Here is a 54,844-nt window from a genome sequence, read left to right as displayed (position 1 = left end):
GCTGTCGAGTCGGCCTCAGCCGATACCGGATTCGGTGCTCAGGTAGACCGCGAGGTCGCGCGGCAAACCGTGCGTGTCGTGCAGGTAGCGGTAGTCGTCGTCGGTCAGCGGTCCGGCGAATCGGCGGTGGGACAGCACCTGTCGTCCGCGCTGGAGGAGCAGATCGAATTTGTGTTCCTCGTCGAGCAACAGGGTGCGCACCGGGTGTGGGTCGACATGCTGCCGGAAGTGGTCGAGCGTGTGGTCGAACAGGTCGATCGGCAGGTCCGACAGAGTGCGGCTCGGATCGTCGCGCCACAGTGTGGTCAGGGTGCGGCGGATCAGGCGGCGCAGGATGTGTCCGCGCCCCGAGGGAGACGGGGTGACCCGGTCGCCGAGGATCACGATGCTGGATCGCAGGTGGTCCGACACCACGCGCAGCGACGATTCCCCCAGCGGGCCCCAGAGCCGGGGCAGCGTGGTCGACCAGGGCCGGAAGACGTCGATCTCGAAGACGGACGGCGTGTTCTGCAGGATTCGCCCGAGCCTCTCCAGGCCCATCCCGGTGTCGATACCGGGTCGGCGGACCGGTTCGAGACCGCCGTCGGGGTGCCGCACGTAGCGCATCGTGACGTGGTTCCAGATCTCCACCCACCGGTCGTCGGTTGTCGGTGTGCCCTGCGGATTCTCGCTGCCGGTCCAGAGGAAGATCTCCGAATCGGGTCCGCAGAGTCCGGTCGGCCCGTTGGACCACCAGTTCTCCTCGGTCGTCGGTTCGACCGGTAGGCCCAGGTCCTGCCAGGTACGCCACGACTCGTGGTCGGGTTCGACCCGGTCGTCACCGCCGAAGACCGTGCCGTGGATCCGGCGGGGGTCGATGCCGAATCCGTCGCGCAGCAGTTCGATTCCCCAGCGCAGGCTCTGCGGGCCGCCGTAGTCGCCGAGGGACCAGGAGCCGAGCATCTCGAACACCGTCAGGTGGGTGTCGTCGCCGACTTCGTCGAGATCGGTGGTGCGCAGACAACGCTGCACGTTCGTGAGCCGTCGGCCGAGCGGATGCGGGCGGCCAAGGAGATAGGGGGTCAGTGGGTGCATCCCGGAGGTGGTGAACAGCACCGGGTCCCCGGGCGAGGGGATGAGCGATCCGCCCGGCGTGAGTTCGTGCCCGCGGTCGCGGAAGAAGTCGAGGAAAGTCCGAACGGTCTGGTCTGTGGTGATCATGGTGATTGCTCCATCGAGAGAAATCGACCGGAAGCGACCGTCCATGGCAGGCCCGGATTCGAGACCGACGCGCACCGGCGGACCGTTTCCGGTCGCCGGCGGGGGAAGAAGAGGTCAGGCGGCAGCGACCGGCGAGCGGAGAGCTCGTGCGGCCGCGGCGGCGTTGCGTGGACTGACCATCATGTGGGCACGGTAGCAGCCGCGGGATGCGGGGCGCGACCGGATTTCGGTCGGTGCCGGTCGGCGAACGTGCACTGCTGGTTCACTGCGGTCGAGTGCTCTTGCGGGAGAGGAATACTCGTTCGAGCAGCGCGTACAGGGTGTCGCGGTCCTGCTCGCCGAGGCTGTCCAGGCCATCGCGGGTGACCTGCATCTTCGCCCGGATCGCATCGGTGACTCGTTCGCCCTCGGGCGTGATGACCAGATTGGTGACGCGGCGGTCGGACGGGCTCGCCTCGCGGCGGACCAGGCCGCGTTTCTCCAGCCGGTTGATGATCCCGGTGACGTTGGAGGCATCGCAGGCCAAGGCCTCGGCCAGGACCCGCATCGCGATGGGTCGGCGGCGCAGCGCCGTGAGCGTCTTGCCCTGGCTCGCGGTGAGGTTCTCACTCGCCGCCGCCGCCGTGAAGTCCCCGTAGTAGACGCCGAGGGACACCGAGAGCAGCTCCATGAGCTGGGCCGAGTCGACGTGGGGAGCTTCTGTCATGCGACCACCATATCCGCAGAAACTTGACCATCTCAAATATCTACCTCTACGGTGTGGCATATTGCTTGAAGTTCTCAACCATCGACATTGTCAAGTGACTTTGAGGAGCACCCCCGTGATCGTCACCGCGTCCGACGTCGCCCGCACGGCCGAGGTCTTGGCCCGCCCCGTCACCCTGAACGGCCTGACCGTCCCCAACCGCATCGTGATGGCGCCGATGACGCGCATGTTCTCCCCGGGCGGTGTGCCGGGGGCGGACGTGCGCTCGTACTACGCGCGCCGGGCCGCCGCCGGTGTGGGCCTCATCGTCACCGAGGGCACCTACGTCGGCCACGATTCGGCCGGGCAGAGCGATCGGGTGCCGCGGTTCCACGGCGCGGAGCAGCTGGCGGGGTGGGCCCGGGTCGCCGAGGACGTACACGCGGCCGGTGGCACGATCGTGCCGCAGCTGTGGCACATCGGCATGGTCCGCAACCAGGGCGAGCAGCCCTATCCCGACGCCCCGGCCATGGGCCCCTCGGGCATCGGCGCCGATGGCACCGAGGGCGCGGGCAAGGCGATGACCCAGGCCGATCTGGACGATGTCATCGCCGCCTTCGCCGAGGCCGCCGCGGCCGCCGAGCGCATCGGCTTCGACGGTGTCGAGCTGCACGGTGCCCACGGCTACCTCCTCGACCAATTCCTGTGGGCGCAGACCAACCGCCGCGACGACGGCTACGGCGGTGACCCGGTGGCGCGCACCAGGTTCGCGGCCGAGATCGTGGCCGCGGTCCGGGCGGTCGTCTCGCCCGAGTTCCCGGTGATCTTCCGCTTCTCGCAGTGGAAGCAGCAGGACTACCGCGCGCGCCTGGCCGAGACCCCGCAGGAGCTCGAGGCCATCCTGACCCCGCTCGCCGCCGCGGGCGTCGATGCCTTCCACGCCTCCACCCGCCGCTACTGGCTCCCGGAGTTCGACGACTCGGACCTGAACCTGGCGGGCTGGACCAAGAAGCTGACCGGCAAGCCGACCATCACCGTCGGATCGGTCGGACTCGACGGCGACTTCCTGCGCGCGTTCACGGGCGAAGGCGCCGAGCTCGGCACGATCGACAACCTCCTCGATCGCATGGAGCGCGACGAGTTCGACATGGTCGCCGTCGGCCGCGCCCTGCTCCAGGATCCGGAGTGGGCGGCCAAGGTGCTGGCGGGCCGAATCGACGAGCTGAAGCCCTACGACGCGGCGGCGATGAAGACCCTGAGCTAGCCGAATCTGTCTCCGGAGCACAGTTCGCAGCGGAAAGTTCATCGAATCATGCAGTGACAAACTCTCATTCGCGCATCGATACCGACTCGGACCCGGGTTGCGGGAGGCACCGGCGCCGACCCGCGCACGCCCGAGCCGCGGCGACGGAGATCCTCCTCGCGTCGAGATCGGCTGAGCCCCGGCCGGTCGTCTCCCCGGCGACCGGCCGATCGCGAGGTTGGCGCGTTCAGCCGGGGATTGGCGCGTTCCGTCCTTGTCGCGGTCCCGAGGTGATTCGAGACTTACGTTCGATAGGGATCAGTGTGCTACCGAGGGGAGCCTGCGTTGTCGGTGACGAGGGAGAGTGCCACCGCCTACGTGATTTCCGCACTGGAGGCGAAGGGAACGGCGACCCGGGACGATTTCGACGTCGCCGGGATCGTCGCCGCGTTCCGCGACATCACCGACGGGTGGGACTTCCACCTGATGGAGCGGGAGACCTTCTGGCGGATCGCCTCGACCTACCTCAGGGTGTGAGGCTGCACGCCGGTGAGGACCCCGACCAGCGCCGGGCGGCCCGGCGCAACGAGCCCGCGTCGGAGTAGCCGAGAAGTTCGGCCTGCCTGGTGCCGCTGAGCGATCCCGCGACCGTCACCTGTGCGAATCGGGCGCTGCGTGCCCGGTCCAGCTCCGCGCGCCAGGTGGTGCCGGCTTCGGTCAGGCGTCGCTGCAACGTCCGGGGGCTGACCGTGAGGATGCGGGCGACGCTGTGCAGGGATACCTCCCCGGCCTCGATCGCCTGGTCCAAGGCCTCGGCCACCCGTTGCGGCCAGGCCGAGGCGAGCGTCGGTGGCGGCGGCAGCGCGGCGGCCAGTGGTTGCAGGACCCCGGCCAGGACCGGATCCGCGGTCGTCAACGGCAGATTCAGGTCCGCGGAGCGGAAGGTCATCGAGTCGGTCGGCGCGTCGAACTCGACGGTGGCGGAACCGAACACGTCCCGGAAGCTGTCGATATGCGGGGGAGCGGCCTGGCGTAGCGCGACGCGGACGGGGTCGAGCGGACCGTCGACGACGCGGCGGGCCCGGCTCAGCACGGCCGACAGTCCCCACAGCTGGGTGTGGTCGCGTCCCCGGCCGTCGCCGTGGAGCATCTCGAGGTAGAGGGTGGATTCGTGCTCGGTCTCGGCGACCAGGTCGAAGCGGTGATTGGTGGTGACCGCGGTGACGTACGGCCCGCAGGTGGCCAGCCCGGCGCCCAGCGTCGGCGCGGAGGCGAACAGATAGTCGTACAGGCCCAGGCTCGAGAGTTTGTAGCGGCGGGCGACCTGCAGGGCGACGTCCGGGCCGAGACGATGTTCGCCGATCTCCCACAGCCGGGAGAACACCTCGCTCGGCAGATGCACGTCTTGGCCGGTCATCGACCAGTCGGGGACCCCGGCATCGCGGATCAGCTGCGCGCGATCGAGCCCGGCCGCGTCGAACTGCGAGATGACGAAACGATGTAGCAAGCTCTGGTCGGTAGCCATGACGTCTCCTCGTGGCGGCAGGCCGATCCGCGGACCGGTCGCGGCTACGTCAGCCGCCGTCGTCGACCGATTCGGCGAATCCGAGCTGGGCGGGATTTCTCCATGGAGGACGATACGCTGGGACGCGGCGGCGGGCGTCGATGCGGTGACCTTCCCCGCCTCCTCACCCGAGCATCGCCATCAGCGGTGGCGTGGTCGCGGCGGGTACTCGCGTGCCGGCCATCACGGGAAAGACCTTGCGCGACAACTCCGGTCCCGCCGCCGATCGCTTGCTCGCCAGGCCGCTGGCGGCTCCGTCGCGAAGCCGCACCCGTCCCGCCCGCACCGGCGCTACCGTGGAAGTAACCGTGGGGAGGAACACGATGGTGTCGGTGAGTACCGCTATTCGTTCGATTTCCGCTATCGCTTGAACGACCGGCAGCTGGCGGGTTTCGACCCGAGCCGGGCATATGTCGAAGCCTATGCCGTCGATACACCCGAAGGCCGGGACGAGCGTGGGTGGACCTGTATCGAACGGAGATCGGCACCCGCGCTTCCCGGCTACCCGCGGAGCATCGAGGTCGAGGCCACCGCCGACGACTCCGCCGCGTGGGCCCAGGCCCGGACTGTCGCGCTGGAGGCGCTGTGGATCGCCGAACAGCAACTCGTCCACGATCTCGGTATGCGGATCGAGGGCGGCTTCTCACCCGGACTGCGGCGTGGAGCCGGCTGGTCGGCGGCACGCCGCCGCAGCCGGGGCGCGTCACGGCGGGCGTTCGACGGACTCGAACAGCGGCTGCACGACATCGCCGAGCGCTATCGCCGGGTCCGCGAGCAGATCGAGCTCCGCGTGCACGAGGCCGACGCACGCGCGCAGGAGGAACAGGCACGACTCTGGAAAGCGCAGCGCGAGCGGGAAGAACGCGACGACCGTTGCTCCGAGCTGGCCGCCCGCACCCGATGGAGCTACCGCGTCACCGAGTCGGACAGAACCGTCCATGTCTTTCGCGCCGAGGACTCGACCCTGACCACCGGCGAATTGGTCGACGAGCTTCAGCGCCCCACCCATCACCTCACCGGCTATACCGTGCACTGGGCCGCCGCCGATCGCGCCGAGATCGAGCGCGTCAGCGGTGTGGATTTCACCGCCTGGTGGGCCGTGGTGGCTCCGCGCCACTGGAACGATTCCCGGCGCGTCCCGTCTCGCCCGCCGACCCGTTCCGGCCCCTATCTCGGCGGCCACTCCAGTGAAGGTGGCCATTCCGGCCACGACAGCTTCTCCTCCTGCGGCGGCGGTTTCTGATGCGACGGTCGTCGACGAACTCGTCGATTTAGCGATACCGCGCTGGTGATGCTCGCGCCGAGCAGAGTGTGTCGACGTGCTCGGCCGGTCGGCGGAGGTGGCGGAATCGGTGGGCGCCGACGAGTCGAGTTTCGCCGCGATCGCCCGCGACCTCACAGTATGCGGACGCCGCGGTCCTCGTCGGCTGAGGTAACGGGGCTTGACACGGTCGCGGCCACGGCTTTGACTGACTTGGAAGCTGGTTTCACCTTGTTCGACACTGTCTGAGGGGTAGAAATGCGCGCCATGGTGTGGGTGGGTCCGGGGTGCGGGCGGTCGACTGTCCGGCACGGGTTCCTCCTGATGGCGGCCCTGATCGGTGCCTGTCTGCTCGCCGTGACGGGCACCCAGACGGTATTCGGACAACCGGTGGCGAACGGTGACGGCACCGGCTTCTCGCTGCCCTACTCCGGCGCCCCCGCCTATGAATACGTGGCACCACCGCAGATGACGAGCGCGGATCAGCTCAACCAGCCGCTCGGTCAGGAGCGGGCCGATACGATCGCCGGTCGGATCGGTCTCGGGCGGGGTGACGCGCTGACCGAACAGCAGTATCTCGATCTCACGTCCGGGGGTGGCGTCGGCGGGAACCTCGACGCGGCGGGGGTGATCGTCGCCTGCGTCGAGATCCTCACCAACACGGTGGGCCGACCCGTCTACTCCGAGATCGACGGGCGGCCGGTGTCCTCGGTGTTGGGCAGCTACGGGCTGTATGTGAACCCCAGTGGCTTGCTCGAGAGCCCGGCCAACGCCGACGCACCGACCAGGCAGGTGAACACGCTCATCGCGCCCGGCGGGTTCGTCGGCAATTGGCTGCGGGACAACGGTGCGGTCCACACCCTGGTCGCGCTCTATCGGTCGGCCTATACGGTGCAGGCCGCGTATGGATTCGTGGCACAGCAGATGTCGGGCGCGGCCCAGCTGGTGACCACTACCAAGGGCGGGGTCAGCGCCGAGGTCGGGATGTCGATGGCCCCACCGCTGTGGATCGTGAACTTCGCCCTGATCTACGTCCTGAACCCTGTCCTGGCGGCCGGGATGCCGGCCTACTGGGCGCCGATTCCGCCGCAGGTGGCCGCGGCGATCAAGGCGAGCCCCACCGGCCAGGTGCCGTTCGGCGACTACGCGGGCTACTTCGGCTGACCGCGCAGGGGTGCGCCGACCCGATGCAGGTGCGTGAGCGCCTCGCGGTACGAGGAGATCAGCCCGGTCTCGTGGTACGGGACGCCGATTTCCGCGCAGTAGTCGCGGACGATCACCTGGGCGTGGCGCAAGTTCGGCGTCGGCATGCTGGGGAACAAGTGGTGCTCGATCTGATAGTTGAGCCCGCCGAGCGCGAGATCGGTCACCGCGCCACCGCGCACGTTGCGGGAGGTCAGGACCTGGCGGCGGAGGAAGTCGGGGCGGTTCTCACCGGTCAGGGTCGGCATGCCCTTGTGGTTGGGGGCGAAGATGCAGCCCATGTACAGGCCGAAAAGGCCCTGGTGGACCGCGATGAAGGCGATCGCCTTGTCGGCGGGCAGCACCGCGAAGACCGCGGCCGTGTAGACGGCGAAGTGGCCCACCAGTAGCGCGCCCTCCAGTCCGCGGTGTTTCATCGATCGATTTCCGAGCGCACGGACACCGGCCAGATGAAGATTCAACCCCTCCAGCAGCAGGAGCGGAAAGAACAGGAATGCCTGCGCCCTGCCGAGTAGGCGAGGCAGACCGCGACTGGACCGCGCTTGCTGTTGTGACCAGACCAGAATGTCGGGCGCGACGTCCGGATCGAGTTCTTCGTGGTTGGGATTGGCGTGATGGCGGGTGTGCTTGTCCTGCCACCACCCGTAGCCCAAGCCGATGCCTGCGTTGCCGACGATGCGCCCGACCAGCTCCGTCGGCTGCCTGAGCCGGAAGACCTGCCGGTGGGCGACATCGTGCATGACGAGCGCGACCTGCGCGAACGTCACGGCGAGGGCGACGGCGACCAGCAGGGTCCACCACGAATCACCGACGAGGACGAAGGCCGCCCAACTCGCCACGAACGCGGTCGCGACGAGGCCGAGCCGGACGGCGTAGTAGCCCGGGCGCCGGTTCATCAGCCCGGCGTCGGAGATCCGGCGCAGCAGCCGGGCGTAGTCACCATCGGCGCCGCGCCGTGGTGTCGGTGGAGCGGAAGCGGGGACCAGGGAGGGCGTCGTCATGATTCCGAAGCTATCGGCGGAAATCTCGCCCTTCGTAATCCTGCGGTATGACATCGAATAGGACTGCGGAGTGATCTTTCGACGCCCGCGCAGCGCACGATTCGACAACGGCGGCCCCGGATTTCCGCCCGGACGGGAAATCCGGGAGTAACTTTACAGCTAACCTTTCTTCCCTCGGCAACAGTGAGGTTCGACATGAGGACAATCCGCACTATTCCCGCCGTCCTCGCGGCCTTGCTGTCGGTGGCAGCGGTGTCGGCCGGATGTTCGGTCTCGGTCGGCACCGCCACCGTCGACAAGGAGGCAGTGGCCGAGCAGATCAGCGCCCAACTCCAGGCCCAGGTGGGGGAGACGCCGGACGAGGTCACCTGTCCTGAGGATCTGAAGGCGGAGCAGGGTGCCACGATGACGTGCACCCTCACCGAACAGGGCGCCAGCTACGACGTGAAGGTCACGGTCACCTCGGTGGAGGGCGACAACACGAAGTTCGACATCGAGGTGGCCGACGCACCCAACTAGGGCTCAGTCGGCCGCGTGATCGGCCGCGCGCCCGGCGACGTACTCGGTGGCCCAGCGGTAGTCGGGTTTGCCGCTGGGGGAGCGGGAGATGGTGTCGACCACCCAGATCCGTTTGGGCACCTTGTATCCCGCGAGGTGGGTGCGGATGTGGGCGCGCAGTGCGTCGAAATCCACGGTCGCGTCGGGGCCGGTGGCGATCACGGCGGCGACCTGCTGGCCCCACCGTTCGTGCGGGACCCCGACGATGACCGCGTCGTAGACCGCGTCGTGAGCTTTCACGACGGCCTCGACCTCCTCCGGGAACACCTTCTCGCCGCCGGTGTTGATCACCATGTTGCCGCGCCCGATCAGGGTGATCGAGCCGTCCGTCTCGGCGCGGGCCCGGTCGTCGGTGACCACGACGCGTGCGCCGTCGACCGTCTTGAACAGCCGCGCGGTGCGTTCGGGGTCCTTGTAGTAGCCGAGCGGCACCGCGCCGGTCTTGGCCAGCCAGCCCTCCTCACCCGGCGCGACCGGTCGCCCGTCCGCGTCGACCACCACCGCGCCGCGACCGGTCTGGACCCGGGGACCGCGGGCGGGGTTGTCGTCCTTCTGCGCGAAACCGATACCGCCGAAACCGGTTTCGGAGGATCCGATCGAGTCCGAGACCATCGTCGAGGGGAATTTCTCCAGCAGCGCGTTCTTCACCGGCTGCGACAGCAGCGCCGCGCCGGAGGCGATGACCAGCAGCGAGGACGCGTCCACCGGGGCGGTGTCGAAGGCGTCGATGAGCGGACGTGCCATGGCGTCGCCGGTGATCACCATGACGTGCGGGTGGTGGGTGCCGACGGCCCGCCACACCGCGTCCGGGTCGAAACGCGGCTCGAACAGCACCGCGTTGCCCGACCACAGGGCGGTGAAGGTCGGCATCATCGCCGCGGCGTGGATCAGCGGGGGAAGGACGAACCAGATGGCGGGCACCCCTTGCGCGCCGGTCGCGGACTGCTGGTACTCGTCGCGCACCGGCTCGCCGGTGTAGAAGTCCACGCCTCCGCCCAGCACCCGCCACATGTCCTCCTGCCGCCACATGACGCCCTTGGGCAGGCCGGTCGTGCCGCCGGTGTACATCATGAACAGGTCGTCGCCGGTGCGATGGACGGTGGGACGGAACGGTTTTCCGGTCTCGACCAGCGTCTCGTACGCGAGGACGCCGGAGCCGGCAGCGCCGGACACCCGGTCGTCGTCGACACAGATCGACTGCCGCACCGACGGTGTGCGAGACAGCGCCGCGCCCACGGCCTCGCCGTAGCTCGCGTGATACACCAGCACGTCGAGGTCGGCGTTGCCGTAGACGTAGGCCAGCTCGGCAGGCCCGTACCGGTAGTTGATGTTGATCGGGACGGCGCCCAGTTTGAAGCAGGCGATCAACGTCTCCATGGTCTCGATGCTGTTGTGCATCTGGAACCCGACGTGCGTGCCGCGGCGCACCCCCGTGCTGGTCAGCTGGTCGGCCAAGCGGTTGGCCCGGATGTCGAGCTCGCGGTAGGTCAGCGAGCGATCGCCCTGGATCAGCGCGACCCGATCGGGCATGGCGTCGGCGGAGTGCTCGAACAGGTCGGCGAAGTTGTTGGCCATCTCAGTCCATCTCTGTGCGGTCCGCTCACACGACGGTGAGCGGCAGGGGTTTCCCGCGGTCGGTGAAGGCGAAGCTCGCGCCGGTGCTGAAGCGGGTCACGGCCACCTCCGAGGCTTCCCGGAACGGCTGTTCGGCCAACGTGATCTCGGCGGTCCAGCCGTGTTCGTCGATCGCGCCGACTCGCGCGGCGAACCGGGGGTTCACGCCACGGACCAGCGCATCGAGCGGGCGCAAGTCCGCCGGGATCAGCAGGGCGGGCCACGCGCCGTCGTTGGTCGCCGGGCTCACCGCCGGAAAGCGCACGCGCACACCGGAGCTCGTGACCGTGCTGTCGATTCCGGTGTAGCTCAGCGGATTCAGCGCGGGATGGATCCGGAGCACCAGGGCGAGTGCGTCGGCGTCGTCACCGAGTGACAGGCAGCGGCGGAGGCGCTCCGAGGTGAGTCCGGCGATCCCGGCGAACTGTTTGCGCGCGATGTCGGCCGCGACCGCCGGCTCGGCGCGTTCCCGGAGGGCGACCAGGAAGCCGAGCGTGAGCAGATGGTGCTGCAGGCTGATCTCGTCGGCCAGCCGGCGCAGGGCCGACCGGGAGAAGTCGCCGAAGCGCAGATCACTCAGCAGTGGTCCGGCGTAGTCGCCCATGCCCTCCTCGCCCGGGTCGATCGGGGCCAGCACGAGCCCCGCCGCCTCGGAGTTCGCCACGAGGGCGGCGTTGCGTGGGGCGGCGGGCGGAACATGGGACCCATCGATGACGACGGTCCACGCGCACACCGGGGTGCGGTCGGCGGGCACACGGGGTGGTCGGTGCACGGGCCGCACCTGGGCGTGCGGGTTGGTGGCCAGCGCCGTCGCGTCGAAGGTGGGGTCCTCGATGTCGTGGCACATCGCGACCACGAATTCCTCGCCCATCGGTTCGACATCGGCCAGCGCCCCGCAGTGGTCGAGCCAGAACTCCCCGTGATCGTGGTCGTCGACCCGGAAGCGGAAGTCCATGAACTGGGGCGGTGCGCCGATGTCGAGTTGCAGGCCCTTGAAGATCGTCTCGACGCCGTCGCCGGTGATGCCGAGCGCGCGCCGGATGCGCCGGGTGTAGACGGGACTGGCCAACTGCCACTCCTCGATCGCGACCTCGGTCATCCCGGCGCGCCCGAAGGCGGCGATCGTGTGCGCCATGCCGGATCGGTCGATGAGATGACCGCTCAGCAGCAGTTCGGGAACCAGCACCGCCAGCTGGTCCCTGGACAGTGCGTCGTATCCGCTCACCGGCGTCACCACAGGGAGGCGGGCGATTCGCCGATGCGGTACCAGCCCGGCAGCGGCTCCTTCGACACCGAGCGCTCGATCCGCTTCTGCATCCCGGGTGAGAGCGCCCGATCGGTGATCATGTCGAGGAACATCGCCGAGACATTGCCGAAGTCGAAGAAGTCGCGCTGCCACGACCACTGGAAGTCGCCGCCGTAGCGGAACCAGCTGCCGCCGATTCCTTCGGGGGAGTAGTGGCGGCCGTCGGCGCGCGTGCCCTCGTTGATCTGCTTCCAGAATCCGATGACGGTGCCGCTGCGATCGTCGACGACGAACTCCTGGTACGGATAGGTCCAGCCCTCGAGCCCCGCCATCTCCTGGCCGAGAGCCAGTTCGCGGATCTCCGCGCGCCCTACCGCCATGAATTCCTGTGTGGGGCCGTAGTTCCAGCCGTAGGTCGCGTCGATGGTGTACATCTCGGCGAGGGGCTTCCAATCGCCCTTCTCCTCGCACCGCTGGTTCTCCACGACCCAGCGCCGCACCATCTCGTCGAGTTCGGCGCGCTCGAAACCTGCCATCAGTCCGTGCCTTTCGGTGGGGAGTCGGCATCGTCGGCGATCGACAATGCTCGGGTGGGACACCAGCGGATCGCGGCCTGGACGGCACCGTGTTCCGACGGGGCGGGCGTGGGATCGGTGATCTGGACCGTGCCGTGCTTGGGCACGGTGAAGATCGTGGGCGCCTCGTCCTGGCACACGCCGTGCCCTTGGCACAGGTCCGCGTCGACCACGATCCTCATGACGCGCTCCCGCCCTCGGGCAGCGGCCGCAACGGCGCTTCCGGTTGCACCTCGACCAGCACCATGTGGGCGCCGCGTGGCACCGAGATCACCGTGGCGACGGCGTCGGCCAGATGTTCGGGCCGCAGCATGTACGGATGCCGGGCGAAGCCCCAGTCCTTCCAGTCCTGCAGCAGCGGGCCGACGACCTCCGGCGTCGAATCCATGCCCATGCCGGTCAGTGTCGGGCCGGGGCGTACCAGTGACGCCCGGATCCCGCTGCCCTCCAGCTCCATGCGCAGCTGCTCGACCATCGCCTCGAGCCCGTTCTTGGCGGCGCTGTAGGCGCCGCTGCGTGGCCGGGGGTTGTCCGCGCAATCGGAGCTGATCACCACGAGATCGCCGCGGCGCCGGGTCGTCATCCCGGGGAGCACCCGGTGGATCAGGCGATGCGCGCCGACCAGGTGCACCTGCACCTGCCGCAGGAACCGTTCCGGGTCCATCTCGCCGACGAGCGCGAATTCGATGTCGCCCGCGCCGGAGACGAGGATTTCGGTCGGTCCGAGGGCGTCCTCGGCGGCGGTGACGAACGCGTCCACGGACGCGCGATCGGTGACGTCGAGGTGATGGGCGAAGGCCTCGCCACCGTCGGCGCGGATCTTGGCGGCGAGGTCCTCACACCGCTGCACGCGGCGCGCGCCGAGGGCGACCGGGTGGCCGAGAGCGGCCAGGGCAACGGCCGTCGCGGCACCGATGCCGGACGACGCGCCCGCGACCAGGGCCGGCCTGCGTTCGGGGTTGGGTTCGAATCGGGGCACTAGCGGACCTCTACTGTGATGGGAAGTTTGGCGAAGCCACGGACATTGGTCGAATGCACGCGTTCGATGCCCCGCGGGTCGATCCGGTAGGCCGCCACCCGCCGCACGAACTCGCCGAGCACGACGCTCGCCTCGAGCCGGGCCAGATGCGCGCCGAGGCAGAAGTGCACGCCCGCACCGAAACTCGCGAGGGTGCCGCCGCCGCTGCGGTCGATCCGGTAGGTGTCGCCGTCGTCGAACGCCGCCGGATCCCGATTGGCCGCGCCGATCAGCAACAGCACCTTCGCCCCGGCCGGGATGGTGCCGCCGTGGTAGTCGAGGTCGACCGCCGCGGTACGGGCGACGAGCTGACTCGAGGTGTCGTAGCGCAGCGTCTCCTCGACCCAGTCCGCGACCAGGTCGGGATCGGCGGCGACCTTGGCGTACTCCACGGGATCGACCCCCGCCCAGTAGAGGGCGTTGCCGAGAAGCTTGGTGGTGGTCTCGTTTCCGGCGACCACCATCAGGAACATGAACCCGATGATCTCGTCGTCGGTGAGGGTGTCGTCGTCGATCTCGGCGTCGAGCAATGCCGAGGTGAGGTCGTCGCGGGGGTCGGCCCGGCGCTGGGCGACCATGTCGGCGTAGTACCCGAACAGCCGGATCGATGCGTCGATCGCGTCGGCGGGCACATCGAGAACACCTTCCTCGCGGTGCACCACCAGATCGGCCAGCCGCCGGATCTCGGCGCGGTCCGGCTCCGGCACCCCCATGAGTTCGGAGATGACGTCCATCGGCAGCTTGCCCGCGACGTCGTCGATCCAGTCGAAGCGCCCCCGCGCGAGGGCGGGTTCGAGGTGCTCGAGGGTGATCTGGCGGATCCGGTCTTCCATCTCGGCGACCCGCTTCGGGGTGAATCCCTTGTAGACCAGCCTGCGCATACGCATGTGCCGGGGATCGTCCATCGCCAGAAACGACATCACCCGATGCGCGTGTGGTCCCCACGCCGCCGGGTCGAGCGAAACTCCGTTGGCGCTGGAGAGCCGATTGTTGTCGCGAAATGCCGCGAGGACATCGGAATGCCGCGACAGCGCCCAGAAATCGAGATCCGGGTTGTGATAAAGCGGCGCCTCGGTGCGCAGCCGGTGATACGTGGGATACGGATCCTCGTGGAATCGATAGTCGTACGGATCGAAATACACGGGCTCCACAGCGGCGCTGGTCATCGCGAACACCCCGGTTCCGATCGGATGTCTCCGACAGCGTCGGGTCGGTCGAGACCCGAAGGAGACAGGTAGCTGGACATGTGTCTGGACGGTATCACCGACGCGCACCGGGCACAACGCTTTCGCGGACGATCGCGACGACGACGTGCCCGGCCCGCTTGGCGAGATTCGCCTCAAAGATGCTGGTAATCAACATTTTCGGACCGCATGGTCGGGCCCGATCCGGGTCTGGGAAGGCTCGGCGGGGAGCTGGTCAGGAATCTGGAACAGTGTCTGGAATGTGGTCTAGATCATATGGTACGGTCACCCGCATGGCACGCGTAGACGGCGAAGTCGCACCGGCCGGCGGCGGTGCGGTGGGGGTCGGTGGCCTGGAATTGCCGGAGCCGAAACAGGCCGGTGCCGCACAGATCCTGCGCCGGAATTTCTCGGTCACCGTCCTATCCAGCGTGGCCACCCTCGGCCGGGCCCTGCGCATCGGCGCGAGTGCCGTGTCGCTCGGCATCGTGGACGCGGTTCGATGGCGATTCCAGATTCACGAAACACTCGCCCAGGCGTGGTTTCTCATCCGGGTCACCGCGGTGCCGAGTATTTTGATGGCCATTCCGTTCGGCGTCATCGTTTCCGCGCAAGTCGGCAATATCGTGTCCGAACTCGGCGCCGATTCGATGATCGGCGCGGCGGGCGGGCTCGGTGTCATCAAACAGGGCGCGCCGATGGCCACCGCGATGTTGCTGGGCGGAGCGGGGGCGGCCGCGATCGCCGCCGACCTGGGCGCGCGGACCATCCGCGAGGAGGTCGACGCGCTGCGGGTCATGGGCGTCGACCCGGTGCGACGCCTGGTCGTCCCGCGGATCGCGGCGATGATGCTGGTGGCGCCGCTGCTCAACATCCTGATCATCGTCGTCGGCGTCGCGTCCGGATTCGTGGTCGCGGTGTCGGCGCTGAACGTGACACCGGGCAGCTACTGGTCGTCGTTCGGCGCCTTCACGACGCCGATCGACCTGTGGGTCTCGTTGGTCAAGGCGCTGCTCTTCGGATTCCTGGTCGTGGTCATCGCCTGCCAGCGCGGGCTGGAGGCTACCGGCGGGCCGCGGGGTGTGGCCGACGGGGTCAATGCGGCGGTGGTGATGTCGATCGCGGCGGTTGTCGTCCTGAACACCGTGATCACCCAGGTGGTCACGCTGTTCTTCCCGGTCAGGATGGCGTGATGACGGCGGCTTCGTACTATCCCGTCGGGCTGCGCTGGGTGGGGCGGCTGCGGCGTGCCCGCGTGCACCCGCTCGCCCCGATCGACTCGCTCGGGTTCGTCCTCGGATTCGTTTGGCAGGTCGTGTCTTCGGTGCCCTACACCCTGCTGCGTTACCGCCGCCAGACGGTGGCGACGGTGACCGACATGACCTGGGGCCGCGGCTCGGTGATCATCGGTGGCGGGGTGGTGCCGCTGATGCTGCTGCTCGGTGCGGCCATGGGCGCCTCCATCGGCATCGAGGCCTTCAGCGCGCTGAATCTGCTGTCGCTGGGTCAGCTCAGCGGCCTGATCTCGGCCTTCGGCGTGACCCGCGAACTCGCGCCCATCGCGGCCGGGATCGGCTTCGCGGCCCAGGCCGGGTGCCGGATGACCGCCGAGATCGGGTCCATGCGCATCTCCGAGGAGATCGACGCGCTCGAATCGCTCGGTATCCGGTCGGTGCCCTTCGTCGTGACCACCCGGGTGATCGCCGGGATCATTGCCGTGGCACCGGCGTTCGTGGTCGCGCTGATCCTGAGCTACGCCTCCTGCGCGCTGATCGTCACCACGATCCACGGCACCCCCTCGGGGACCTACGACCACTACTTCGACCAATTCGTGGTGGGCTGGGACGTCGTCGCCGCGACCGTGAAGGTGATGGTGTTCGCGATGGCTGTCGTCCTGATCCACTGCTACCAGGGCTATTTCGCCACCGGCGGCCCGGAGGGGGTCGGCATCGGCTCGGGTCGGGCGATCCGCGCCAGCCTGGTGGCGATCATCGCCCTCGACATGGTCGCCACGATCCTGCTGTGGGGATTCCAGTCTCCCGTGACCTTCACCGGGTGATGCCATGCCTGCCTACGCCTTGCCGGGAACCGAGGTCGGACCTCGCCGTGCCCGCGCTCTCGGTGCGGTCGCCGTCATCGTCGCGTTGCTCGCTCTGCTCGCGTGGCGGGTACTGCCCGAGGACCGGCCCGACGGGGAGATCCGGGTCGAGTTGCTGGTCGAGCAGGTAGGTGCCGGTGTCGGTCCGGGGACCGAGGTCCGGCTCGACGGCGTGCGGGTCGGGTCGGTCGGGACGATCGACTCGGCGGGCCGGGGGATACAGCGAATCAGCCTGACGCTGAACGGCTCTCAGCTGTTCGGGCTGACGAACACGCTGAGTGTGGACTATGCCCCGGGCAATCTCTTCGGCATCAGCGCCCTCGAACTCCACTCCGGCGCCGGCGGTGTCGCCCTGACCGAGGGGTCGACCGTCGACCTGACCGTCGGCGCCGCCGACCGGGTGCGCGACGCCACCCTCTCGGCCCTGCTGACCTCCACCGGCGCGCTCACCGACGAGGTGCTGACGCCCCGGCTCGCCGATCTGCTCGCCACGATCTCCCGCGACCTCGCTGCCTTCGGTCCCCTCCTCGAAGCCATCGGCGCGACCGCGCGCTCGTTCGCCGAAACCCAGCGGCTGCCACCGTCGATGCTGTTCGACCAGTTCGGGTCGGCGCTGTCCGGTCTCCCACCGATGCTGACCGGCAGCCTGACCCTGCTCTACGCCGACTACACCAACGAATACCTGAGCACCCCTGAACATCTCGCGAAGTTCGGCCGGATGTTCTCCGATATCCAGTACCAGCTGTTGCCGACCGTCACCGCGTTGCTCGGTACCTCGCGGCACTACTTCGGCGGCCTGCTACCCATGACGAGCCTCGTCCTCGATCAGCTGTCCGGCTCGATCAGCGCGCCGGAACGGTCCGGGCGGCAGCTGAGCGAACTGCTCGAGCGGCTGGACTCCGCCTTCGTCGACACCCCGCAGGGCCCCGTGTTGCGCGCCGCCGTCGACCTCGACGTGGTGCCGGGGCTGGCCGGGCCGCTGGCCGCCCTGCTGCCTGAGGGTGGTCGCTGATGAGCACCCGATCCCTGCTCCTGCGGGTGCTCTCGGCGACGGCCGCGATGGCCCTCGTGCTCGTCGGTGTGCTGCGGGTGATCGAACGCCCGGTCGACGGCGAAACCTACACCTACACAGCGCTGTTCACCGATGCGAACGGCCTGCGCCGCGGCGACGACGTGCGCCTGCACGGCGTGCAGATCGGCAAGGTGGGTGAGGTCGAACTCGACGGCGCGCTGGCGCGGGTGCGTTTCACGGTGGTCCGGGACCGCGCGCCGGCCACCGGCACCACGATCGCGATCCGCTACCAGAATCTCACCGGATTCCGGTACCTGGAGCTCCGGCCGCCCGACTCACCCGGCCGTCCGCGCGACCCGGCCGCGGTCTTCGGGACCGCGGAGACGGTGCCCGACTTCGACATCACCCGACTGTTCAAGGGTTTGCAACCCGTCCTGGCGCAGCTGTCGCCCGAGGACCTGAACCGGTTCGCGACCAGCATTCTCGCCGTGATCCAGGGCGACGGCTCGGGCATCGGCCCAGCGCTGGGCGCCATCGACACGCTGAGCCGCTACGCCTCCGATCGGCAGGCCGTCCTGTCGACACTGGCCGCCAATCTCGCGCAGGTCGCCGATCACCTGGGCGGAAAGTCGGGCAACGCGATGCGGCTGCTGACCAATCTGACCAACCTCTTCGTCACCATCACCGAGAAGCTGCCCGGACTGGTCGATTTCGCCGCGGGAATCCCGGTGGTGCTCCAGCCGCTGCGCAGCATGCTCACCGTGCTCGGCGTCACCGGCGAACGCGACCGCGATCTCGACGCCGCCCTCCAGCGCGCCTTCCCCGACCCGGCCGACGCGGTGGCCGCGTTCGAGAACCTGCCCGGGCTGATCCAGGCCATGGCGCAGGCCGTTCCGGCGACCGGGCCCGACCTGGTCTGCACCCACGGTGCGACCGAGGCGCCGGAACCGCTGCGCGTACTGCTGACCGGACAGGGAGTCGTGCTGTGTCATCGATAGTGTCGCGCGGGCACCGTGTTCGGCGGTGGGCTCGTGACCCGCAGGCCGCGGATCTGCGGTGGGGGATCGCGGGACTCTGCGCGGCCGTGCTCCTGCTGATCGCGATCGGCGCGGTGTATGTCACCGGAACCTCGCCCGAGCGGACCTATGCGGCCGAGCTCGCCCAGGCGGGTTCGGTCCGGCCGGGCGACGATGTGCGCCTGGCCGGCATCCCGGTCGGCAAGGTCAGGTCGCTGACGCTGCTCACCGACCGGGTCCGGATGGAGTTCACCGTCCGCGCGGACGCCTTCCTCGGCGACCAGACGACCCTCGACATCCGGATGCTGACCTTCGTCGGCGGCTATTACGTCGCCGTCCTGCCCGCCGGTACCCGGCCGCTCGGGCCGGCCGTCATCCCCCGGGAGCGAGTCATCGTGCCCTACAACCTGACCCAGGCCTTCCAGGACGCGATCCGGCCCGTCCGCCGGATCGACGGCGGCGTCGTCCGGCGGGATCTCGCGGCACTGTCGACCGCGATCGAACAGAGTCCGGAGGCCGTGCGCGCGGCGGTGCGCGCGGCCGGCGACGTGGTCGAGATCCTCGACGAACAGAATGCCGACATCTCCCGCACCCTGGCCATCGCCGACGAGTATCTGTCCGCGCTCGACACGAATGCCGGGGTGCTGGCGCGGCTGCTGATCACCTTGGGCACGCTCGAGCAGATCATCCAGACCAACAAGGTGCAGGTGGCGCAATCCCTGCGCGATCTCGCCGTGGTGTTGCACGACGTGACGCCGCTGGGGCGGGCGTGGGACGCCTCGCTGAAGCAGCGCGTCCAACCGCTGGCGGACGCGATTCCCCCGCTCGAGCAGCTCGGCGCCCGGCTCGGCGCGCTGCTGGATGCCGTGCGCGCGCTCCAGCACCGGCTGGCACCGCTGCTGCCCGCGGGCGGCGGGATCACCATCGACCAGTCCACGGCCACCCTTCCGGTTCCCGCGCTGTGCATTCCGCTGCCAGGAGGCGCGTGTTGACGAAGTCGATCCTGGGGTCACGGGGGCTGATGTCGGCCGCGGTCGTGGTCGTCGTGGTGCTGGCGGGGGCGCTCGGTCTGCGGCTGAGCACACCGCATCCGCCGATGCGCGCCTACTGCGCCGACCTGCCCGACAGCATCGGGCTCTACGAGGGCAGCGCGGTGACCGTCCTTGGCGTGCCCGTCGGTCGCGTCACCGGGATCAGCGTCGTCGGCGTGTCGGCGCGGGTCGAGTTCACCGTGCGCGCCGATCGCACACTCCCGGCCGACGTGGGGGCGGTGACGGTCAGCGACACCCTGATCGCCGATCGGCGGCTCGCCCTCATCGGCGACGAACCGGCCGGACCCGGCCTGGCCTCGGGCGGCGCGTGCATCACGAAAACCCTGACACCCAAGAGCCTCTCGCAGACCTTCGACGCCCTGGCCGGCCTCGCCGATCAACTCAACGGTTCGGGTGATCCCGCCCAACGCACCGCTGTCGGCGCCGGACTCGACGCGCTCGATCGCGCCACCACCGGCACGGGCGACCAGCTCAACGACCTGATCCTCGCGCTGAGCCGGGCGCTGTCGGCACCGGACGCGGCCATCGGGCACCTCGGACAGCTGCTCGACGCCCTCAGCGCGCTCGCCCAGCGGGCACGCCACGGCTGGGCGCAGGTGGAGACCACGGTGTCGGGGCTGCCGCAAACCTTCGACGACATCGTCACCATCGCGTTCCCACCGATCATCCAGATCGTCGCCACGCTGGCCGAGCTCTTGCCCCAGCTCAACGACGTCGTCATGATGTTCGGTTCGCCCGCGCTGCGCGCGCTGGACTCCGTCCCCGAGCTGTCGCGCATGATCGCGGCGGGTGTCTCCTCGCTCGCCGAGGTGATCGCGCGGACTCCCGTGCTGGCCGGCGGATTCGCCGGTGCGGTCGACCCGGTGAGCGGACAGCTGACCATCGGCTACGCGCCACCGAAACTCGCACCGGCCCCGCCGGACTCGGCGCGGATCTGCGCGGCGGTGCAGGCCGTCACCGGGCAGGGTTGTCAGACCTCGGCCGAGGGTGTGGTGACGATTCCGGCACTGCCGGTCCTACTCGCGGGGGTGAGTACACGATGACACGCATCCGGCGCCGGGTCCTCGGCGTTCTGTTGGTCGCGGGAATGACGCTGGCGGGCAGCGGATGTGGCTTTCAGCCCGCCGACCTGCCGGTGCCCGGCACCGGCGTCGGCGGCCCGACCTATCACCTGCGGATCGAGTTCGCCGATGTGCTGAATCTGCCGCAGGGCGCCGAGGTGATCGCGGCGGGCGTGCGGGTGGGCAGGCTGACGGGGGTCGCCCTGGTCGACCCGGTGGCCGCCACCCCGGAGATGGCGGCGCGGCCGGGGTACGCGGTGGCCGATGTCGAGATCCGGCAGTCGGTCCGGCTGCCGGTGGGCACGACCGCCGTGCTGCGCCAGGAGACACCGCTCGGCGACGTCCATATCGCGCTGGGCGAGCCGGGCGGCGACACCGCGGGCACGCTGACCGACGGCGCGACCATCCCCCTGGCCGACACCACTCAGGCCCCACCGATCGAGGACATCCTGGCCGGTCTGTCGACGTTCCTCGGCAGCGGCGCGGTCACCGACTTCCAGAGCATCCTGCGCACCGCGAACGGGCTGCTGCCCGAGGATCCGCGCGACACCGCCCGGATCGCCGGGGTGCTCGGCGCCGACCTGTCGGATCTGGGCGCGCACCTCGACTCGGTCGACGCCCTTCTCGACGGGATGGAAGCGACGGTCGAGGACGGCCTGCGACAGAACCTGCCGATGCTCGACGAACTGCTCACCCCCTACGGCGTCGACCACACCACCGACGCCGTCAACGCCCAGATCGGCGTCATCTTCGTGCTCACCGCGCTCGGCCCGGTCGCGCCGAGCGCGCAGTGGCTCGGCCCGCTGCTGTCCTCGCTCGACGACACCACCCGGGCCGTGGTGCCCGTGCTGTTCGGCAGCAGCCCCCTCGACACCGCGTCGCCGTCGAACATGCAGACCCTCATCGATCTGATCAATACCGAGCTCGTGCCGTTCGCGACCCGCGGCCCGAAGGTGGACCTGGTCGACGTCGGCGTCACCGGGGCGCCCGGCCTCACCTCGGGCGATCGCACCGGCCGCATCGTCGACACCCTGCGGATGATCGGGGCGGTGCGATGAATCTGCGTGCGGTGGTATCACTGTCGGCTATCGCGGCGGTGCTGATCCTCGGCGTCGCCTACATGTCGTTCGGCGTGCTCGGCTTCGACCCGCGACGGGACTTCCTCACCGCCGAGATGACCCTCGACAGCGCGGGCGGGTTGGTGCCGAACGCGCCGGTGCTGCTCGCGGGCGTCCGAGTGGGCCGGGTCGAAGCGGTGCGCAAGCAGGCCAGCGGTGTGCGGGTGGCGTTGCGGATCGACAGCAGCCGGCGGATTCCGCTGTCGAGCACGGTCCGGATCGAGCAGTTGTCGGCGCTCGGGGAGCCCTATCTGGTATTCGCGCCGGACTCCGGTGCCGGGCCGTATCTCGAGGACGGACAGGTGATCCCGACCGATCGGATCCACCTGCCGATGACCGTCACCGCCCTGTCCGCGAAGCTGGTCGACCTGCTCGCACAGATTCGGCCCGAAGTGATCGCGCGCCTGGTGGACACCTTCGACCGCGCGCTCGCGGGCACCGACGCGGCGCGGCAGACGCTGCACCGATCCTCGAATCTGCTCGCCGCGACACTGCTCAGCCGCACCGACGCGATCCGGGGGCTGTTCGCCGACATCCAGGCTCTCGGCGGCGACATGGCCTGGCTGGGACCGTCGTTGGGCGCCGCGGGCCCGAAGTTCGGTGAGTTCGGCGTCACCCTGAGCGCGATCGTCGAATCGGGCTCGGCGCTCGTGGAAAGCCGTCCGCTGGACGACTACGTCACCGGCGACGGGCTCGTCCCGTTCCTGGCCCGTCTCACGGAGCTGATCACCGAGATCGGGCCGAGCATCGAACCCTTGGGTCAGGTGCTCGACCCGGTGGTGACCGACGCCGTGCACCGTGCCCCCGCGATCGACGTCAGCACCCTGATCGACCAGGCCCTGCAGAGTGTGGGCCCCGACGGCACGGTGCACTTCCGCATCGCCGTCAAATAGCGACGAAGGACAGCGCATGAGCACAGCGACAGCGGAACCCACCACCACCGACGGCGGTCGGCAGGCGCCGCGGACGGTATCGCTGCGGCTGTCCAGCATCCTGGTGGCCGTCGCGATCGGCGGACTCACCGTCGCGACGATCACCTTCGCCGTGCTGTACTTCTCGGCCCGGTCCACGCTCGCCGACCGCGACGCCCGCGCGGCCGACGAGCGGCACGCCGAGCGCATCGCGATCGACTACGGTGTCGGCGCATCGACGATCGACTACCGCGACCTCACGGCGTGGTTCGGCCGGTTGCGCGCGGGCACCGCGCCGCAGCTGACGGCGAAGTTCGACGCCACCGCACCGCAGCTCGAACAGATCCTGCTGCCGCTGCAATGGACCTCCACCGCGACTCCGCTCTCGGCGACGGTCGTTTCGGAGTCCGGGGGGATCTACAAGGTCAACGCCTATTTCACGGTCGTCTCCACGAGCGCCCAGAATCCCGGTGGCGCGGCCGCCACCGTCACCTACTCGCTGACCATCGACCGCAACGCGGGCTGGACGATCACCGAAGTGGGCGGGTTGCAGAACAGCTTGCCGAAGAAGTAGCGCGGTCAGTAGGCGATGAAGAGGATCTCGTCGCGCGTGTAGTCGTGGTCGGGATGATTTTCGGCCAGATGCGCCTGCGTCCGGGCGACCAGGTCGTCCTCGTTGTCGGCGTTGATCTGGGTACCGCAGGGGCAGTTGAGGCGAGTCTTCATCACGGTTTCTCCTGTGCCGGTCACCGCCCGGCGATCTGCTGGACAGTAGTCCGGAGTCTATTCCAATCGCTGTGTTAGCGTGAGTCATGGGACCCGTAGACGAGCTCTCCGCCGAGGCCGGTGCGCTGTTCGCGCTCGCCGAGCAGGCCACCGGATTCATGCCGGCGGACGAAGGGCGCGCGCTGTACACCGCCGCCCGCGACTACGCGGGCACGGGAACCATTCTCGAAATCGGCACCTACTGTGGCAAGTCGGCGGTCTATCTCGGCGCCGCGGCACGCGAGACCGGCGCGACCGTCTTCACCGTCGATCATCATCGGGGCTCGGAGGAGCACCAGCCGGGCTGGGAGTATCACGACACCGGTTTGGTCGACCCCGAGACGGGCGTCTTCGATACCGTGACGGCCTTCCGGCGCACCATGATCCGGGCCGGCCTGACCGACACCGTCATAGCGATCATCGGATCCTCCGCCGCGGCCGCCCGCATCTGGCGGACCCCGCTCAGCATGCTCTTCATCGACGGCGGCCACACCGAGGAAGCCGCCCAGCGCGATTACGACAACTGGGTGCACTGGGTCGCGGGCGGTGGACTGCTGGCGATCCACGACGTCTTCCCCGACCCCGCCGACGGTGGGCAGGCCCCGTTCGGCATCTACCGCCGGGCCCTCGACAGCGGCAAGTTCCGCGAGCTCTCGGTGACCGGCTCGCTGCGCGTCCTCCAGCGGATCGCCGCCTGCGGCTGAGCTCGCCTCAGCAGTCGACGGCGTCGCGGAAGAGGCCGTTGGCGGCGGTGGTGCGGCTCAGGGCGTCGGCGGCGAGCACGACGGCGGCCGCGGTCCAGGTGGTGCGTTCCTCCGGCCAGCGCTTACCGTCGGTGAACACCAGACCGGTCCAGTAGGACCCGTCGAGATCACGCAGGTGCTGCATCGCGGTGAACAGCGCGGTGGCGGTGGCGGTGTCGCCGTCGGCGTCGAGGGCGAGGACCAGTTCGCAGGTCTCCGCACCGGTCACCCAGGGCGCGTCGGCGACGCAGCGGATGCCGAGGTCGGCGACCACGAATTCGTCCCAGTGCCGCGCGATCCGGGCTCGGGCGGCCGGACCGCGCAGTGCGCCACCGAGAATCGGGTAGTACCAATCCATCGAGTAGCGGCTCTTGTCCAGGAAGACTTCCGGATGGTCGCGCAGGGCTCGGCCGAGCCTGCGGCGCGCGCGGACCCAGTCCGGGCGGGGATCACCCAGACGCTCGGCGAGGATCACCGCACAGCCCAGGCTGTGATAGATGCTCGAGCACCCGGTCAGCAGTGCCTCGCCGGAGGTGCCCGATTCGTTTGCCGACCAATGGATCTCGCCGTGGGCGCCCTGCTGCAGACCGAGCACGAAGTCGATGCCCGCTCGGACCGTCGGCCACAGCTCGGCGGCGAAGCCCGCGTCACCGGTGACGGTCAGCGCGTGCAGGACACCGGTGGCGAGATAGGCACAGAAGTTGGCGTCGGCATCGTGGTTCTCGACGACCCCACCGCGCGTCTGCATCGGCCACGACCCGTCCGTGCGCTGGGTCTTGGCCGACCAGATGTAGGCCTCGCGGGCCTGGTCCCACAATCCGGCCACGGTCAGCGCCATCGCGGATTCGACGTGGTCCCACGGATCGGTGTGACCGCCGGTGAACCAGGGGATCGCCCCGTCGGGTTCCTGTGCGGCGGCGATGGTCTCGGCGGTGCGCCGCAGCTCGCGCGCCGAGACGACGCCCGCGACGGCCGGCAGGACCGCCGTCATCGCCGCACCGCCGGCTTCGTGAAATAGAGGGCGACGGACTTGCCGACGAGCGGGTTCAGCAGGCGTTCGGCCGTGCGGGTCAGCGTGGGCGCCGACATCATGTCCCACACCAGCAGGCGGTGATACGCGCGCACCAGCGGATTGTCGTCGTCGCGCACGCCCACCGCGCATTTGAGCCACCAGTAGGGCGAATGCAGCGCGTGCGCGAATTCCCGGTGGACACAGCGCAGTCCGTGCGCGGTGACCTTGTCGCGGAGCTCGTCGGCTCGGTAGATCCGCACGTGGCCGCCCTCGTTGGCGTGATACTCGTCCGAGAGCGCCCAGCAGAGGCGTTCCGGCAGCCAGCGCGGCACCGTGACCGCCAGCGCGCCACCGGGTGTGACGATGCGGGCGAGCTCGGCGATCGCCCGATCGTCGGCCGGGACGTGCTCGAGGATCTCCGAGGCGATGACCACGTCGAATTCGCCGTCGCCGTAGGGCAGGTCGAGCGCGTCACCACGCACGGTCTCGGCCTTGGCGTACTCGGGTGCCTCGCCCGCCGCGGCCATGGCCTCGAACATGGCGTCCACCTGCGCCAGATCCTGCGCGTTCTGGTCGAAGGCCACGACGTCGGCGCCCCGGCGGTAGGCCTGGAACGCGTGCCGTCCCGCTCCGCAGCCGACATCGATCACCCGGGAACCGGGTCCGACGCCCAAGCGGTCGAAGTCGACGGTCAGCATGGATCCTCCTGCGAATGCCCGAAATCGGGGGAGTGGAAGCGGTCGATCGCGCGCTCGTAGACCGCGACGGTCTGCGCGGCGACGGCGGCCCAGCTGAACAGGTCGACGGCACGCCGACGACCCCGCTCGCCCATCCGCCGCCGACGTGCCGGATCGGCGAGCAGTTCGCCCAGGACCCGGGTCAGCGCATCGATGTCGCCGGGCGTGATCAATTCCGCGCAGTCGCCGACCACCTCGGGCAGCGCACCGGCCCGGCTGGCGACCAAGGGCGTGCCGCTGGCCATGGCCTCGACCGCAGGCAGCGAGAACCCCTCGTACATCGAGGGAATGCAGGCGATCTCGGCCGTGGCGAGCACTGCGGCGAGTCGGTCGTCGCTGAGTCCGCTGACCGGGGTGACGATATCGGCGAGACCGAGTTCGGCGATGAGTTTCTCGGTGGGCCCGTTCGGCTCCAGCTTGGCGACCAACCGCAGCTCGACCTCGTGGTGATGGCGCAGCCGCGCCAGCGCGTGCAGCAGGTGCGCGATGCCCTTGAGCGGCTTGTCGGCGCTGGCGACCGCCACGATCCGGCCACGGACTCGGGGCGTCTCGCGCGGCCGGAACAGCGCGGTGTCCACGCCGAGGGGGACCGTGCGCAGCTGTGCCGGGACGACGCCGAAGTCGGCGGCGATATCGGCGGCCGACGATTCCGACACCGTGATCAGGTCCGGAATCCGGCGGGCCACCCGCTGCTGCATGCCGAGGAATCCGTACCAGCGCCGGACGAACGGGCGCCGCCGCCACGGCGCCGCGGCCAGATCCACCGCGCGATCACGGGTGATCGGATGATGGATCGTCGCCACCAGCGGCCGCAGGCGGGCGATGTCGAGCAGTCCGTACCCGAGGCACTGATTGTCGTGCACGACATCGAAGTCCGCTGCGCGGGTCGCCAGCAGCCGGGCGGCGCGCAGGCTGAAGGTGCGCGGCTCCGGGAACCCGGCCGTCCACATGGTGGCGAGTTCGAGCAGGTCGATCCGGTCGCGGATCTCGCGCGGGTGCGGCGTGCGGAAGGGATCGTCGTCACGGTAGAGGTCCAGGCTCGGTACCTCGGTCAGCCGGACCCGGGGGTCGAGGTCTTCCGGATAGGGCTGACCGGAGAACACCTCGACCTGATGCCCCAGCTCGACGAGCCCCTGGCTGAGATATCGGACATAGACCCCCTGGCCGCCGCAGTGGGCCTTGCTCCGGTAGGACAGCAACGCGATCCGCATCAGCGCACCCCGGTCCCGTAGTCGACCTGCCAGTGTTTGATGCCGTTGATCCACCCCGACCGCAGCCGCTGCGGCTCGGCGACCTGGGTCAGTTTCGGCATCACCTCGGCGATCGCCCCGAAGACGAGATCGATCTCGAGCCGGGCCAGATTCGCCCCGACGCAGAAGTGGGCGCCGGTGCCGCCGAAGCCCAGATGCGGGTTGGGGTCGCGCAGGATGTCGAAGGTGAACGGCGAGGCGAAGGCGTCCTCGTCGAAATTGGCCGAGCTGTAGAACAATCCGACCCGGTCACCGGCCCGGATGCGCTGCCCGCCGAGCTCGGTGTCGGCGGTGGCGGTGCGCTGGAACACCGTCACCGGTGTCGCCCACCGGACGATCTCGTCGGGCGCGGTGGCCGGGCGGCGCGCCCGGTAGAGCTCCCACTGATCGGGGTGGTCGACGAAGGCCTTCATACCGTGGGTGATGGCGTTGCGGGTGGTCTCGTTGCCTGCCACCGCGAGCAGGATGACGAAGAATCCGAATTCGTCGGAGCCGAGCGCCTCACCGTCGAGGTCGGCGTGCACGAGCTTGCTCACGATGTCTTCGCGCGGGTCGGCCCGGCGCTGCTCGGCCAGGTCCCAGGCGTAGCCGAGGATGCCCGTCGCGGCGGCGGAGGAGGCGTCGGTGGTGGTGGCGTCACCGTATTCCGGGTCGTCGTAGTTGAGCATCTGATTCGACCAGTCGAACAGCTTGCGGCGGTCCTCCTGGGGCACCCCGACGAGTTCCGCGATGGCCTGCAGCGGTAGTTCACACGCCACCTGCTCGACGAAGTCACCGCCACCGGTCTTCGCGGCCTCGTGCACGATGGCGGCCGCCCGCTCGGCCAGTGCCGCGCGCAACCCCTCGACCGCGCGCGGGGTGAACCCCTTGGCGATGATGCGCCGGATCTTGGTGTGCTTGGGCGGGTCCATGTTCAGCAGCAGCGCGCCGGTCAGCTCGATCTGCTCGGGCGTCACTTCGCCGGGCAGCCGGATGACCGAACCCTTGCGCTGTGACGAGAACAGGTCGGGATTGCGCGAGATCTCCTTGATGTCCTCATGTTTGGTGACGACCCAGTAGCCGCCGTCGCGGAACCCGCCCGACTGCGCGTCGGTCTGCGCGTTCCACCACACGGGCGCGGTCCGGCGTAGTTCGGCGAATTCCTGGACGGGGTTACGGTGTTGCCAGAGAGCTGGATCGGTGAAATCGAATCCGGTGGGTAGCGACGGTGCTGACACGGTTCCTCCTGGATGCCGACAGCGGTGTGGGCCCGGGGCGGTCAGCGATGCCGGCGACGGTAGCGGACGCGACAGGGCTGTTGCAGCTGAACGACCATCTTCGAATGGTCGTTGCGATAGGTCGACGACGGCTGGGCCAGTTCGAACTCCCAGTCCCGCAGCAGGATCGAGAAGATCGCCTTGAGTTGCATGAGCGCGAACGGCGCCCCGACACAGCGGTGCCTGCCCGCGCCGAAGGGGATCCAGGTCCAGCGGTTGACGATGTCGTCCTGGCGCGGATCGAGGTAGCGGCCGGGATCGAAGGCGTCCGGGTCGGGGAAGTCCTCCGGGATCCGGTTGGAGACCGCGGGGGTGGCGGCGACCATGTCGCCCGGTGCGATCCGGTGCCCGCACACCTCGAACTCGCCGCGGGCCACACGCATGAGCACGATCAGCGGCGGGTGCAGGCGCAGGGCCTCCTTGAGCGCGGCCTCCAGCCGCGGGATCCGGCGCAGCGCATGGTGACTGACCTCCGCGCCGTCGGCGAACAGCTCGTCGAGCTCGGTGACCACCGCGCGCAGTGTCTCGGGATGGCGCAGCAGTTCGATGATGGTCCAGGCCGCGGTGCCGGAGGTGGTGTGGTGGCCGGCGAACATCATCGAGATGAAGATGCCGGTGATCTCGGTCGCCGGGAACCTCGGGGCACCGTCCTCGTCGGTGACGGACATGAGAACGTCGAGCATGTCGCGGTCGCCCTTGCCCGCGGGCGGATTCTCCGCGCGCTGATCCATGATCGCCTGCACCAGCTCGACCAGGGCGGCCCTGGCGGCGTCGCGCCGGGCGAAACTCTCGATCGGCGCGTACGGATCGACGTAGGCCAGCGCGTCGGTGCCCTGCTCGAGCTCGTGATAGAGGTGCGCGAAGCGCGCGTCGAGCTGGTCGCGGAACTTCGGTCCGATCAGGCACGCCGAGGAGGTGTAGATGGTGAGCTCGGCGAAGAATTCGAGCAGGTCGATCTCGCCCTCGTCGTCCCAGCTCGCGATCATCCGGTCGACCTCGCGGGCGATGGTGCCGGCGTGACCGCGCATGTGGTCGGCCCGCAGCGCCTGGTTGTGCAGCATCTCCTTGCGCCGCTCCGGTGGCGCGTCGAAGACGACGCCCTCCCCGAAGATCGGCTTCATGAACGGATAGGCCGCGCCCTGATCGAGGTCGTCGTCGGCGGCCCGGAAGAAGAACTCGTTGGCTTCGGCACCGGAGAGCAGCACGACGTTGCGTCCCGCGAGATCGAAGGTCCCGACATCGCCGCATTCGGCGCGGACGCGGCGCATCAGCGCGATCGGATCGGTACGGAATTCGGTGAGGTGTCCGTGGCCGTCGTCGCCTCCGGACACACGGCGCGGTATGGCCGGCGTCATGGGGAATCCTTCCCGGAATACTGTCCAGACATCAGATGGACATGTGTCTGGACAGTACTACGGTTACCGTCGCGCGACAAGGAGGAACTGTCAGTCGCCCGGTGCCGGTTCGGCCAGCATGCGGCGCGCGCAGACCTCGAGCAGGTCGGCGACCTCGGCGTAGGAGAGCAGTCCCATGCCGCCCTGTAACAGCGCGCCGGAATACAGGAGTTCCAGCGCCGCGAGTTGTTCGGGGTCCTTGGTGCCCAGGGCCAGCGCGAGCCGGTGGCGGATCTCCTTGCCGATGCGTAGTCGCAGGTGTCGCACATCGGGATCGTCACCGAGCAGCGCGCTGCTGACCGCGCCGGCGAGCGCGGGCTCGTCGGCCACCAGCATCGAGACCCGGCGCAGCACGGCGACTACCCGCGTCGTCGGGTCGGCGTCCTGGTCGTCCAGGTACGGCAGGGCGATGAGGCGTCGCCAGAACACCTCTGAGATCAGGTGTTCCTTGGAGGAGAAGTAGGTGTACGCGGTCGCGGTGCCGACGCCGGCCGCGGCGGCGACGAGCCGGATGGTGGTCCCCGAGTAGCCCGCCCTGGCCAGCACCTCGACCGCGGCCACGGTCAGGCGGTCCACGGTGTCGGCCTGTTTCTCCGTCAAGCGTCGTCGAGTTGCTTCGATGCCGGTAGGCGCGGGTTCGGACATGTGTCTGGATGCTACTACAGCTGGGTGTATGGACGAATGACGCGCATTCCCTTGCGGCCGTTCCGGAATCCGAACTATATTCCGTACACCTGTCCAGACAAGTATCGGAGACCTGCCATGAACGGCCTCGTCCCTGCCGGCGGCACGCCCCTGCTGATCGGCGGCAAGCTGATCCCGGGTGGCTCCGGCGTCTTCGCGACGATCAATCCGGCGACCGAGGAGGTGCTCGGTCACGCCGCCGACGCTTCGGCCGCCGACATGGACGCCGCGATCGGCGCGGCCCGCGCCGCTTTCGACGAGACCGGGTGGTCCCGCGACCCCGCGTTCCGCGCCCACTGCCTGCGTCAACTGCGCGACGTGCTGGGCGAGCACCTCGAGGAGTTGCGCGAGATCACGATCGCCGAGGTCGGCACCCCGGTCATGCTCACCAGCGGACCGCAGCTGGAAGGCCCGGTCGCCGATCTGACCTATGCCGCCGAGCTGGCCGAGAACTACACCTGGGAAACGGATCTGGGCACGCGGGACCTGATGGGGGTCGCCTCCCGGCGGGTGATCCGCCGCGAGGCCGTGGGCGTCGTCGGCGCCATCACGCCGTGGAACTTCCCGCACCAGATCAACCTGGCGAAAATCGGCCCCGCCCTCGCCGCGGGCAATACCGTGGTGCTCAAGCCCGCGCCGGACACACCGTGGTGCGCTGCGGTGCTGGGCCCGCTCGTCGCCGAACACACCGACATTCCCGCCGGCGTGCTCAATATCGTCACCTCCGCCGATCACGGCCTCGGCGCGCAGCTGGTCGACGATCCGCGCGTCGACATGATCACCTTCACCGGCTCGACGCGCACCGGCCGCTCGGTGATGGCGGGCGCCTCGGCGACGCTCAAGCGCACCTTCCTCGAGTTGGGCGGCAAGTCGGCGGCGGTCGTGCTCGACGACGCCGATATCGCCGCGGCCGCGAGCTACACCGCGTTCACCGTCGCCGTGCACGCGGGCCAGGGCTGTGCCCTCACCACCCGGTTGCTGGTGCCGCGCGCGGCCTACGACGCCGCGGTGGCCGCGGCCGCCGCGACACTGTCGGGGCTGGCGGCGGGAGACCCGACGAACGCCGCGACCGTGTGCGGGCCGGTGATTTCCGCGCAGCAGCGGGCGCGGGTGGAGCGCTATCTCGAGCTCGCGAAGGCCGAGGGCGGACAGATCGTGGTGGGTGGTGGCAGGCCCGCCAACCAGGAACGCGGTTTCTTCATCGAGCCGACGCTCATCGCCGGCCTCGGCAATTCCGCGACCGTCGCGCAGGAGGAGATCTTCGGGCCGGTGCTCGTGGTGATCCCGCACGACGGAGACGACGACGCGATCCGACTGGCCAACGACTCGCCCTACGGTCTGTCGGGCTCGGTCTGGGGCACGGACCCGGCGCGGGTGGAGCGGGTGGTCGCGGGCGTGCGGACGGGGACGCTGAGCGTCAACGGCGGGCTCTGGTACCACGCCGACGCACCGTTCGGCGGCTACAAGCAGTCCGGCATCGGCCGGGAGATGGGCGTCGCGGGCTTCGAGGAATACCTCGAGACCAAGCTCGTCGCCACCCCCGCCTGAGCGCACCGACCCCTACACAGGAGCTGAACAACCATGGCACGTTTCACCGGTCGCACCGCGATCGTCACCGGCGCGGCACAGGGCATCGGCGCGGTCTACGCCGCCGCGCTCGCCGCCGAGGGCGCCAATGTCGTCGTCGCCGATCTCAACGCCGAGCGCGGCGCGGAGGTCGCGGCGAAGATCGTCGCCGAGGGCGGCACCGCGGCGTTCCACCGGGTCGATGTGGCCGATCCCGAATCCGCCACGGCGCTGGCGGAATTCACCGTCGCCGAGTTCGGGGCCATCCATCACCTGGTGAACAACGCGGCGATCTACGGCGAGATGAAGCTGGACCTGCTGCTCACCGTCCCGTGGGACTACTACAAGAAGTTCATGGGCGTGAATTTCGACGGCGCGCTCAATGTGACGCGTGCGGTCTGGCAGCCCATGGTCGCGGCGGGCGGCGGTTCCATCGTCAATCAATCCTCCACGGCGGCCTGGCTGTACTCCGGGTTCTACGGGCTGGCCAAGGTCGGCATCAACGGACTCACCCAGCAGCTGGCGACCGAGCTCGGCGGCTCGAAGATCCGGGTCAACGCCATCGCGCCCGGCCCGATCGACACCGAGGCCACGCAGACCGTGACGCCGGGGAATCTGGTGAAGGACATGGTGTCCCGGATCCCGATCAGGCGGATGGGCACACCGCAGGACCTGGTCGGCGCCTGCCTGTATCTGCTGTCCGACGACGCGAGCTGGGTCAGCGGGCAGATCCTGAACGTCGACGGCGGGCAGATCATCCGATGACGACCGCATCGGATGAGCTGCCGGTCGGATTCGTCGGGCTGGGCAATATGGGCACGCCGATGGCCCGGCGCCTGCTGGACTGGCCGGGCGGGCTCACCGTCTGTGACGTCCGCGCCGAGGCCACCGTGCCGTTCGTCGAGGCGGGGGCCCGGACGGCCGCCGATCCGGCGGCGCTGGCGGCGCAGGCGCGGGTCATCTGCGTGACCGTCGTCGACGACGCGCAGGTGCGGGAGGTGCTCACCGGTCCGGCGGGCATCCTGCGCACCGCGGTTCCCGGCACCGTCGTCGCGGTGCATTCGACCATCGGTGATCGGACCGCGGACGAACTCGCCACGCGCTGCGCGCAGCACGGGGTCGAGTTCGTCGACGCGCCGGTCAGCGGTGGCGCGCCGGGGGCCACCCACGGCAGCCTGGCCGTGATGATCGGCGGCAGCGCGGCCGCCGTGGATCGGATCAGGGCGCCGTTCGGCTGTTTCGCCGACCTGATCGTGCACGCCGGGGACGTCGGCGCGGGCACCCGAATGAAGTTGGCGCGCAACCTGTTGCACTTCATCTCGTTCACCGCCGCGACCGAGGCCCAGCGCCTGGCCGACGCCGCCGGGCTCAGTCTCACCGCGCTCGGCAAGGTGGTGCGCCACTCCGACGCGGTGACCGGGGGGCCGGGCGCGATCATGCTGCGCGACACCACCGCCCCGCTGGACCCCGACGACTTCTGGTTCCCGATCCTGGGCCATGTGCGCGATCTCGGTGAAAAGGACCTCGCGCTGGCCCTGGAGCTCGGCGACCGGCTCGGCGTCGATCTGCCGCTCGCGCACCTGGCCATCGCCCGGCTGGCCGACGGGCTCGGCGTCGCCGGGGCCGTTCTCGACAAGGAGACATCATGAGCACCACCGACGACGACCTCAGGCAGCGTGGCCTGGCCAAGATGAGCGAGGTCTACGGCTGGGACTTCACCGACGGCCCCGGTGACTACTTCGCGGTCACCGCGGATCACCTGTTCGGCGAGATCTGGTCGCGCCCCGCGCTGACCGTGCGGGAACGGCGGCTGCTGCTGCTCGGCGCGCTCACCGCGCAGGGCCATCTCGACATCGCCGAGATCCAGATCGGGGCGGCGCTGCGCAACGGTGAGCTGACCGAGGAACAGCTGCGCGAGATCGCGCTGTTCCTCTGCCATTACGTGGGCTGGCCCGCCGGGACCAAACTCGACGGCGCCGTCGGCAAGGTGGTCGCGCAGGAACGTCGCAAGACGTAGCCGGGAGCCGACACCCGGGCGTGGTCGGCGGACGGGCCGCGCCCGCGGAGTAGCATCCAGACGCATGTCCGAAAGCAATTCCATCAGCCTCGAGGCGACCCGGCGGCGGTTGACCGACAAGCAGGCCGACACGGTCGACCGGCTCACCAAGGCGGCACTGCGGGTGCTGGCCCGAGATGGCTTTTCCGGCATGACGATCCGGCTGGTCGCGGCGGAGGCGGGCGTCGGCACGGCCACCGCGTACACCTATTTCTCGTCCAAGGAACACCTGGTGGCCGAGATCTTCTGGCGGCGGCTGCTCGCCTCGCCCTCACCCGCCAGCGACGACCCCGACCCGTCGGTCCGCGTGCTCGCCGAACTGCGCACCATCGCTCTGCTGGTGGCCGACGAGCAGGAACTGTCCGGCGCGGTCACCAGCGCGCTGCTGGGCGGCGACCCGGATGTCGAGCATCTGCGCACCCGCATCGGCATCGAGATCCGCGGCCGGATCTCGCGCGCACTCGGCCCCGACGCCGACGAGGAGGTCGTCGAGTGGCTCGAACTGATCTACGCGGGCGCTCTGGTCCGCGCCGGGATGGGCTACGAGTCCTACGAGAAGATCGCCGACCGTATCGAACGCGCCGCCCTGCGCATCCTGCGGGTTCCGTAGCCGCCGATCCGATCCGCTTGTAGGTATCCATGACAATTCCCCGAGTTTCTACGGAGAAAGTCAAGAACCTTCATGAAGTGCCGTCGCCGCGATCTGACTGTGATCTGATCGAGATGTCCCCGAGATGGGGGCATGTCGAAAGAACGCAATCGAGGTTGACTGTATGAATTCCAGAACTGCCCGTCCGCTCGCCGTCGCCGTGCTGGCGCTGTCCGCCTGTGCCCTGGGCGCGGGAACCGCCACGGCGGCCGCCCCGGCCCCGGTCATGGGGTCGGTCGAGGTGTGCCTGCCCCTGCCGCTCGGTCCGCTCGAGGTGAGCTTCTGTTTGTAGTCCGCTAGCCGGAGTGCCGCCGATGGTGGTGGAACCGTCCGCGAGGAACGGGATTGCGCGGTTCCGTCGGGAGCCGCCACCATCGGACGGTGGACGCGCTCGCCGGATTTTGGGGGAACCCCTGAACATTTCGGCATTCCCTTACCGCCGATCACAAGCGAAGCCGGAGCGGTGGTTTGTACTTCACGGTAAGTTGGGAGCTTGCCCAGTTGCCTGGGTGGGAAGGATTTGTTATGGCTGGCTCAGCATCCCGCACGCCGTTCTTGACCGCCGCGGGACGACCGGTATCGACCCCGTTGAAAGATGTGCGGGCGATATCCCGCCAGATGGTGGGCCATTTCATCGAGAACGTCATCCCGTGCGCGACCCTGCCCACCGAAGTCCTCGACGGCGATGTCACCACCGTGACGCGGGTGTGCCTGGAACTGACCGGTGGTGTCCTCGACGGCCGCGATCTCCCCGGACGCCTGGAGCGGATTCAGGCCGCGGCCGCGGGCTGGGCGCGGGAGGGTATTCCGATCGACACGATCCACAACGCGGTACACGAGGGTTTCAAGCTCGGGTTCGACCTGGTGATCGCGAATGTGACCAACCACGACCACGCCACGGTCGTCGGCGTGGCCCGGCGATTGACCGACGTGCAGAACACCATCACCTCGGCGGTGTCGGCGGCTTATGTGCGGGAATTGCGTTCCGTGGTCAGTGAGCACCACACTGCCGTGCACACCTTGACCTCGGCGCTGCTCGGCGGGCAGAGCACCTCCACGATGGCCAGGGAATGCGGCATCGAGATCGCCGACCGCTATCACGTCATCGCCCTGGCGCTGCCGCCGCACGCCGAGGAATTCGATCCCGCGCTGGACGCGAATGTGGTCGCCCGCCGCAAGCTGCGACGAGTACAGGCCGAGCTGGCCAACCGCTGCGTCGGCAAAGTGCTGTCACTGCTCAGCGTCGACGGCGGGACCCTCCTGCTGCCCACCGTGGAATTCTCCGAACCGGACCTCGACGACCTGGTCGCCGGATTGTCCGCCGCGGCCCAGGTGCCCGTACGCGCGGTGACGACAGCCGCGACGCCGGCCGACATCCCGCGCGCCGCCGAACAGGTGCACGAACTCGTCGAAATAGTGCACCGACTGGGTGGGCCCAGCAAGGTGTACCGCCCGCACGAATTGGCCTTCGAATATCAGCTGACCAGGGAAGGCGCGGCGCGCGACTATTTGAGCTCGGTCGTCGATTCCCTCGAAGCGCACCCGGAATTGCTGCGCACGCTCGAGGTCTACATCGCGTCGAATCTGCGCAGGACGAATACCGCGCGCGAATTGTTCGTCCACACCAATACCGTCGACTACCGCCTCAAGCGCATCAGCCAGCTGACCGGCTTCGACCTCAACGACGTCACGGGACTGTGTTATCTGCGCGCGGCACTGCTGATCCGTGCCCACCGCGGCCTGAACAGGCCCGACGAGGGCCACCCCGACGACGAAACCCGCTCCCGCGCGGGCTGATTCGTCGGGGCGGGCTCGCTCCTACGCGGCGTGGGTGAGTCGGCTGGCGGAGGCCCCGATGGCCGGGCGGTCCCCGACCAGGGTGCGCATGAATCGGTCCTGTTCTCGGGCGCCGCGAGTGGCCGCACGGTCGAGGCCGCCGGGGAGTACGCGGGCGGCCGAGCGGACGAGGTTCGGGGGGATCCGGATCGCCGGGTACCAGGGGATGATCACTGTCGGGAGACCGAGCGCGCGCATCGTGTGGCGACCGAGGAAGGTGCCGGTGACCGACAGGTGCTGGGCGTAGGCCAGGCGTCGGCGGACGGTGGGGAGCCGGTCGTAGTTCCACGACAGCGGATCTCGGGACATCGGGATCGCGAGCCGGCGGGTCGACTCGTCCGGGTCGGCCAAGGCCGACAGGGTGTGCACCAGCACGCGCACGCCGTCGCGGAACGAATGCGGCAGCCACTGCTCCTCGACGCCGAGCAGGCTGCCGACGTAGCGCACGAGATGTGCGACGGCGTCGGCTTCGGACGGGGTGAGCAGCACGCCCATCCCCATCGCCCCGATCGCCGGCGCGATGAAGGCGCCGACCAGCGTGGCGGCCATGTCGGTCTGGTTGATCGGCAGGCCCCAATCCTCGGTTTGCCAGTCCGGCATCGCGGTGACGTGGCGACGCACGAACGCGTGGATGAGCCGCACCCGGATCGTGGACCGATAGCCGAGCCCGAGCGGGGACAACCCGTCCTCGGACAGCACGTCCATGGCCCACTGCATCGTCTCGGCCCAGCGCTGATTGGACCCCTTCTCCAGGGCGCCCGTACGCAGGAGGGTCTTGTTGAAACCGGAGAACTGGTAGCCGCCAAGCATGGCGACATCGCGTGCGATGTACATGCCGTCGGCGCCGCTGCTGAGCAGCACCTTGGCCCCGCGTACCAGCTTGTCGTGATCGACCCACGTGGGCACCGTCTCGACCCGGGCGAAGAACTCGCGCAAGGGTTCCGGGGCATCCGGCACCGCGGCGATGCCGTGGGTGAGCGCCCGGTCGAACAGCGGGCGCAACTGTTTGCTGCCCGCGGTGACCATCCACTCGACCAGCCGATCCATCGGTTCGTCCCCGACGAGCAGTCCCTCGCCGAGGCGCCGCCACTGGTCCGCGTCGGGACTCCGGACACCCAGTGACGCCGCGAAACCGCCGACGATCGCCGGGGTGCGGTGGGGTCGGTCCGGGTGTCGGGTGGGAACGGTACGCATCGGCACTCCTCGTTGAGCGTCGGAAACTGGATAACAACTGATATCCAAAGTAGGTCGCCTGCTAAAGTGCTGTCAATGGCGCGTGCGGAGGTGGTCCGGCCCTATCGGGGGATGAGCGCGGCGAACCGACGAGACGAACGCCGCGACAAGCTGCTGGCCGCGGGTCGGCAGGTGTGGGGCGAAGTCGGCCTGACCGAGGTCACCGTGCGCCGCGTGTGTGCCGCGTCGGGGTTGACGCCGCGCTACTTCTACGAGCAGTTCGCCACCAGGGACGCGCTGGTACTCGCGGTCGCCGAGCAGGTGCACGAGGAGCTGGCCACCACGCTGGTCGAGGCCAGTCAGGCCGAGCCGGGTGGCCTGAAACGCAAGCTGGCGCGCGCGTTGACGGCCTATCTCGACGCCATCGCCGCCGACCCGCACCTGCACCGCATCCTCACCAGTGACACCCACGGCACCGCCGGCCTCGAGGAACTGCGTGCGCGCTCGGTCGGCATCGTCACCGATCTCGTCGTGCAGTACAGCGCGGAGTTCCTCGACACCCCCGCCACGCCGGAGAGCCGGCGCCGGGAAGCGCTGTTCGTCGTCGGCGGGATCAATCAGCTCATCGATGCCTGGCTGCGCGACCCGCGTCAGTCGAGTGCCGAATTGGCCTCGCTCTGTACCGAACTCGCCCTCGCCGTGGCGACGCGAGCGGGCTGACCGGCGTTCGCCGGTCCGTGGGTTGCGGCACGCAGGGCCGTGTGGTGAACAGCCTCGCGCTCAGCGGACGCGCTGGCGCCGGTAGGCCGAGGGTGTGGTGCCGGTCCAGCGCTTGAACGCGTGGATGAACGGTGTCGCCTCGGCGTAGCCCAAGCGCACGGCGATGTCGTCGATCGACAGCGGGGTGCCGGTGAGCATCTCCTCGGCCAGCGCGCAGCGGACCTCGTCGACCAGCGCTCGATAGCCGGTGCCCGCTGCGGTGAGGCGCCGTCGGAGCGTGCGGGGGCTCGTGCCCAACTCGCGCGCGACGACCTCGATGGTCGGCGGGGACGGGATGAGCGCGGTATCCCCGCCGGGCAGAATCAGTGCGCGCACCTCTGCGGTGATGCCGGTGCGCGCGGTGCGTTGTTGCAGGAGCTCGGCGCACTGCGCCACGCACAGGCTCCAGGTCTGGGCATTCGCCTGGGGGAGTGCCTGGGCCAGGATCGTGGGGTCGAGGGTGAAGACCGTGTGCGCGCGGCCGAATTCCGGTGCGACGCCCAGGATCTCGTGCAGGCGGTCGGCGCTGTCGCCCGTCTCGAAGTCGAACTCGATCCGCGCGACGGTGAGTTCGTGGCCGAGCAGATCGCCCAGCACCCGATGCATCGCGACCACGTCGCGTTCGACGAGGAACCGCGCCACGTCGGCGGGAACGAGGTCGTGGTGGATCCAGGCCAGCACGCCGTCGTCGCCGGATTCGACGACGGGGGTACAGAATCCGTAGCCCAGCTGATAGTAGCGGAGGGCCAGCGAGATCGCTTCGCGCAGTGTCGGACTGGTGACGCAGGCGAAGCCGAAGATGCCGAAGGTGGAGAGCCGGTAGCGGCGGCCGACCTGCGCGCCCAGCGCGGGCACGTCGGCGAGTTCGCGCACGAGATTGCGCACGACGACGAGTTCGGTCACGGCCGGCACCTGCAGCTCGGGAGAGGTCAGGGCCGCCGGGGCGAGGCCGGTGCCCGCCAGGACACGATCGGCGTCGACACCGTGCTCGGCGGCGAAGTCCGCCATCACCGCGATGCTGGCGATGCCGCGCGGAAAGTCCCAGGTCCGGATGTCCGGCTCTTCGACGGTGCGCATCCGGCCATTATGGCCGAAAGTATTGATTCTCTGGCCGTCGTTGTTTGTGCTCGGTGTTCACGCGGGTCGTAGCGTTGACGGTGGCATCAGCGACAGAGGAGTCCTGGCATGAGCGCGCGCACCACCCCCTCGATCGTCATCATCGGGACCGGCTTCGGCGGCCTCGGCATGGCCATGGAACTGCAGAAGGCCGGGTTCGACGACGTGACCCTGCTGGAACGGGCGGCCGACGTCGGTGGGGTGTGGCGGGAGAACACCTACCCGGGCGCCGGGTGCGACATCCCGTCGCCGCTGTACTCCTACTCCTACGAACCCAGGACCGACTGGCCCAAGCGGTTCTCCGAGCAGCCCGACATCCAGGCGTATCTGCGCGGGGTGGCCGAGAAGCGGGGGCTGATGTCGAAGATCCGGTTCGGCGCCGAGGTCACCGCCGCGGAGTTCGACGATGTCAGGGGCACCTGGACGGTCAGCACCGCCGACGGCGCGACGATCAGCGCCGATGTGCTCGTTCCCGCGGTGGGTCAGCTGTCCCGCCCGGCCTGGCCGACGATCCCGGGGATCGACGACTTCCAAGGCGAGTCGTTCCACTCGGCCGAGTGGAATCACGACGTCGAGCTGACCGGCAAGCGGGTCGCGGTGATCGGGACCGGTGCCAGCGCCATCCAATTCGTGCCCGCCATCCAGCCGAGGGTGCGGCAGCTGACGCTGTTCCAGCGGTCGGCCGCGTGGGTGCTGCCCAAGCCCGATGTCGAGTACCGGCCCTGGCATCACACTGTGTTCGCGCGCGTGCCCCCGGTCCGGCTGGCGGAGCGATTCGCGTTCTGGGCACTGTGCGAGTTCCTGTCGCTGGGCATCGTCGATGTCCCCGCGATCCGGCCGCTGGTGACCGGTATCGCCACCCGGCACCTGGAGAAGCAGGTGCCGGACCCGACGTTGCGGGCCGCGCTGCTGCCCGACTATCCGGCCGGATGCAAGCGGGGGCTGTTCTCCAACAACTACTTTCCGGCGCTCACCCAGCCGAACGCGCATGTCGAGACGAGCGCCATCAGTGAGATCGTGCCCGAGGGCATCCGCACGGCCGACGGCGTCGTCCACGGCGCGGACGTGATCATCTACGGCACCGGGTTCAAGGGCACCGAATTCCTGTGGCCGATGCGGATCGTCGGCCGGGGTGGCCGCGAGCTCGAGGACGCGTGGGACGGTGGCGCGCGCGCCTACCAGGGCATGTCCGTGCCCGGGTTCCCGAACATGTTCCTCGTCTACGGCCCGAACACCAATCTCGGCGTGGGGTCGATCGTGTACATGATCGAATCCCAGGCCCGCTACATTCGGCAGGCCGTCCAGCAGATCGCCCGCCATCCCGGGCGGGTGCTCGACGTGCGGCCCGACGTGGCCGAGGAATACGACGTCCGGGTGCAGCGACGGCTGGAACGGACACCGTGGACCCGCTGTTCGAGCTGGTACCGCACCGCGGCCGGGCGCGTCACCAACAACTGGCCGGGCACCGTGACCAGCTACCGCCGCCGCACCCGCACCTTCGCGCTGTCGGACTACCGGGTGGTCCCCACTGCGGGTGAGCGCCCCAGGCAGTGACGAACAGCCGATCGGCGAGTACCCGATCGACACCCCGGAGCAGGTGCGGGGAACGCCTCGGTGAGGCGCGCGTGGGACCGAAGGTTTCTCCAGCAGCACCGGCGTGGTCCCGGGCACGGCGCCGCCGACCGTCGAGTGGACGGCGGCGAACCGTAGCGTCGTCCGGCGTCGGGTCGGGTTCCTGCACGGGCGGGAGCGCTGAGGACAGCGCGCGTGTCAGACTGACGGCGTGAGCGGGCCGGTGAAAGAACCCAGTGTGGCGCAACCGAGCGGAAAGTCGCCGCGTGATCGCGGGGACGTGATCGGGGGCGGGCTGCTGTGGCTGGCGAAGTGGTCGCTGTGCATCGTGGCGATCGCGGCGGGCGCGTGGGTGCTGGGTTCGATCGCCGCCCGCCTGTGGGTGGTGATCCTGCCCGTCGCGCTGGCGACCGTGGTGGCCACGATCCTGTGGCCGCCGACCCGCTGGCTCACCAGGCACCGGTGGCCGCCCGCGCTGGCCGCGACGGCGACCCTGCTGGGATTCCTCGGGTTGGTGGCCGGGGTCGTCGCGCTGATCGTGCCGTCGGTGGCCGAGCAGGCGCCCGAACTCGTCGACAAGTCCACCGCCGGTGTCAATCAGGTCCGTGACTGGATTCAGGGACCGCCGTTGCGGCTGCGCGACGAGCAACTCGATTCCGCGGTCGACGCGATCGTGGCGCGCCTGCAGTCCAGTGGCTCGCAGATCGCCAACGGCGTGTTCACCGGCGTCTCCACCGCGACATCGTTCCTGATCACCGTGTTCTTGGTGCTGGTGCTGGTGTTCTTCTTCCTCAAGGACGGTCCTCGGCTGCTGCCGTGGATGCACGGGGTGTTCGGACAGCGCAGCGGCCGCCATGTCGAGGCTGTGCTCGAGCGGGTCTGGGCGACGCTGGGCGGATTCATCCGGACCCAGGCGGTCGTCAGCATGGTCGACGCCCTCTGCATCGGCACGGCGCTGTTCATCCTCGACGTCCCCCTGGCGCTGGTGCTGTCGGTGATCACCTTCATCGGTGGCTTCGTACCGATGGTCGGCGCCTTCGTCGCCGGTGCGCTCGCGGTGCTGGTCGCGCTGGTCGGCAACGGGTTCACCACCGCCGTGATCGTGCTCGGCATCGTCATCGCGGTGCAGCAGCTGGAAGGCAATGTGCTGCAACCGGTCCTGCAGAGCCGCAGCATGGAGCTGCACGCGGTGATCGTGCTGCTGGCGGTCACCGCGGGCGGCTCGCTCTACGGCATCACCGGCGCGTTCCTCGCGGTGCCGGTCGTCGCGATGGTCGCCGTGGTCATTCGCTACATCGGCGAGCAGATCGACGCCGCCACCGGATCAGCGCGGGCGGCGGCCGCCGAAACGGACAGCGACGCGCCCGTGCCCGAACCGGGTACCTGAGCGGATTCCTGGGCGATCAGCGCGCGGACCTGCGCCGGATCGCCGGGTTCGTGACTCGACACCGGCTCGCCGGGGTTCACGACAGCGACCACCTGGTCTACGGTGAAGGTGTCGCCTGTGGAGACGTCGTCACGGATGACTGTGCCGCGGTCGCGGTGGGAAGTACCTCGTCGAATCCCTGCAAAGGAGGCGGGCGGTGGGCAGGCACGCGGACGTACTCACGGTCGGCGTCGAAGAGGAATTCCTGTTGACCGACCCCGGCACCGGCGCCCCGGCCGCGAAGAACAGCCAGGTCGCCGAGACCGCGCGGCGGGCCGGGATCGACCTGCAACTGGAGCTGACGCGCTGCCAGGTCGAAACCAGCAGCCGGGTGCACTCCGACATCGGGGAATTGCTGGGGGAGTTGCGCACATCCCGGCGCCGGGTCGCCGAGTGCGCGGCGGAGCACGATGCGCGGCTGCTGGCGGTGGCGATCCCGCCGACCGTCCCCGACCGGTTCCCGGTGACCGACACCCCGCGCTATCAGCGGATCGCGCACGCGTTCGGGATGATCGCCCACGAGCAGGGGCTGTGTGGTTGCCATGTCCATGTCGGTGTGCCCGACCGCGAGACCGCGGTGCTCGTCGGTAACTACGTGCGGCCCTGGCTGCCGGTGCTGCTGGCCACGACCGCGAACTCGGCGATCTATCGCGGCGCCGAGACCGGCTACGCGAGCTGGCGCAGCATCCTGTGGCGACGCTGGCCCAGCGCAGGCCCACCGCCCTATTTCGCCTCGCTCGAAGACTTCGAGTCGATCGTGGCGATGATGCGGGCCAGCGGCAGCATCCTGGACAACAAGATGGTCTATTGGGACATCCGCCCCTCGGAGTCGTTCCCGACCGTGGAAGTCCGGGTCAGCGATGTCCCGGCCACCGCGGCGGAGTCCGCGCTGCTGGCGGCGTTGATCCGGGGGATCGTGAGCTCGGGACTGCGGTCGATCGCGCGCCATGAACCCGCGTTCGCGGTGTCGGGGGAGGTGCTGCGGACGGCGTACTGGAACGCTGCGCATTCCGGCCTGGACGGCAACGGGCTCGATATGGCGAAGGGCCGGGTGGTCCCGCATCTGGAGTTGCTGCATCGGCTCGTCGACCACATCGCCACCGCGCTGGACGACAGCGGGGACCGCGAGTTCGTCGTCGAGGCGATCGACGCGCTGGCCGGCCGCGGCAACGGCGCGCGGCGCCAGCTCGAGGCGTTCCGCGCTCGGCGCGACGTCGCCGATGTGGTCGCCGCATCGGCGCGGGCGACGCTGGAGGGATGCTGACGAGGTCCCGGCGCACGGGTGTTTGTCGCGACGAGACCCGGGTATCGCGGCAAGTGGGTCCCCAAGACGGCCCACGGTCACGATGTGGCCGAGCGAACGTCTGAAAGGAATGCCGCGATGAGCTTTGCGGACAAGGCGAAGAACAAGGCCGAGGAATTGGCGGGTAAGGCCAAGGAGGCTGCCGGCAAGGCCACCGACGACCGGGACCTGGAGAACGAAGGTCGCGGGGAACAGGCCAAGTCCAACCTGAAGGACGCCGGCGAGAAGGTGAAGGACGCCTTCCGGAACTGACGCACCTGCTCTCTCCCGCGGGGGCACCGGCTCGACTGCCGGTGCCCCCGCGGCGCGCGGTGGGCGCCGCTGATCGCCGGTTTGCCGAAACCGCAACTTCGCGTGCCAGATCGTGGTGGGCGTGGCGAAACTGGGAGAGCGCGGGCCGATGCTCGCGACGAAAGGAGACCTTCGTGCCCACGCCGCGCCGCACCCGCCGCAGGGACACCCCGCCGCCGCGAACCGGTGGCGACGAGAAACAGGTCCTGCGCGGATTCCTCGACTATCTACGGACCTCGATCGCCGCGAAAGTCGACGGCGCCCCCGACGCGCAGGCGCGCACGCCCGCGGTGCCGTCGGGCACGAATCTGCTCGGCCTGCTGGCGCACCTGACCTCCGTCGAACGCGCGATGTTCCTCGGCGACACCGTGACCGACTGGCCCGCGACCTTCCACGTCGCTGCCGAGGACAAGGTGGACGACGTCGTCGCCCGCTACCGCGCCGCGGTCGAGCGCGCGAACGAGATCCTCGACGGCTGTACCGATCTCGGCGCGCCGGTGCCGCGGGCCGGGCGACCCGCTCCCAGCGTCCGCTGGGCGCTGACCCACATGATCGAGGAGACCGGCAGGCACGCGGGCCACGCCGATATCCTCCGCGAACTGATCGACGGCACCACCGGCCGCTGACCTTCCGGGCAGAGATCGGATGGCCCCCGCCGAGGCCGGACGGCTACCGGCCGCCCACGCGGGCCACCGCCCGGACCGGCGCTCCGTCCGCTGCGCTGAGACGCAGGGGGAACAGCGAGACCTCGATGGTGGCGCCCGCCGACTGAGCGGCCAGCAGCCGGTCGAGACCGGTGAGGTTCTCGGCGATCACCGCGTGCGCGCCGCACAGGATCCGGTGCGCCGGGAGGGCGAGATCTTCGGCCTCGGACGGATCGATGCTGGGTGCGTCGATGCCGACGGTGCGGATTCCCTTGTCCACCAGCATCTGTGCCGCTGCGGGGTCCAGAGAGGGGTGGGTGAGATAGGCGTCGGTGCCCCAGCGCGACGACCATCCGGTGGCGATCAGGACGACGGCGCCCGGCACCGGATCGATATCGAAGAGCTCGACCCCGATCACGCCGCGGGCGGGCACGGACCCGGCGTCGACGATGTACGCGGGCCCGGTGAAGCGTTCGAGCGGGAGTTCGTCGAGCGTGGGCAGGCTGTCGTCGAGATGAGCGGGCGCGTCGACATGGGTTCCGGATTGCGATCCGAGGTGGACGCGCAGCACGTTGACCCCGTCGGTGGCGACCCGAAGGGCCGGTTCCAGGCGGACTTCCGGGTCGCCGGGAAACACGGGCATCCCCGTGTGGATCGGCTGGGTCAGGTCGATCAGGCGCACACCGGGAGCTTACGAACAGGTCCGGCGCTTCGCCGGTGCGGCACGCGCGCCGAATAATCATTAGCCCGCCACATCATTGCCCGATAGCCTGGTGAGACCCGCGGATGAGCTCTGGGGAGGAGCGAAACGATGTGGAACTGGGGAAAATCCGTCGCCGAACACGCGGCGGCCGCCGCCTGGACGACCTGGCCGCCCGCCGAGACTCGACCGACCATCGTGGACCCGCCGTCGTGGGGATCCGAGCCCGGCATCACCGGACCGAGCGCGGACAAGTGAGCGGCCGAGGTCGAGCCGGCCGTTTTCACTGTGCTGTCACGGCTCGCGGCCGGGATCGGCCAGACCGGACCCGGTGACGAGCGGAAGGTCGAGCGTGGTGCGGATGCCCGGCGGTGCGGCGACGACGGCCGGAATGGCATTGACCACCCGCATCGCCGTGCCGACCAGACTGGCGTGATTGTGGTCGCCGCGGTCGCTGAACATCGCCAGATCCAAGGTGTAGTTCGGCTCACCGGTGATCTCGACGCGGTAGGACCCGCCGGCCCGGGCGGGCTGCGGCCAGTCGGGGGCGAGGTCGGCGCGCAGCCGGGTGACATGCTCGAGCACGGTGACGACCCGGTCGCCGACCATGCCGCGGACCTCGAACCGCAGAGCCGCGGCCGTGCCCGCGGGGATGGTGCCCGAGTCGATGTCGAAGGTCTCCGGCGCGGGCAGTCGCTCGAAACGCTCGGTGACGCTGTCGAGTTCGATCGCCAGCCCCGCGGCGAGCTGGCGCACCACGCTGCCCCAGGCCAGCGACAGCACGCCCGGTTGCAGCAGCAGGGGAGTCTCGTCCATCGGCTTGCCGAAGCCCATGATGTCGAACATGACCGCGGGATTGTCGTAGGTGGAGTAGTCGACGATCTCGAGACAGCGCACCTGCTCGACGTAGCGGCAGGTGCCCAGCAGGGCCAGCGGCAGCAGATCGTTGGCGAAGCCGGGGTCGATGCCGTTGACGAACAGCGACGCATCGCCCTGCGCCGCAGCCTGTTCCACCGGCGCCAGCAGGTCCGTCGGCAGCACCTGCCACGGATACTGGAGGAACACCGGGGCGCTGGCCACCACATTGATCCCGGCGGCGAGCAGGGCGCGCAGATCCGCGAGCGCCTCCAGCAACCGGTTGTCGGTCATGGCGGTGTAGACCACGCAGTCGGGCCGCAGCGCCAAGACGTCGGCGAGCTCGGTGGTCGCGAGGATGCCGGTGGGCGTGGATGTTCCGGCGAGTTCGGCGGCGTCGCGCCCGGCCTTGTCGGACCCGGACACGTGCACACCGACCAGCTCGAACCGGGGGTCGGCGAGCACTCCCGCCAGGGCGTGCCTGCCGACATTGCCGGTGCCCCAGTGCACTACACGATGAACCATGGTGTCGTCCTCACAGATCCGGCAGGGGAATGGTCAGATTCGGCGCGATGAGCCCACCGTCGACCTCGAGCACCTTCCCGGTGAGGAAGGCGCCCGCGGGCGAGGCGAGAAACAGCGCGGCCGCGGCGATATCGCCGGGCTCGCCGAGGCGCTGCAAGGGCGTCGCCTGCTCCATCGCCGTGCGCATCTGCTGGTTGCCCGCGACGATGTCGAGCGCGGAGGTCAGAATCGAGCCGGGCGCGATCGCGTTGACCCGGATGCGGGGGCTGAGATCCATGGCGGCGCTGCGGGTGTAGTGGGCCAGCGCGGCCTTGGCGGTGGCGTAGGCGGCGAAGGCGCGTCCCGGCAGTCTGCCCATCGTCGAGGTGATGTTGATGATCGAGCCACCGCCGGCGGTGTCGAGCATTCTCGGCACCGCGGCACGCACCAGGGCGTGCGCCGTCCCGACATTGAAGGCGAAGGCCTCGGCGAGATCGCTGGGGGAGGTGTCGAGCAACGGTCTCGGCAGCGCCCCGCCCACATTGTTGACGACGACATCCAGTCGGCCGAACTGCGCGGTCGCGGCGTCGGCCAGCGCGGTGACGGCGTCCGGGTCGGCGAGGTCGGCGACCACGACGTGCGCGCGCCGACCGGCCGCCTCGACCTGGTCGGCGACCCGCCGCAGGTCGGCCTCGGTGCGCGCGGCGATCACCACGTCGGCACCGGCCTCGGCGAAACCGGTCGCGATCGCGGCGCCGAGGCCACGCCCCGCCCCGGTGACGATGGCTACCCGGTCGTTCAGACGGAATTGGTCGAGGATCATGAGCACCTCTCGTGCGTCGAATATTCGACTAATATGTGGCGAATAGTCGAAGCAGTGTAGGGCGGGCCGTACCCGCAGACAAGAGGGTGTCATGCCGGAATCCGCGTCGCCGCCGACCCGTCGGGTCATCGAGGTGATGGAACTGCTGACCCGCAGCGACCGCGCGCTGACCGTCTCGGAGATCGCGTCGGCGCTCTCATCGGCGCGTGCCACGATCACCGCCGTGCTGACCGAGCTGACCGAGGCGGGCTGGGTGCGCCGCGACCGCGATCGTCGGTTCGGCCCCGGACCCGCGCTCGCCGCGCTCGCGCCCGCCGACCCCGAGATCCCGGCTGCGGCGGTGAGTGCCGCGCTACGGGAACTGGCCGCGGCCGCGCACTGCGGTGTGACACTGAGCCGGATCGCCGACGGGCGGCTCACCGTGGTGGCCAAGGAATACGCGGCGGGCGCGCGCATCGTGCCCGGACTCGCTGTGGGACAGTCCATTCCGCTGTCCTATCCGGCGGGCGCCGCCGTGATGCCGTGGCGCGGGGAGCCCGAACGCCGGACGTGGCTGGCGACGGCGACCGGCCCGGCGCGGCGGAGCGCGCCGGCGCTGCTGCGGTTCGTCACCACCCACGGCTGTGCGATCTTTCGCCCCGATTCCGACGACGCCGGCGTGGTGGAGGTGCTCGCGGAGTTGCTCGGCGCGGTCGGCGGCGAGGTGGTCCAGGCGGAACTCCGTGCCCGGGTGCTGCGGCAGCTGGCCCGGCTGACCGCGCGTCCCTACCGGGAAGCCGACCTCGCGGACGAGGAGGCGCTGCCCGTGGGCTACCTGTCGGCGCCGGTGCTCGCCGGTGCCGGCGCGCCCTACGAGGTCCAGATCGGTCTGCTGCGCTCCGCGGTCGGCCAGGCCGATCGCGCGCGATACGTCGACATGATCCGCACCGGCGCCGCGGCGCTGTCGGCCGCGCTCGGACGGCGGGCCTGACCAGCGCGGCGGAGCGCGTCCGCGGCTCAGGTCCCGACCGGCTGATTACCTTTCGCCATTGTGGCTATGCCCCCTGTGTCGGGCTCTAGCGGCTCGGGTACGCCCACAGGAACGAGAGTGATCATGTATTTGCGAGCAACGATCGTGGCGACAACGCTGATCCTGGCCATGATGGGCGGGACAGCGGGATGCGCCGAAGTGGAGAAGGCCGTCAACAAGGGCGGTGACACGAGGTGCAGCGAGTACGTCGCCCAGGATTCCGCCAAGAAGCACACCACGGTGACGAAAATGCTCGAAGAAGAGGGCCGGGAGAGTACGGCCTCGGACCAGAACGCGGTCGACCTGGCGGTCGCCGCCGTCAACCTGATGTGCGAGGCGCAGGCGAACCCGGACACACCTATCCGCGACGCGGATCTGACCGGGATCCTGGTGCCGAAGTGAGACCCGCCGACAGGCTTCGGCCTGCCCGCGCGCGGTGAGCTGGTCGAAGCGTCGGCATTGCCGGTCGTGCCCGGCGGCGCGGAGCTCCCAGGCGCGTGTCCCACTCGCCGGTCACCCGGTATCGACCCGGGGTGATTCCGTGGGACTGTGAGAGGTCGAGAACCATCGATCTCAGGAGGTCGCCGGGCATGCGGGGAATCAACCACATCGTCCTGTTCGTCGCGGATCTGCCGCGCAGTATCGCGTTCTACGAGGATGTGCTCGGATTCGAGCGGCTCGCCGAGGGATTTCCCGGCGGCGCGTTCCTGCGCCACCCCGGTTCGGCCAACGACCACGATCTCGGGCTCTTCCAGGCCAGGACCGCCGCGGCGGGGCCGGGCTCGGTCGGGCTCTATCACGTTGCGTGGGAAGTGGATACGTTGTCCGAGCTGGCCGCGGTGCGCGACGGCCTGACTGCCGCGCACGCGCTGACCGGGGCGAGCGATCACGGGTCGACCAAGGCGCTCTACGCCCGCGACCCCGACGGCATCGAGTTCGAGGTGTGCTGGCTGGTGCCCGACGAGCACGTCGAAGACGCCCTGGCTCCCGGCACCTCGCTGACCGCGCCCCTGGACATCGATGCCCAGATCCGCCGGTACGGTGCCGACACCCCGGGCGGTCCACGGACCGACCCCGCAGTGTGGGCACGCGTCGCGGCGCGCCGGGCGGCGCTGTCCGCAACGGCGGGGAGGCACTCATGACCCCGGCACCCGCAGATCTCGCGGCACTGCTGCGGCGCGTGGAGCTGATGGAGGACAAGTGGCAGATCCTGGAGCTGATCGCCGCCTACGGTCCCGCCGTGGACAGTGGATCCGCCGACGGCACGGCCGCGCTGTGGTCCGAAGACGGTGAGTACGACGTGGATTCGGGAATGCTGCGCGGGCGCGCCGAGGTGCGCGCGATGGTCGGCAGCGCGCCGCATCAGGGTTTCATCACCAACGGCTCGGCGCATCTGATCGGCCTGCCGCACGTCGAGGTCGACGGGGATCGCGCCGTGGCCATCGGACATTCGCAGCTGGTGCTGAAGGTTCCGGGCACGACAGCGCAGTTCCACGTCGCCCGGATCACCGCGAACCGCTGGGAACTGGTGAAGACCGGCGGTCGCTGGCAGGTACGGCGCCGCGTGGCCCGGTTGCTGGACGGCAGGCCCGAGGCGCGTGAGCTGCTCGGTGGCGTCGTCACCGGATCCGAGGGGCGGGACTGAGACCCATGGACATCGACAAGTACGGCCCCTGGGCGGTGATTGCGGGCGGGTCCGAAGGTGTCGGCGCTGAGTTCGCCGAGCAGCTCGCCCGGGCGGGTGTGCATCTGGTGCTGCTGGCGCGCAAGGAAGAACCGCTGCTGGCGACCGCCGAGGTCTGTCGCGCCCACGGCGTCGAGGTGCGCACGCTGTCGGTCGACCTGCTCGCCCCGGACGCGCTCGACCGCATCGCGGTACTCACCGACGACCTGGCCGTGGGCCTGCTGATCTACAACGCGGGCGCCAACACCTACGGCCACGAGTTCGTGACCGGTGACCTCGACCGATTCCGGGCGGTCATCGACCTGAACATCACCGCTCAGCTGACCCTGGTGCAACACTTCGGCGCTCCCATGCGGGAGCGGCGTCGCGGTGGCATCCTGCTGGTCGGTTCGCTCAGCGGATACCTGGGGTCGGCGCAGATCAGCGTCTACGCGGCGGCCAAGGCGTTCCTGCGCACCTTCGCCGAAGGGCTGTGGCTGGAAATGCGCGACCACGAGGTCGACGTGGTGCACCTGGTGCTCGGCGTGACCCGCACGCCCGCGATGGCCAGGGCCGGACTGCGGTGGGACCGGCCCGGCCTGCGGGTCTCCGAACCTCGCGAGGTCGCCGCGCAGGGGCTGGCGAGCCTGGCGAACGGCCCGGTGGTCGTGGTGGAGGAGTTCGCGGCGATCGCGGCCAAGCACAGCGGAACCGATCGGGCCGAGCTGCTGCTGGCCGCGAGCGCCGGGGCCGGGAAACTGCTGCCGCCGCCGGGTGCCCGGACGGTGACCGGATGAGGATCGGCATCGATACCCCGGTGGTGACACGGGTGCCGGGCGCGCACAGCCCGTGGGAGGAGTCGGCAGGCATTGCCGACCTCGCGCGGATCGCGGTCGCCGCGGACCGGCTCGGGTTCCACCATCTCACCTGCAGCGAGCACGTCGCGGTTCCGGCCGCGGTCGCCGCGGTGCGCGGGGCGACCTACTGGGATCCCCTGGCCACCCTCGGGTATCTGGCCGCGCGCACCGACCGGATCCGGCTGGCCACGAAGGTGCTGGTGCTCGGCTACCACCACCCACTCGAGATCGCCAAGCGGTACGGCACTCTCGACGTCGTGAGCGGCGGACGGTTGATCCTGGGACTGGGTGTCGGCTCACTGCGGGAGGAATTCGAGCTCCTCGACGTCGCGTTCGACGACCGCGGCGCGCGGGGTGACGCGGCGCTGATCGCCCTGCGCGCGGCGCTGTCGCAGCGTGTCCCGCACCACGAAGGTCCGTATCACCGGTTCACCGACATGGTGGTCGAACCGCACGCCGTTCAGGAGTCCGTGCCGCTGTGGATCGGTGGTCGCACGGCGCGCTCGCTGCGGCGCGCGGTGGATCTGGCCGACGGCTGGGTCCCGTTCGGGCTGACCTTCGACGAGATCGGCACGCTGCTGGCCCGTCGGCAGCCGCCCGCCGGCTTCGAGGTCGTCCTCTCGGCCGGCTCGCTGGATCCGCTCGGAAACCCCACGGGGACAAGGGCGAAGCTCGCGGCCGCGGCCCGCGCGGGCGCGACGGTGATCGGCGCCGCGTTGACGGCGACCTCGGCCGGGCACTACTGCGATCAGCTGGGCGCGCTGGCCGAGATCCGCGACGAGGACTCCGGGGCGGACGCGGTCCCCGGCAGATGAGCATCCATCCACCGCAGCATCCGATCGACCGAGTCGGCGCAGTCCGCACCCGCGTCGGACTCGGCCCACTCGATCAGGGCCGCGAACGTGGCGGACTGATAGGCGGTCGCGAGTGCCCGGCAGATGGCCGCGGGGGAGCCGGGTAGCCGACGGGCCAGATAGCCCGACAGCGTATCGATCCAGGGCTGGTAGATCCGGGGAGCGGTCGCGGCGAGTTCGGGCTCCGAGGAGATCAATCGCAGCCAGGCCGGTGCCAGCTCGTGGATCCGCGGATCGCGCGACACGGATTCGACGATCGCCGTCCGGACGACGAGCGCGGGCGGCGCGTCCTCGGCCGCGCCGGTGAGCACGTCGCGCAGGCGGTCGGTCGCCGGCGCGACACCCAGCCACGCGATCTCGGCGCGGGAAGAGAAGTGCCGCAGCAGGGTTCGCGTGCTGATTCCCGTGGCCTCGGCGAGGTCGTTCCAATTGGTGGTGGCGAAACCGCGGTCGGTCCATAGGCGCAGCGCACCCGCGGACACGGCCCGGGTGTCCAGCACCGAGGGGCGGCCGGGGCGGCGGGGAGCGGGCTGCGTCACGGCGAAAGCCAACCAGTTTTGGCGAAGTGTGTCAATATTGCGGCCGAGCACGAGTCATCTCATCGAACAGGAGTTACGGGTATGGATTTCGTCAATGCGTCCGCGATCGTCACCGGCGGTGCGTCGGGTCTCGGCTTGGCGACCGTGCGGGAACTGCACGCCCAGGGCGCGAAGGTCGTCATCGTCGACCTGCCGTCGTCCGACGGGGCGACCATCGCCAAGGAGCTGGGCGAGGGCGCGGCCTTCGCGGCGGCGGACGTGACCGACGAATCGGCGGTCGCTGCGGCCCTCGACGTCGCCGAATCGCTGGCACCGCTGCGGATCGCCGTGAACTGCGCGGGCATCGGCAACGCGATCAAGACGGTCGGCAAGAAGGGCGCGTTCCCGCTCGCCGATTTCACCAAGGTGATCAACGTCAACCTCGTCGGCACGTTCAACGTGATCCGCCTCGCCGCCGAGCGCATGGCGGCCACCGAGCCGGTCGGTGAGGAGCGCGGCGTCATCGTCAACACCGCGTCGGTCGCCGCCTACGACGGCCAGATCGGCCAGGCCGCCTACTCCGCGTCCAAGGGCGGCATCGTCGGCCTGACCCTGCCGGTCGCGCGTGACCTGGCGAGCTTCAAGATCCGGGTCGTCACCATCGCGCCCGGCCTGTTCCGCACCCCGCTGTTCGAGACGCTGCCCGAGGAGGCGCTGCAGTCGCTCGGCGCGCAGGTCCCGCACCCCTCGCGCCTGGGTCAGCCCACCGAGTTCGCCGCGCTGGCCCGCCACATCGTGGAGAACCCGATGCTCAACGGCGAGACCATCCGCCTCGACGGCGCGATCCGCATGGCGCCGCGCTGACCTGATCGACACTCCAGGGCTTCCGGCCGGGCACGATGTCCGGCTGGAGGACCGGGTCCGGCGGTACGCTCGCCGGTCCGCCACATTCTCCGCGCGAGTCGCGCACCTCGGCCGGATAGGTTGTCAGGGTGTTCGAGCAGACGCGCCGGTTCGCGCTGCCGCCGATCAGCGCGGCGGTGACGATGTTCGTGGCAGTGATGGTCGGCCTGCATCGTGGCTGGGTGGTGACGCAGCTATGGCTGCTCGCCCTACCGGTACTGGTGCTGGTCTGGGTCGTGGTGATCGTCGTCTTCGCGGTCGCGATCGGGCGAGCCCGTCGGTTCCCGCGGCGGTGGCCCGTCGTGGTCACTGCTGTCTTCGCGGTGATCGGCACAGGTGGGCCCGCGCTCTTCGTCGCGGAGCCGGAGGTCGGGGTGTTCACCCGATTCTGGCTCGAGCGGCCTGCGTTCGCGGCGGTGGCGGCGACGTCGGTGCCGGCGAGGCCCGACGACTATTACGGGAGCCCGCTACCGAGCCACCTGTGCCTCGTTTCGGCGAATTGCCGAGTCGCGGTCATCGGCACCAGTGGTGGACACCCGGTGCGGTTCGTCCCCGACTACGTCGGAATTCCCGATGGCGCAACGGGGTACGCGCACTTTCGCGGTGCGCCCGGTCCCGGACCGTACGACGGATTCGGCGACCCGATCTGTCCGAAAATCGAGCTGTCCGGCGGTTGGTGGTGGCTCGGCGGCTGCACGTAGGTGTACTCGGCGGAGCAAGACCCAGCCGGTCAGACGACGTGCGCGACGTCGGCGGCGAGGAAGTCGCGGATCGCCGCCCAGCTGGAATCGCGGGCACCGGGGCCGGCGATGATGCCCAGATGGCTTCCGTCGACCTCGGCGAAGCGCACCGGCGCGCCGACGAGCACTTCGGTCCCGGCCGCGACGGAGGCGGCCGAGGCGAGTTTGTCGCGGCGGCCACCGATCAGCAGGACCGGGACGGTGATCGCGGCCAGCTCGATCGCGTGCGCCGGGCTCAGATGCACTGTGCCCTTCCACATCTCGTTGCGCACGATCAGCCGGCGATAGACCTGCCGATAGAACCGGCCGGGATACCCCGGCATCTCGTCCATGAACCGGTCGACGGCCTGCATCCGGGCCAGCGCTTCGACATCGCCGGCATTGCGGGCGATGTACCACGGTTTGGTCAGTTCGCGGTCGAGCGCCTGGGCCCGGAAACCCATGCGCACGGCATGTTTCGGTATGCCGCCGAGAAGTCGCACGGGTTCGGTGACCAGCCGGCCCGAGGTCAGCCGGGCGACCGAGCGCGCCAGCGCCATCGGGCCGTTGCGGCGCTGGTCGAACGG

At 69.6% G+C, this 54,844-nt stretch carries 62 protein-coding genes (1 of these 62 running past the window's edge); 37 read left to right on the top strand and 25 right to left on the bottom strand.

Translation table 11 applies throughout. The features are described 5' to 3' along the window. Positions 1–15: 15 nt before the first annotated feature. A complete protein-coding gene (locus ATM97_RS24590; RefSeq protein ID WP_218720515.1) occupies positions 16–1,200 on the bottom strand; it encodes an alanine--tRNA ligase-related protein in 1,185 nt (394 codons plus the stop codon). A 262-nt stretch (positions 1,201–1,462) separates the two neighbouring features. Continuing rightward, entirely contained in the window at positions 1,463–1,906 is a 444-nt protein-coding gene (locus ATM97_RS24585) for a MarR family winged helix-turn-helix transcriptional regulator (RefSeq protein WP_255588280.1), read from the bottom strand. 115 nt (positions 1,907–2,021) lie between these two features. Between ATM97_RS24585 and ATM97_RS24580 the strand changes: the two genes are divergently transcribed. Both ATM97_RS24580 and ATM97_RS24575 read left to right on the top strand, forming a co-directional pair. Continuing rightward, positions 2,022–3,149, top strand: a complete 1,128-nt coding sequence (locus tag ATM97_RS24580) for an NADH:flavin oxidoreductase (RefSeq protein ID WP_218720514.1) — start codon at positions 2,022–2,024, stop codon at positions 3,147–3,149. 330 nt (positions 3,150–3,479) lie between these two features. After that, positions 3,480–3,665 carry a hypothetical protein gene (locus ATM97_RS24575; protein ID WP_308248605.1) on the top strand — a complete coding sequence of 62 codons (186 nt, stop codon included), beginning with the start codon at positions 3,480–3,482 and terminating at the stop codon, positions 3,663–3,665. Here the strand turns inward: ATM97_RS24575 and ATM97_RS24570 are convergent. Together ATM97_RS24570 and ATM97_RS24565 are read right to left on the bottom strand one after the other, a co-directional pair. Then, entirely contained in the window at positions 3,655–4,653 is a 999-nt protein-coding gene (locus tag ATM97_RS24570; protein WP_218720512.1) for an AraC family transcriptional regulator, read from the bottom strand. The two genes, ATM97_RS24575 and ATM97_RS24570, sit on opposite strands and share 11 nt — an antisense overlap. 163 nt (positions 4,654–4,816) lie before the next feature. Beyond that, positions 4,817–4,978: a hypothetical protein gene (locus ATM97_RS24565; protein ID WP_218720511.1), complete on the bottom strand. Its 162-nt coding sequence runs from the start codon at positions 4,976–4,978 to the stop codon at positions 4,817–4,819. Between the two features lie 81 nt (positions 4,979–5,059). On the opposite strand from ATM97_RS24565, the gene ATM97_RS24560 reads away from it, so the two are divergent. Further along, complete coding sequence (locus ATM97_RS24560; RefSeq protein WP_218720510.1) at positions 5,060–5,935, top strand: hypothetical protein; 876 nt, start codon at positions 5,060–5,062, stop codon at positions 5,933–5,935. A gap of 276 nt (positions 5,936–6,211) precedes the next feature. After that, positions 6,212–7,117, top strand: a complete 906-nt coding sequence (locus ATM97_RS24555; protein WP_374104897.1) for a hypothetical protein — start codon at positions 6,212–6,214, stop codon at positions 7,115–7,117. On the opposite strand, the gene ATM97_RS24550 is transcribed toward ATM97_RS24555, so the two are convergent. Further along, positions 7,105–8,157, bottom strand: a complete 1,053-nt coding sequence (locus ATM97_RS24550; protein WP_218720508.1) for an acyl-CoA desaturase — start codon at positions 8,155–8,157, stop codon at positions 7,105–7,107. The genes ATM97_RS24555 and ATM97_RS24550 overlap by 13 nt on opposite strands. Before the next feature lie 195 nt (positions 8,158–8,352). On the opposite strand from ATM97_RS24550, the gene ATM97_RS24545 reads away from it, so the two are divergent. Further along, positions 8,353–8,676, top strand: a complete 324-nt coding sequence (locus ATM97_RS24545; protein WP_218720507.1) for a DUF4333 domain-containing protein — start codon at positions 8,353–8,355, stop codon at positions 8,674–8,676. A gap of 3 nt (positions 8,677–8,679) precedes the next feature. Here ATM97_RS24545 and ATM97_RS24540 read toward each other — a convergent pair whose 3' ends face one another. The 6 genes from ATM97_RS24540 to ATM97_RS24515 are packed head-to-tail and all read right to left on the bottom strand — an operon-like array spanning position 8,680 to position 14,334. Further along, positions 8,680–10,290 carry an acyl-CoA synthetase gene (locus ATM97_RS24540; protein WP_218720506.1) on the bottom strand — a complete coding sequence of 537 codons (1,611 nt, stop codon included), beginning with the start codon at positions 10,288–10,290 and terminating at the stop codon, positions 8,680–8,682. A 25-nt stretch (positions 10,291–10,315) separates the two neighbouring features. Next, positions 10,316–11,566, bottom strand: coding sequence for a hypothetical protein (locus ATM97_RS24535; RefSeq protein WP_218720505.1), 1,251 nt, complete (start codon positions 11,564–11,566; stop codon positions 10,316–10,318). Then, on the bottom strand, positions 11,560–12,111 hold the full coding sequence (locus ATM97_RS24530) for a nuclear transport factor 2 family protein (RefSeq protein WP_218720504.1): 552 nt from the start codon (positions 12,109–12,111) through the stop codon (positions 11,560–11,562). Before ATM97_RS24530 ends, ATM97_RS24535 begins: the two co-directional genes overlap by 7 nt. After that, the gene (locus ATM97_RS24525; protein ID WP_218720503.1) at positions 12,111–12,332 is read right to left on the bottom strand and encodes a ferredoxin; all 222 of its coding nucleotides are present in this window, start codon (positions 12,330–12,332) and stop codon (positions 12,111–12,113) included. The genes ATM97_RS24530 and ATM97_RS24525 overlap by 1 nt, the downstream gene beginning before the upstream one ends. Then, positions 12,329–13,129: an SDR family oxidoreductase gene (locus tag ATM97_RS24520; protein WP_218720502.1), complete on the bottom strand. Its 801-nt coding sequence runs from the start codon at positions 13,127–13,129 to the stop codon at positions 12,329–12,331. Before ATM97_RS24520 ends, ATM97_RS24525 begins: the two co-directional genes overlap by 4 nt. Further along, complete coding sequence (locus tag ATM97_RS24515) at positions 13,129–14,334, bottom strand: cytochrome P450 (RefSeq protein ID WP_218720501.1); 1,206 nt, start codon at positions 14,332–14,334, stop codon at positions 13,129–13,131. The genes ATM97_RS24520 and ATM97_RS24515 overlap by 1 nt, the downstream gene beginning before the upstream one ends. A 269-nt stretch (positions 14,335–14,603) precedes the next feature. Between ATM97_RS24515 and ATM97_RS24510 the strand changes: the two genes are divergently transcribed. The 9 genes from ATM97_RS24510 (at position 14,604) to ATM97_RS24470 (ending at position 23,194) form a co-directional block, all read left to right on the top strand. Next, complete coding sequence (locus ATM97_RS24510) at positions 14,604–15,545, top strand: ABC transporter permease (RefSeq protein ID WP_308248603.1); 942 nt, start codon at positions 14,604–14,606, stop codon at positions 15,543–15,545. Beyond that, a complete protein-coding gene (locus ATM97_RS24505) occupies positions 15,545–16,411 on the top strand; it encodes an ABC transporter permease (protein WP_218720500.1) in 867 nt (288 codons plus the stop codon). Before ATM97_RS24510 ends, ATM97_RS24505 begins: the two co-directional genes overlap by 1 nt. Positions 16,412–16,415: 4 nt before the next feature. Continuing rightward, positions 16,416–17,462 carry an MlaD family protein gene (locus tag ATM97_RS24500; RefSeq protein WP_218720499.1) on the top strand — a complete coding sequence of 349 codons (1,047 nt, stop codon included), beginning with the start codon at positions 16,416–16,418 and terminating at the stop codon, positions 17,460–17,462. Next, complete coding sequence (locus ATM97_RS24495) at positions 17,462–18,460, top strand: MlaD family protein (RefSeq protein WP_218720498.1); 999 nt, start codon at positions 17,462–17,464, stop codon at positions 18,458–18,460. The genes ATM97_RS24500 and ATM97_RS24495 overlap by 1 nt, the downstream gene beginning before the upstream one ends. Before the next feature lie 86 nt (positions 18,461–18,546). Next, a complete protein-coding gene (locus ATM97_RS24490; RefSeq protein WP_308248602.1) occupies positions 18,547–19,470 on the top strand; it encodes an MlaD family protein in 924 nt (307 codons plus the stop codon). Beyond that, complete coding sequence (locus tag ATM97_RS24485; RefSeq protein WP_255588279.1) at positions 19,467–20,573, top strand: MlaD family protein; 1,107 nt, start codon at positions 19,467–19,469, stop codon at positions 20,571–20,573. The genes ATM97_RS24490 and ATM97_RS24485 overlap by 4 nt, the downstream gene beginning before the upstream one ends. Then, positions 20,570–21,649, top strand: coding sequence for an MlaD family protein (locus tag ATM97_RS24480; RefSeq protein ID WP_255588278.1), 1,080 nt, complete (start codon positions 20,570–20,572; stop codon positions 21,647–21,649). The genes ATM97_RS24485 and ATM97_RS24480 overlap by 4 nt, the downstream gene beginning before the upstream one ends. Further along, on the top strand, positions 21,646–22,602 hold the full coding sequence (locus ATM97_RS24475) for an MlaD family protein (RefSeq protein WP_218720496.1): 957 nt from the start codon (positions 21,646–21,648) through the stop codon (positions 22,600–22,602). The genes ATM97_RS24480 and ATM97_RS24475 overlap by 4 nt, the downstream gene beginning before the upstream one ends. A 16-nt stretch (positions 22,603–22,618) precedes the next feature. Further along, entirely contained in the window at positions 22,619–23,194 is a 576-nt protein-coding gene (locus ATM97_RS24470) for a hypothetical protein (protein WP_255588277.1), read from the top strand. A 5-nt stretch (positions 23,195–23,199) separates the two neighbouring features. Here ATM97_RS24470 and ATM97_RS24465 read toward each other — a convergent pair whose 3' ends face one another. Continuing rightward, a complete protein-coding gene (locus ATM97_RS24465; RefSeq protein ID WP_218720563.1) occupies positions 23,200–23,346 on the bottom strand; it encodes a DUF1059 domain-containing protein in 147 nt (48 codons plus the stop codon). An 86-nt stretch (positions 23,347–23,432) separates the two neighbouring features. On the opposite strand from ATM97_RS24465, the gene ATM97_RS24460 reads away from it, so the two are divergent. Further along, complete coding sequence (locus ATM97_RS24460; protein ID WP_218720495.1) at positions 23,433–24,089, top strand: class I SAM-dependent methyltransferase; 657 nt, start codon at positions 23,433–23,435, stop codon at positions 24,087–24,089. A gap of 7 nt (positions 24,090–24,096) precedes the next feature. Here ATM97_RS24460 and ATM97_RS24455 read toward each other — a convergent pair whose 3' ends face one another. The 6 genes from ATM97_RS24455 to ATM97_RS24430 form a co-directional block, all read right to left on the bottom strand. Further along, positions 24,097–25,119: a prenyltransferase gene (locus tag ATM97_RS24455; protein WP_218720494.1), complete on the bottom strand. Its 1,023-nt coding sequence runs from the start codon at positions 25,117–25,119 to the stop codon at positions 24,097–24,099. Further along, entirely contained in the window at positions 25,116–25,838 is a 723-nt protein-coding gene (locus tag ATM97_RS24450) for a class I SAM-dependent methyltransferase (RefSeq protein ID WP_218720493.1), read from the bottom strand. Before ATM97_RS24450 ends, ATM97_RS24455 begins: the two co-directional genes overlap by 4 nt. After that, entirely contained in the window at positions 25,832–27,088 is a 1,257-nt protein-coding gene (locus tag ATM97_RS24445; RefSeq protein WP_218720492.1) for a glycosyltransferase family 4 protein, read from the bottom strand. The genes ATM97_RS24450 and ATM97_RS24445 overlap by 7 nt, the downstream gene beginning before the upstream one ends. Next, complete coding sequence (locus tag ATM97_RS24440) at positions 27,088–28,344, bottom strand: cytochrome P450 (protein ID WP_218720491.1); 1,257 nt, start codon at positions 28,342–28,344, stop codon at positions 27,088–27,090. Before ATM97_RS24440 ends, ATM97_RS24445 begins: the two co-directional genes overlap by 1 nt. A 41-nt stretch (positions 28,345–28,385) precedes the next feature. Further along, a complete protein-coding gene (locus tag ATM97_RS24435; protein ID WP_218720490.1) occupies positions 28,386–29,738 on the bottom strand; it encodes a cytochrome P450 in 1,353 nt (450 codons plus the stop codon). 90 nt (positions 29,739–29,828) lie between these two features. Continuing rightward, positions 29,829–30,422 carry a TetR/AcrR family transcriptional regulator gene (locus ATM97_RS24430; protein WP_218720489.1) on the bottom strand — a complete coding sequence of 198 codons (594 nt, stop codon included), beginning with the start codon at positions 30,420–30,422 and terminating at the stop codon, positions 29,829–29,831. A 117-nt stretch (positions 30,423–30,539) separates the two neighbouring features. Between ATM97_RS24430 and ATM97_RS24425 the strand changes: the two genes are divergently transcribed. The 7 genes from ATM97_RS24425 (at position 30,540) to ATM97_RS24395 (ending at position 36,529) form a co-directional block, all read left to right on the top strand. Continuing rightward, positions 30,540–32,009: an aldehyde dehydrogenase gene (locus ATM97_RS24425; protein WP_218720488.1), complete on the top strand. Its 1,470-nt coding sequence runs from the start codon at positions 30,540–30,542 to the stop codon at positions 32,007–32,009. Between the two features lie 33 nt (positions 32,010–32,042). Next, positions 32,043–32,792, top strand: a complete 750-nt coding sequence (locus tag ATM97_RS24420) for an SDR family oxidoreductase (protein ID WP_218720487.1) — start codon at positions 32,043–32,045, stop codon at positions 32,790–32,792. Continuing rightward, complete coding sequence (locus ATM97_RS24415) at positions 32,789–33,676, top strand: NAD(P)-dependent oxidoreductase (RefSeq protein WP_218720486.1); 888 nt, start codon at positions 32,789–32,791, stop codon at positions 33,674–33,676. Before ATM97_RS24420 ends, ATM97_RS24415 begins: the two co-directional genes overlap by 4 nt. Next, a complete protein-coding gene (locus tag ATM97_RS24410; protein WP_218720485.1) occupies positions 33,673–34,044 on the top strand; it encodes a carboxymuconolactone decarboxylase family protein in 372 nt (123 codons plus the stop codon). The genes ATM97_RS24415 and ATM97_RS24410 overlap by 4 nt, the downstream gene beginning before the upstream one ends. Positions 34,045–34,108: 64 nt before the next feature. Further along, positions 34,109–34,693, top strand: coding sequence for a TetR/AcrR family transcriptional regulator (locus ATM97_RS24405; RefSeq protein ID WP_218720484.1), 585 nt, complete (start codon positions 34,109–34,111; stop codon positions 34,691–34,693). Between the two features lie 163 nt (positions 34,694–34,856). After that, positions 34,857–35,024, top strand: a complete 168-nt coding sequence (locus ATM97_RS24400; protein ID WP_218720483.1) for a hypothetical protein — start codon at positions 34,857–34,859, stop codon at positions 35,022–35,024. Between the two features lie 233 nt (positions 35,025–35,257). After that, positions 35,258–36,529 carry a CdaR family transcriptional regulator gene (locus ATM97_RS24395; RefSeq protein ID WP_218720482.1) on the top strand — a complete coding sequence of 424 codons (1,272 nt, stop codon included), beginning with the start codon at positions 35,258–35,260 and terminating at the stop codon, positions 36,527–36,529. Positions 36,530–36,550: 21 nt separating this feature from the next. Here ATM97_RS24395 and ATM97_RS24390 read toward each other — a convergent pair whose 3' ends face one another. Next, a complete protein-coding gene (locus tag ATM97_RS24390) occupies positions 36,551–37,762 on the bottom strand; it encodes an oxygenase MpaB family protein (protein ID WP_218720481.1) in 1,212 nt (403 codons plus the stop codon). A gap of 75 nt (positions 37,763–37,837) precedes the next feature. Here ATM97_RS24390 and ATM97_RS24385 point away from each other — a divergent pair, with 75 nt between their 5' ends. Next, a complete protein-coding gene (locus ATM97_RS24385; protein ID WP_218720480.1) occupies positions 37,838–38,461 on the top strand; it encodes a TetR/AcrR family transcriptional regulator in 624 nt (207 codons plus the stop codon). Between the two features lie 60 nt (positions 38,462–38,521). On the opposite strand, the gene ATM97_RS24380 is transcribed toward ATM97_RS24385, so the two are convergent. Beyond that, positions 38,522–39,577: an AraC family transcriptional regulator gene (locus ATM97_RS24380; protein WP_218720479.1), complete on the bottom strand. Its 1,056-nt coding sequence runs from the start codon at positions 39,575–39,577 to the stop codon at positions 38,522–38,524. A 108-nt stretch (positions 39,578–39,685) separates the two neighbouring features. On the opposite strand from ATM97_RS24380, the gene ATM97_RS24375 reads away from it, so the two are divergent. The 5 genes from ATM97_RS24375 to ATM97_RS24355 all read left to right on the top strand — a co-directional run bounded on the left by ATM97_RS24375 (position 39,686) and on the right by ATM97_RS24355 (position 44,834). Continuing rightward, positions 39,686–41,170, top strand: a complete 1,485-nt coding sequence (locus tag ATM97_RS24375; RefSeq protein WP_218720477.1) for an NAD(P)/FAD-dependent oxidoreductase — start codon at positions 39,686–39,688, stop codon at positions 41,168–41,170. Positions 41,171–41,399: 229 nt separating this feature from the next. After that, positions 41,400–42,575, top strand: a complete 1,176-nt coding sequence (locus ATM97_RS24370) for an AI-2E family transporter (RefSeq protein ID WP_218720475.1) — start codon at positions 41,400–41,402, stop codon at positions 42,573–42,575. A gap of 196 nt (positions 42,576–42,771) precedes the next feature. Next, positions 42,772–43,878, top strand: coding sequence for a glutamate--cysteine ligase (locus tag ATM97_RS24365; protein WP_218720473.1), 1,107 nt, complete (start codon positions 42,772–42,774; stop codon positions 43,876–43,878). 117 nt (positions 43,879–43,995) lie between these two features. Next, positions 43,996–44,169 (top strand): CsbD family protein, encoded by a 174-nt coding sequence (locus tag ATM97_RS24360; protein ID WP_218720471.1) that lies wholly within the window; start codon positions 43,996–43,998, stop codon positions 44,167–44,169. Between the two features lie 173 nt (positions 44,170–44,342). Next, a complete protein-coding gene (locus ATM97_RS24355) occupies positions 44,343–44,834 on the top strand; it encodes a DinB family protein (RefSeq protein WP_218720469.1) in 492 nt (163 codons plus the stop codon). 43 nt (positions 44,835–44,877) lie between these two features. On the opposite strand, the gene ATM97_RS24350 is transcribed toward ATM97_RS24355, so the two are convergent. Further along, positions 44,878–45,534, bottom strand: a complete 657-nt coding sequence (locus ATM97_RS24350; protein WP_218720467.1) for a cyclase family protein — start codon at positions 45,532–45,534, stop codon at positions 44,878–44,880. Between the two features lie 129 nt (positions 45,535–45,663). Between ATM97_RS24350 and ATM97_RS24345 the strand changes: the two genes are divergently transcribed. Next, on the top strand, positions 45,664–45,810 hold the full coding sequence (locus ATM97_RS24345; protein ID WP_218720466.1) for a hypothetical protein: 147 nt from the start codon (positions 45,664–45,666) through the stop codon (positions 45,808–45,810). Positions 45,811–45,846: 36 nt separating this feature from the next. Here ATM97_RS24345 and ATM97_RS24340 read toward each other — a convergent pair whose 3' ends face one another. Then, a complete protein-coding gene (locus ATM97_RS24340) occupies positions 45,847–46,932 on the bottom strand; it encodes a diacylglycerol kinase (protein ID WP_218720464.1) in 1,086 nt (361 codons plus the stop codon). Positions 46,933–46,942: 10 nt separating this feature from the next. After that, positions 46,943–47,734 carry an SDR family oxidoreductase gene (locus ATM97_RS24335; protein ID WP_218720462.1) on the bottom strand — a complete coding sequence of 264 codons (792 nt, stop codon included), beginning with the start codon at positions 47,732–47,734 and terminating at the stop codon, positions 46,943–46,945. A 91-nt stretch (positions 47,735–47,825) separates the two neighbouring features. Here ATM97_RS24335 and ATM97_RS24330 point away from each other — a divergent pair, with 91 nt between their 5' ends. The 6 genes from ATM97_RS24330 (at position 47,826) to ATM97_RS24305 (ending at position 52,078) form a co-directional block, all read left to right on the top strand. After that, entirely contained in the window at positions 47,826–48,704 is an 879-nt protein-coding gene (locus ATM97_RS24330) for a helix-turn-helix domain-containing protein (RefSeq protein ID WP_218720460.1), read from the top strand. 123 nt (positions 48,705–48,827) lie between these two features. Further along, positions 48,828–49,145: a hypothetical protein gene (locus ATM97_RS24325; protein WP_218720458.1), complete on the top strand. Its 318-nt coding sequence runs from the start codon at positions 48,828–48,830 to the stop codon at positions 49,143–49,145. Positions 49,146–49,333: 188 nt separating this feature from the next. Then, positions 49,334–49,885, top strand: a complete 552-nt coding sequence (locus tag ATM97_RS24320) for a VOC family protein (protein ID WP_218720456.1) — start codon at positions 49,334–49,336, stop codon at positions 49,883–49,885. Beyond that, positions 49,882–50,388: a nuclear transport factor 2 family protein gene (locus ATM97_RS24315; RefSeq protein WP_218720454.1), complete on the top strand. Its 507-nt coding sequence runs from the start codon at positions 49,882–49,884 to the stop codon at positions 50,386–50,388. The genes ATM97_RS24320 and ATM97_RS24315 overlap by 4 nt, the downstream gene beginning before the upstream one ends. A gap of 5 nt (positions 50,389–50,393) precedes the next feature. Next, positions 50,394–51,203 carry an SDR family oxidoreductase gene (locus tag ATM97_RS24310; RefSeq protein WP_218720452.1) on the top strand — a complete coding sequence of 270 codons (810 nt, stop codon included), beginning with the start codon at positions 50,394–50,396 and terminating at the stop codon, positions 51,201–51,203. After that, positions 51,200–52,078, top strand: coding sequence for a TIGR03619 family F420-dependent LLM class oxidoreductase (locus ATM97_RS24305; RefSeq protein ID WP_218720450.1), 879 nt, complete (start codon positions 51,200–51,202; stop codon positions 52,076–52,078). The genes ATM97_RS24310 and ATM97_RS24305 overlap by 4 nt, the downstream gene beginning before the upstream one ends. Here ATM97_RS24305 and ATM97_RS24300 read toward each other — a convergent pair. Further along, positions 52,012–52,656 carry a TetR family transcriptional regulator gene (locus ATM97_RS24300; protein ID WP_308248601.1) on the bottom strand — a complete coding sequence of 215 codons (645 nt, stop codon included), beginning with the start codon at positions 52,654–52,656 and terminating at the stop codon, positions 52,012–52,014. The two genes, ATM97_RS24305 and ATM97_RS24300, sit on opposite strands and share 67 nt — an antisense overlap. A gap of 81 nt (positions 52,657–52,737) precedes the next feature. Between ATM97_RS24300 and ATM97_RS24295 the strand changes: the two genes are divergently transcribed. Both ATM97_RS24295 and ATM97_RS24290 read left to right on the top strand, forming a co-directional pair. Further along, on the top strand, positions 52,738–53,499 hold the full coding sequence (locus ATM97_RS24295; protein WP_218720446.1) for a 3-hydroxyacyl-CoA dehydrogenase: 762 nt from the start codon (positions 52,738–52,740) through the stop codon (positions 53,497–53,499). 128 nt (positions 53,500–53,627) lie between these two features. Then, the gene (locus tag ATM97_RS24290) at positions 53,628–54,239 is read left to right on the top strand and encodes a hypothetical protein (RefSeq protein WP_218720444.1); all 612 of its coding nucleotides are present in this window, start codon (positions 53,628–53,630) and stop codon (positions 54,237–54,239) included. Between the two features lie 29 nt (positions 54,240–54,268). Here the strand turns inward: ATM97_RS24290 and ATM97_RS24285 are convergent, their stop codons facing one another. Continuing rightward, positions 54,269–54,844: the 3' portion of an alpha/beta fold hydrolase gene (locus ATM97_RS24285; protein ID WP_218720442.1), read on the bottom strand. The gene runs 471 nt beyond the window's last position; the window shows 576 of its 1,047 coding nt (coding positions 472–1,047); its start codon lies off the right edge, out of view; its stop codon occupies positions 54,269–54,271.

The organism is Nocardia sp. MH4 (assembly GCF_019266065.1).
Classification (GTDB): Bacteria; Actinomycetota; Actinomycetes; order Mycobacteriales; family Mycobacteriaceae; genus Nocardia; species Nocardia canadensis.
This window is presented reverse-complemented; position numbering and strand designations above follow the sequence as displayed.

Coding starts and splice junctions, on each gene's coding strand:
- ATM97_RS24570 (WP_218720512.1), bottom strand. CDS start 4,653: ATGGCTACCGACCAGAGCTTGCTACATCGTTTCGTCATCTCGCAGTTC.
- ATM97_RS24495 (WP_218720498.1), top strand. CDS start 17,462: ATGAGCACCCGATCCCTGCTCCTGCGGGTGCTCTCGGCGACGGCCGCG.
- ATM97_RS24550 (WP_218720508.1), bottom strand. CDS start 8,157: ATGACGACGCCCTCCCTGGTCCCCGCTTCCGCTCCACCGACACCACGG.
- ATM97_RS24450 (WP_218720493.1), bottom strand. CDS start 25,838: ATGCTGACCGTCGACTTCGACCGCTTGGGCGTCGGACCCGGTTCCCGG.
- ATM97_RS24385 (WP_218720480.1), top strand. CDS start 37,838: ATGGCGCGTGCGGAGGTGGTCCGGCCCTATCGGGGGATGAGCGCGGCG.
- ATM97_RS24295 (WP_218720446.1), top strand. CDS start 52,738: ATGGATTTCGTCAATGCGTCCGCGATCGTCACCGGCGGTGCGTCGGGT.
- ATM97_RS24540 (WP_218720506.1), bottom strand. CDS start 10,290: ATGGCCAACAACTTCGCCGACCTGTTCGAGCACTCCGCCGACGCCATG.
- ATM97_RS24435 (WP_218720490.1), bottom strand. CDS start 29,738: ATGACGCCGGCCATACCGCGCCGTGTGTCCGGAGGCGACGACGGCCAC.
- ATM97_RS24315 (WP_218720454.1), top strand. CDS start 49,882: ATGACCCCGGCACCCGCAGATCTCGCGGCACTGCTGCGGCGCGTGGAG.
- ATM97_RS24465 (WP_218720563.1), bottom strand. CDS start 23,346: ATGAAGACTCGCCTCAACTGCCCCTGCGGTACCCAGATCAACGCCGAC.
- ATM97_RS24585 (WP_255588280.1), bottom strand. CDS start 1,906: ATGACAGAAGCTCCCCACGTCGACTCGGCCCAGCTCATGGAGCTGCTC.
- ATM97_RS24460 (WP_218720495.1), top strand. CDS start 23,433: ATGGGACCCGTAGACGAGCTCTCCGCCGAGGCCGGTGCGCTGTTCGCG.
- ATM97_RS24325 (WP_218720458.1), top strand. CDS start 48,828: ATGTATTTGCGAGCAACGATCGTGGCGACAACGCTGATCCTGGCCATG.
- ATM97_RS24430 (WP_218720489.1), bottom strand. CDS start 30,422: ATGTCCGAACCCGCGCCTACCGGCATCGAAGCAACTCGACGACGCTTG.
- ATM97_RS24525 (WP_218720503.1), bottom strand. CDS start 12,332: ATGAGGATCGTGGTCGACGCGGACCTGTGCCAAGGGCACGGCGTGTGC.
- ATM97_RS24395 (WP_218720482.1), top strand. CDS start 35,258: ATGGCTGGCTCAGCATCCCGCACGCCGTTCTTGACCGCCGCGGGACGA.
- ATM97_RS24500 (WP_218720499.1), top strand. CDS start 16,416: ATGCCTGCCTACGCCTTGCCGGGAACCGAGGTCGGACCTCGCCGTGCC.
- ATM97_RS24380 (WP_218720479.1), bottom strand. CDS start 39,577: ATGCGCACCGTCGAAGAGCCGGACATCCGGACCTGGGACTTTCCGCGC.
- ATM97_RS24340 (WP_218720464.1), bottom strand. CDS start 46,932: ATGGTTCATCGTGTAGTGCACTGGGGCACCGGCAATGTCGGCAGGCAC.
- ATM97_RS24555 (WP_374104897.1), top strand. CDS start 6,212: ATGCGCGCCATGGTGTGGGTGGGTCCGGGGTGCGGGCGGTCGACTGTC.
- ATM97_RS24475 (WP_218720496.1), top strand. CDS start 21,646: ATGAATCTGCGTGCGGTGGTATCACTGTCGGCTATCGCGGCGGTGCTG.
- ATM97_RS24405 (WP_218720484.1), top strand. CDS start 34,109: ATGTCCGAAAGCAATTCCATCAGCCTCGAGGCGACCCGGCGGCGGTTG.
- ATM97_RS24305 (WP_218720450.1), top strand. CDS start 51,200: ATGAGGATCGGCATCGATACCCCGGTGGTGACACGGGTGCCGGGCGCG.
- ATM97_RS24480 (WP_255588278.1), top strand. CDS start 20,570: ATGACACGCATCCGGCGCCGGGTCCTCGGCGTTCTGTTGGTCGCGGGA.
- ATM97_RS24590 (WP_218720515.1), bottom strand. CDS start 1,200: ATGATCACCACAGACCAGACCGTTCGGACTTTCCTCGACTTCTTCCGC.
- ATM97_RS24310 (WP_218720452.1), top strand. CDS start 50,394: ATGGACATCGACAAGTACGGCCCCTGGGCGGTGATTGCGGGCGGGTCC.
- ATM97_RS24415 (WP_218720486.1), top strand. CDS start 32,789: ATGACGACCGCATCGGATGAGCTGCCGGTCGGATTCGTCGGGCTGGGC.
- ATM97_RS24530 (WP_218720504.1), bottom strand. CDS start 12,111: ATGGCAGGTTTCGAGCGCGCCGAACTCGACGAGATGGTGCGGCGCTGG.
- ATM97_RS24470 (WP_255588277.1), top strand. CDS start 22,619: ATGAGCACAGCGACAGCGGAACCCACCACCACCGACGGCGGTCGGCAG.
- ATM97_RS24320 (WP_218720456.1), top strand. CDS start 49,334: ATGCGGGGAATCAACCACATCGTCCTGTTCGTCGCGGATCTGCCGCGC.
- ATM97_RS24420 (WP_218720487.1), top strand. CDS start 32,043: ATGGCACGTTTCACCGGTCGCACCGCGATCGTCACCGGCGCGGCACAG.
- ATM97_RS24545 (WP_218720507.1), top strand. CDS start 8,353: ATGAGGACAATCCGCACTATTCCCGCCGTCCTCGCGGCCTTGCTGTCG.
- ATM97_RS24330 (WP_218720460.1), top strand. CDS start 47,826: ATGCCGGAATCCGCGTCGCCGCCGACCCGTCGGGTCATCGAGGTGATG.
- ATM97_RS24410 (WP_218720485.1), top strand. CDS start 33,673: ATGAGCACCACCGACGACGACCTCAGGCAGCGTGGCCTGGCCAAGATG.
- ATM97_RS24360 (WP_218720471.1), top strand. CDS start 43,996: ATGAGCTTTGCGGACAAGGCGAAGAACAAGGCCGAGGAATTGGCGGGT.
- ATM97_RS24455 (WP_218720494.1), bottom strand. CDS start 25,119: ATGACGGCGGTCCTGCCGGCCGTCGCGGGCGTCGTCTCGGCGCGCGAG.
- ATM97_RS24375 (WP_218720477.1), top strand. CDS start 39,686: ATGAGCGCGCGCACCACCCCCTCGATCGTCATCATCGGGACCGGCTTC.
- ATM97_RS24505 (WP_218720500.1), top strand. CDS start 15,545: ATGACGGCGGCTTCGTACTATCCCGTCGGGCTGCGCTGGGTGGGGCGG.
- ATM97_RS24335 (WP_218720462.1), bottom strand. CDS start 47,734: ATGATCCTCGACCAATTCCGTCTGAACGACCGGGTAGCCATCGTCACC.
- ATM97_RS24515 (WP_218720501.1), bottom strand. CDS start 14,334: ATGACCAGCGCCGCTGTGGAGCCCGTGTATTTCGATCCGTACGACTAT.
- ATM97_RS24345 (WP_218720466.1), top strand. CDS start 45,664: ATGTGGAACTGGGGAAAATCCGTCGCCGAACACGCGGCGGCCGCCGCC.
- ATM97_RS24445 (WP_218720492.1), bottom strand. CDS start 27,088: ATGCGGATCGCGTTGCTGTCCTACCGGAGCAAGGCCCACTGCGGCGGC.
- ATM97_RS24400 (WP_218720483.1), top strand. CDS start 34,857: ATGAATTCCAGAACTGCCCGTCCGCTCGCCGTCGCCGTGCTGGCGCTG.
- ATM97_RS24390 (WP_218720481.1), bottom strand. CDS start 37,762: ATGCGTACCGTTCCCACCCGACACCCGGACCGACCCCACCGCACCCCG.
- ATM97_RS24425 (WP_218720488.1), top strand. CDS start 30,540: ATGAACGGCCTCGTCCCTGCCGGCGGCACGCCCCTGCTGATCGGCGGC.